Consider the following 42,085-nt stretch of genomic DNA (forward strand, 5'->3'; position numbering starts at 1 on the left):
AACATATGTCCCGTCATCTCGCACCAGGCCGGAATGTCGAGCCGCGCGGCCTCGTCGTCGGCGAGCACCCGCACGACGCCGCCCGCCGGTGCCCGGCCGATGGCCTTCGCGAGCTCGATCACGGGGAGGGGGCAGAGCTTGCCCCGCGCGTCGACGGTGACCCCCTCGTCCGCGGAGGCGTCACCGGAGGCTCCTGCGGAAGCGTCATCGGAGGCGTCACCGGAGGCTCCCGCGGACTCCTCGGCGGCGTCGTCCACCGAGGCGATCGCCCCGGGGCCGGCCCCTGCCCGCGCCCGTACCTGCGCCACGGCGCCGGGCAGCGCGTCGAGGAACCGTTCGACCTCCTCGTCGCCGGTCCCCGCGGGCAGCGAGACCCGCACGTTGCCCTCCGACAGCACGCCCATGGCTCGCAGGACGTGGCTCGGGGTCAGCGTGCTTGAGGTGCAGGAGGAACCGGAGGAGACGGAGAATCCGGCGGTGTCGAGCGCGTGCAGCAGCGCCTCGCCGTCCACGTACAGGCAGGAGAAGGTCACCAGGTGCGGCAGCCGCCGCAGCGGATCGCCGACCACCTCCGTGTCGGGCACCAGCGCGGGCACGCGCGCCCTGATCCGGTCCACGAGCGCCCGCAGCCTGACCGCCTCGGCCTCCGCGTCGGCGCGTACGGCCCGCAGCGAGGCGGCTGCGGCGACGATCGCGGGGATGTTCTCGAAGCCGGGCGCGCGACCTGCTTCGCGCTCGTCGGCAGGGCCTGGCGGCGCGAATCGCACACCCTTGCGGACAACCAGCAGGCCGACACCGGCGGGCCCGCCCCACTTGTGCGCGCTCCCCGTCAACAGCGACCAGCCGCCGGGCACCGGACCCCAGGGCAGTGACTGCGCGGCGTCCACCAGCAGTGGCACCCCTGTCCGCGCACACAGGGAGGCCGCCTCCTCCACCGGCTGCACCGTTCCCACCTCGTGGTTGGCGGACTGCAGGCAGGCCAGCGCGCAGTCCGCGCCGAGCGCCTCTCCCCACTCCTGTACGTCGACCCGCCCCGTCCGGTCGACGTCGACCCGGTGGACGGTGCCCCCGCTCCTCTCGTGCGCCTCGGCCGCATGGAGGACGGCGGAGTGTTCGACCGCGGAGACGACCAGCCGCCGACCGGTCCGGCGCCGCCCGGTGAGCGCGCCCGCGATCCCCGAGTGCAGCGCGTGCGTACCCGAAGGGGTGAAGTGGAGTTCGTCGGGGCGGCATCCGACGGCCTCGGCGGCGCTCTGCCGTGCCGCGTCCAGCAGCATCCGGGCCCGTCGACCCTCGCGGTGCAGCCGCGCGGGATCGGCCCAGCCCTCGTCCAGCGACGCCAGCAGCGCCTGCCGCGCGACGGGGTGGAGCGGGAGCGAGGAAGCGGCATCGAAATAGGACACCCGCGTACGCTACCGCCGTGGCCCGAGGGACCGCGGGCGAGCGAACGGCCCCCGGCACCGGGTGCCGTTCCGCCTGCCGCGGTGCGGCGCGGAACGCCTCCCGCCGCCCGCGCGGAGACAGGCCGGCAGGCGTCGGTGCGTCAGATCCGGCGCGGTCAGGCCCTCTCCCACCCCATCGGGGGGGTGCGCGGCGCGTTACGCCCCCTCCCCGCGCGACCCCAAATGGCGTCGGCTAGGGTTTGGTCCGCATAAACATCCAAACCCCTGCCCGCGCTGGGCCGGCGCCCGACCACGTAAGAGGGCCGCGCCCGACCGCGACGCGGGCGAGACTCTCGGGAAGGCGCTACGTGAGTCCCAACGGCTCCGACCTCCCCCACGGCCGCAGGACGGCCGCGGGTGGTACCCCCACATCGCGGCGCCCGATGCGGCGGACGCTACCGCAGGCGCTGGCCGCGGGCCTGGTCCTGGCGACCGCGACCGGTTGCACATCAAAGGACTTCCCCCGCCTCGGAATGCCCACCCCCGTCACGGAGGAGGCGCCGCGTGTCCTCTCCTTGTGGCAGGGCTCCTGGGCGGCCGCGCTCGCCGTGGGCGTGCTGGTGTGGGGTCTGATCATCTGGAGCGTCATCTTCCACCGGCGCTCCAGGACCAAGGTGGAGATCCCCGCCCAGACCCGGTACAACATGCCGATCGAGGCGCTGTACACCGTGGTCCCCATCATCATCGTCGCGGTGCTGTTCTACTTCACCGCGCGGGATGAGACCAAGCTCATGGCGACCTCGAAGAAGCCCACCCACGTCGTCAACGTCGTGGGGTACCAGTGGAGCTGGGGCTTCAACTACGTCGAGGACGTGGACGGCGATCCGAAGACGGACGTCAACACCAAGGACAGCCTCCACCAGGAGCTCAGCGCCATCCCGGACCGGATGACCAAGGGCTTCCCCAAGGGCGCCGAGGGCGTCTACGAGGCGGGCACGCCGGGCGAGCGGAATCCGCAGAACGGCAACCCGGGTCCGACCCTGTGGCTGCCCAAGGGCGAGAAGGTCCAGTTCATCCTGACCTCCCGCGACGTCATCCACGACTTCTGGGCCCTGCCGTTCCTGATGAAGCAGGACGTCATCCCGGGCCATGTCAACCGCTTCGAGGTGACCCCCAGCAAGGAGGGCACCTACCGGGGCAAGTGCGCCGAACTCTGCGGCGTCGACCACTCCCGGATGCTCTTCAACGTGAAGATCGTCTCCCCGGAGCGCTACCAGAAGCACCTGGAGGACCTGGCGAAGAAGGGCCAGACCGGCTACATCCCGGCGGGCACCGCCACCACGGGCGGCGCCAAGAATGCGGAGACGAATAACCCGTGAGCATCCTCAACGAACCCCAGGGTGCCGCCGCCGCGACGGCCGAGGCGGCATCGCCGGCACGCCGTAAGCGACCCGGCAACGTGGTGGTCTCGTGGCTGACGACCACGGACCACAAGACGATCGGCAGCCTCTACCTGATCACGTCGTTCGTCTTCTTCATCATCGGCGGCGTCATGGCGCTGTTCATGCGTGCCGAACTCGCCCGTCCGGGCACGCAGATCATGTCGAACGAGCAGTTCAACCAGGCGTTCACCATGCATGGCACCGTCATGCTGCTGATGTTCGCCACCCCGCTGTTCAGCGGCTTCGCGAACTGGATCATGCCGCTCCAGATCGGCTCGCCCGATGTGGCCTTCCCGCGGCTGAACATGTTCGCCTACTGGCTCTACCTCTTCGGCTCGCTCATCGCCGTGGGCGGTTTCCTCACCCCGCAGGGCGCCGCCGACTTCGGGTGGTTCGCCTACTCGCCGCTCTCGGACGCGGTCCGCTCGCCGGGTGTCGGCGCCGACATGTGGATCATGGGCCTGGCGCTCTCCGGCTTCGGTACGATCCTCGGCTCGGTCAACTTCATCACCACGATCATCTGCATGCGCGCACCCGGCATGACGATGTTCCGCATGCCGATCTTCACCTGGAACGTGCTGCTCACCGGTGTGCTGGTGCTGCTCGCCTTCCCCGTGCTGGCCGCCGCGCTGTTCGCCCTGGAGGCGGACCGCAAATTCGGGGCGCATGTCTTCGACTCGGCCAACGGTGGGGCCTTGTTGTGGCAACACCTGTTCTGGTTCTTCGGCCATCCAGAGGTGTACATCATCGCGCTGCCGTTCTTCGGCATCGTCTCCGAGGTCATCCCGGTCTTCAGCCGCAAGCCCATGTTCGGCTACGTCGGCCTGATCGGCGCCACGATCTCCATCGCGGGTCTGTCGGTGACCGTCTGGGCGCACCACATGTACGTCACGGGCGGCGTGTTGTTGCCGTTCTTCTCGTTCATGACGTTCCTGATCGCGGTACCGACGGGCGTGAAGTTCTTCAACTGGGTCGGCACGATGTGGAAGGGCTCGTTGTCCTTCGAGACACCGATGCTGTGGACGATCGGCTTCCTGATCACCTTCCTCTTCGGCGGCCTGACCGGCGTCATCCTCGCCTCGCCGCCGATGGACTTCCACGTCTCCGACTCGTACTTCGTCGTCGCGCACTTCCACTACGTCGTCTTCGGCACCGTGGTCTTCGCGATGTTCGCCGGGTTCCACTTCTGGTGGCCGAAGTTCACCGGCAAGATGCTGGACGAACGGCTCGGCAAGATCACGTTCTGGACGCTGTTCGTCGGCTTCCACGGCACCTTCCTCGTCCAGCACTGGCTGGGCGCCGAGGGCATGCCGCGCCGGTACGCCGACTACCTGGCGGCCGACGGCTTCACCGCCCTGAACACCATCTCCACGATCAGCTCGTTCCTGCTGGGCATGTCGATGCTGCCGTTCTTCTACAACGTGTGGAAGACGCACAAGTACGGCAAGAAGATCGAGGTCGACGACCCGTGGGGCTACGGCCGTTCGCTCGAATGGGCGACGTCCTGCCCGCCCCCGCGGCACAACTTCCTCACCCTGCCCCGCATCCGCTCCGAATCCCCGGCCTTCGACCTGCACCACCCGGAGATCGCCGCGCTCGATGAGCTGGAGAACGTCGACCGGGACGAGAAGGCGCTCGCCGGCAGCAAGGAGGCCGGGAAGTGAAGATCCAGGGCAAGATGTTCCTGTGGCTGTCGGTCTTCCTGCTGGCGGTCGCCATCACCTACGGGGTCTGGTCGAAGGAGCCGGTCGGCACGGTCGGCCTCTTCCTGGCCTTCGGTCTGTCGATCATGATCGGCTACTACCTGGCGTTCACCGCGCGCCGGGTGGACACCGGGGCGCAGGACCGGCAGGACGCCGATGTCGCGGACGACGCCGGTGAGCTGGGCTTCTTCTCCCCGTGGAGCTGGCAGCCGCTCGCGCTCGGCCTCGGCGGCGCCTTCGCCTTCCTGGGCGTGGCCGTCGGCTGGTGGCTGGTGTACTTCTCGGCACCGCTGCTGCTGATCGGCCTGTTCGGCTGGGTGTTCGAGTACTACCACGGCCAGAACCGCACCCAGTAGGAACCGCGGCTGCGCAGCACAGCGACAGACGAAGAACAAGGATCGGCCCCCCGACACGCCGGGGGGCCGACCCGTTTGTACGCACTCCGCGCGCCCGAAGTGACGATTCTTCATATTTTGGGCCTATGAGTCACAGGCCGCACACCGCGATATCCCGAGGGGCGCTCGCCCCCAGAACACTGTCCCGCAAGCACAAGCGCCGCATGGTGCGCAGCTGCGCCCTGCTGCTGGCCCCCCTCTCCGTCGGGCTGGCCGCCTGCGGCACCGGAGACAGCAGCGACGACCCGCTCGCCTCCGCCCCCTACGACGCCACCGACGCCGTGTCCGTCAGCGCAGCCGCCGACAGCACCGACGTCGACCCCGACAAGCCGCTGAAGGTCACCGCCGAGAAGGGCGACACCCTCACCGACGTGTTCGCCACCGACGCCTCCGGGCGCGTGGTGCCCGGCGAACTGTCCGCCGACCAGAAGAGCTGGCACAGCACGAGCCCGCTGGCCGCCGGCGCCCGCTACACCCTCCAGGTCAGCACGGAGAACCCAGACGGCGCCCCGGGGCGCCGCTCGCTGCGCTTCGAGACCAAGGCCGCCGCAGCCAAGCACCTCGACGTCAAGCTCGGCCCTTCCAACGGCACCTACGGCGTCGGCATGCCCCTCACGGCCGAGCTCAGCCACCCCGTCAAGAAGCCCGCGCAGCGCGAGCTGGTCGAGCGGGCCCTGAGAGTGGACTCCCAGCCCCACGTGGAGGGCTCATGGCACTGGGTGAACAGCAAGGAGCTCCACTACCGGCCGCGCTCCTACTGGCCCGCGCACGCCAGCATCACCCTCCGCTCGTCACTCAAAGGGCTGAAGGTGCGCGAGGGGCTCTACGGCGGTAAGTCCGAACCCGTCCGGATGAAGACCGGGGACCGAATAGTCGCCGTCGCGGACGCCTCCTCGCTGCAGATGACGGTCAAGAAGAACGGCAAGACCATCCGTTCGGTGCCCATCACCACCGGGAAATCGGGCTACGAGACCCGCAACGGCATCAAGGTGATCCTCACCAAGGAGCCGTACGTGCGGATGACCAGCGCCAGCATCGGCGCCGGCGACTTCTACGACCTGGGCGTCCACTGGGCCACGCGGCTCACCAACAGCGGCGAATACGTGCACGGTGCCCCCTGGTCCGTCGGCTCCCAGGGCGTCTCCAACACCAGCCACGGCTGCACCGGCATGAGCAGCTCGAACGCCAAGTGGTTCTTCGACCTCGTCAACGAGGGCGACATCGTCAAGCACGTCAACACCTCGGGCGAGACCATGGCCCCCTTCGGCAACGGCTTCGGGGACTGGAACATGGACTGGAAGGAATGGCGCGCCGGCAGCGCCGTCAACAGCGGCAAGCACGTGGGCAGCGGCCCCGCGGACGCCGCCCGGCTGCGTCCACAGGTGTGAAACGCCACATCCGTGCCGGTGCGACGCCGCGCCCGCCCCTCCTCCGTTCGGGGGACGGGCGGGCGCGGCGTCGCGAAAGGGTTCAGGCGCGGGCGAGGCGGCTGCCGGCCGCCTGCTCGCGCAGCAGACCGGCCAGCGACTCGGCCAGCGCCACCGGGTCCACCGGGTGCGAGACGGTGGCCTCGGCCCTGCTCCAGGTCGCCAGCCAGGCGTCCTGCGGCCTGCCGATCAGCAGCAGCACGGGCGGGCAGTCGTAGATCTCGTCCTTGATCTGGCGGCACACGCCCATGCCGCCTGCCGGGGCCGTCTCCCCGTCCAGCACGCACACGTCCACATGGCGCTCCTCCAGCGCCTCCAGGACGGCGGGCAGCGTGGCGCACTCCACGTAGCGGACCTCCGGCACGTCGGGGGCCGGCCTCCGGCCGGCCGCGAGCCGCACCTGCTCGCGGGTGGTGGCGTTGTCGCTGTAGACCAGCACCGTGGCGGTCGGCTGCATCGTTCCTCCGCGTAGCGTATTTCGTCCGTATCGGGTGAACCGCTGGGCTCGGATGCTACTCCCTCCGACGCACCGTCAACACCGGTCGGCCCACGCGGATACTGGTCCGTACGGGGTGCGGGGGCCTCCGTCACCGCTGGGCACGGCGGGCGCGGGCGGCGCCGACACCCCGAACGGGACCCCCGAAGTGAGGCCGGGATAAGCGACCGACATAATGTCGGTCGTGGCGACAGCAACAGCAGTAGAAACCGGGCACGCGCACCCGTCGGTCAACCGGCCGAACCTCACCAGCGTCGGAACCATCATTTGGCTGAGTTCCGAGCTGATGTTCTTCGCGGCCCTCTTCGCGATGTACTTCACCCTCCGATCGGTGACCGGCGCCGACTACTGGAAGGAACACGCCTCAGAGCTGAACCTTCCGTTCTCGGCGACGAACACCACGATCCTGGTGCTCTCCTCACTCACCTGTCAGCTCGGCGTCTTCGCCGCCGAGCGGGGTGACGTCAAGAAGCTCCGCGCGTGGTTCATCGTCACCTTCGTGATGGGTGCGATCTTTATCGGCGGCCAGGTCTTCGAATACACGGAGCTGGTCAAGGAGGGCACCTCGCTCTCCTCGAGTCCGTACGGATCGGTGTTCTACCTGACTACCGGCTTCCACGGGATGCACGTGACAGGCGGCCTCATCGCCTTCCTGTTCGTCCTGGGACGCACCTACGCGGCCAGGCGGTTCACACACCACCAGGCCACGGCCGCCATCGTCGTGTCCTACTACTGGCACTTCGTCGATGTCGTCTGGATCGGCCTCTTCGCCACGATCTACCTGATCCGGTGACCGTGCGGGCGCGGCGACGCCGCGCGCCGTACCGCCCAGGCGGACCACGGCCATAACGGACAGACGCAGTACGGACAGACACCGCATCGACGAGAAGATCCTGACACCGGGGTAATCCGTGAAAAAGCTCTCCGCACGACGGCGCCATCCGCTGGCGGCGCTTGTCGTTCTACTCTTCGCGCTGGCGGCCACCGGGGGGCTGTACACCGCGTTCGCTCCCGCGGGTGAGGCCAAGGCCGAGAAGCAGGAGTCGAGTAAGTCCCTCGCCATCGAGGAGGGCAAGAAGCTCTACGCCACCGGGTGCTCCAGCTGCCACGGAACCGGCGGCCAGGGGACCAGCGACGGTCCCAGCCTGGTCGGTGTCGGGGCCGCGGCGGTGGACTTCCAGGTCGGCACGGGGCGTATGCCGGCTCAGCAGCCCGGCGCTCAGGTGCCCAAGAAGAAGAACATCTACAGCCAGGACGAGATCAACCAGCTCGCCGCGTACGTCGCCTCGCTGGGCTCGGGCCCGAGCCAGCCCAACAAGAAGGCGTACGACCCGGCTGGTGCCGATGTCGCCAACGGTGGCGAACTCTTCCGCACCAACTGCTCGCAGTGCCACAACTTCACCGGTGAGGGCGGCGCCCTCACGCACGGCAAGTTCGCGCCCGACCTCGGCGATGTCGACCCCAAGCACATCTACGAGGCCATGCAGACCGGGCCGCAGAACATGCCGTCCTTCACCGACGGCGCGCTTCCCGAGAAGGACAAGCGCGACATCGTCGCCTACGTGAAGGAGGTCAACAGCGACAAGTCCGAGAGCCCTGGCGGGTTCAAGCTCGGTGGCTTCGGCCCCGTCAGCGAGGGCCTGTTCGCCTGGATCTTCGGCCTCGGCGCGATGGTGGCCGTCGCTACCTGGGTCGCCGCTCGGACCGCAAAGGCCAAGAAGTCATGAGTAGCGAGACTGGACCAGACGAGAACGTGTCAGACGAGAACCTGCCGAAAGAGCAGGGACCGGCACACGGCGAGGTAGCCCGCAAGGACGACCCGTTCGCCGACCCGGGGCTGCCGCCCCACGAGCACCGCATCCAGGACATCGACGAGCAGGCGGCCAAGCGCTCCGAGCGCACCGTCGCCTTCATCTTCACGATCTCGATGCTGGCCACGATCGGCTTCATCGCCTCCTTCGTGGCCTTCCCGATCGACAAGATCGTCTATGTCTGGCCGCTCGGCCACATCAGCGCGCTCAACCTGGCGCTGGGCCTGACGCTCGGCGTGGCCCTCTTCTGCATCGGCGCGGGCGCGGTCCACTGGGCCCGCACGCTGATGTCCGACGAGGAGATGGTCGACGAGCGGCACGCCATCGCGGCCGAGCCCGAGGTCCGCGAGAAGGTCATCTCGGACTTCAAGCAGGGTGCCAAGGAGTCCGCGCTCGGCCGCCGCAAGCTGATCCGCAACACGATGTTCGGCGCGGTCGCCCTGGTGCCGCTCTCCGGCGTCGTCCTGCTGCGCGACCTGGGCCCGCTGCCCGAGGACAAGCTGCGGCACACGGCCTGGAAGAAGGGCAAGCTGCTCGTCAACGAGAACACGAGCGAGCCGCTGCGCCCCGAGGACATCGCCGTCGGTTCGCTCACCTTCGCCCGTCCCGAGGGCCTGGAGCACCACGACGAGGACTTCCAGACCGAGATCGCCAAGGCGGCCCTGATGATCGTCCGGCTGGAGCCGGGTGACATCAAGGACAAGCGCGAGCTGGACTGGTCGCACGAGGGCATTGTCGCGTTCTCGAAGATCTGCACGCACGTCGGCTGCCCCGTCAGCCTCTACGAGCAGCAGACCCACCACGTCCTGTGCCCGTGCCACCAGTCGACGTTCGACCTCGCCGACGGTGCGCGCGTGCTCTTCGGGCCCGCCGGCCACCCGCTGCCGCAGCTGAACATCAGCGTCAACAAGGACGGCTACCTCGAAGCGCAGGGCGACTTCGATGTGCCCGTCGGTCCGGCCTTCTGGGAGCGCGGATGAGTACTGCAACCGAGGCCCGGGGCAGCGCCGCTGCCGAGGGCAAGAAAAAGGCACCCGCCGGGGAGCGGGTCGCCGACTGGGCCGACGGCCGGCTGGGGATCTACAGCCTCGCCAAGGCCAACATGCGCAAGATCTTCCCGGACCACTGGTCCTTCATGCTGGGTGAGGTCGCGCTCTACAGCTTCATCATCATCATCCTGACGGGTGTGTATCTGACGCTGTTCTTCCACCCGTCGATGAACGAGGTGGAGTACCACGGTGCCTACACGCCGATGCACGGTATCCAGATGTCGGAGGCGTACGCCTCGACGCTGGACATCAGCTTCGACGTGCGCGGCGGTCTGCTGGTGCGGCAGATCCACCACTGGGCGGCGTTGATCTTCCTCGCGGCGATGTTCGTGCACATGATGCGCGTCTTCTTCACGGGGGCGTTCCGCAAGCCGCGCGAGGTCAACTGGGTCTTCGGGTTCCTGCTCTTCGTGCTGGGCATGTTCACCGGTTTCACCGGCTACTCGCTGCCGGACGACCTGCTGTCGGGTACGGGTGTGCGCTTCATGGAGGGCGCGATCCTGTCGGTGCCGATCGTGGGCACGTACCTGTCGATGTTCCTGTTCGGCGGGGAGTTCCCGGGGGACGACTTCGTCGCGCGGTTCTACTCGATCCACATCCTGCTGTTGCCGGGCATCATGCTCGGACTGCTGGTGGCGCACCTGATCCTGGTCTTCTACCACAAGCACACGCAGTTCGCGGGTGCCGGGCGGAAGAACACCAACGTGGTGGGCATGCCGCTGCTGCCGGTGTACATGGCCAAGGCGGGTGGCTTCTTCTTCCTGGTCTTCGGCGTGATCGCCGCCATCTCGGCGCTGTTCACGATCAACCCGATCTGGGTGCTGGGCCCCTACCGGCCCGACCAGGTGTCCACCAACGCGCAACCCGACTGGTACATGGGCTTCTCCGAGGGCCTGATCCGGGTGATGCCTGGCTGGGAGATCAACCTGTGGGGCCACACGCTGGTCCTGGGCGTGCTGATCCCGCTGGTGATCTTCCCGCTGGTGCTGGTGGCGATCGCGGTGTACCCGTTCATCGAGTCCTGGGTGACCAAGGACAAGCGGGAGCACCACATCGCGGACCGGCCGCGGAACGCGCCGACGCGTACGGCGTTCGGTGCGGCGTGGATCGCGTGGTACTTCGTGCTGCTGGTCGGTGGTGGCAACGACCTGTGGGCGACGCACTTCAACCTGTCGATCAACGCGATCACGTGGTTCGTGCGGGTGGCGTTCTTCGTCGCGCCCGTGGTGGTGTTCGTGATCACGCGGCGGGTGTGTATGGGTCTGCAGCGCAAGGACCGGGAGAAGGTCCTGCACGGGCGCGAGACCGGCACCATCAAGCGGCTGCCGCACGGTGAGTTCGTGGAGGTCCACGAGCCGCTGTCCCAGGAGCAGCTGCACACGCTGACGGCGCACGACCAGTACCAGCCGGTCGAGGTGGGTGCGGCCACCGACGAGAACGGTGTGCAGCGCAAGGTCACGCGTGGTCAGAAGCTGCGGTCGCGCCTGTCGAAGGGGTACTACGGCGAGTCCGGGCAGATTCCCAAGCCCACGCAGGAGGAGTACCGCGAGATCGAAAGCAGCCACGGTCACCACTGACCGCGCGCCGCACAGCTGAATCCGCCACACCGGGAGGGGTTCACGGGTACGTCCCGTGGGCCCCTCCCGGCTGTGCCGGGACGCACCGCCCCTCCGGCCGCCTTCCACCCCGCTGCCCACGGGGTGAACAGGCGACCACGCCGCCCGGGCGGGCTCGATAGGGTGGCGGCACCATTGCGTCGGTCTATAGCCAGGATGTGGTTCCCATGAGCGCTGCTCCCCCCGCCGGAGGCGACACCGTGGCGGCGCGTACCTGGCCCGACGTGCTCAGCGCACTGCTCGCCGGCGAGGACCTGGGCGAGGACGCCACCGCGTGGGCGATGGATCGGATCATGCGGGGCGAGGCCACCGACGCGCAGATCGCGGGATTCGCCGTCGCGCTCCGGGCCAAGGGCGAGACGGTCGAGGAGATCTCCGGGCTGGTGCGCGCCATGTACGCGCACGCGCGGACGATCGAGGTGCCGGGGCCTTCCGTGGACATCGTCGGCACCGGAGGCGACCGGGCCAAGACGGTCAACATCTCGACCATGTCCTCGATCGTCGTCGCCGGAGCGGGCGTGAAGGTCGTCAAGCACGGCAACCGGGCCTCCTCCAGCGCCAGCGGAGCCTCCGACGTCCTGGAGAAGCTCGGAGTCGATCTGGAGCTGAGCCCCGAGCGGGTCGCCGAGGTGGCGGCCGAGGCCGGCATCACCTTCTGCTTCGCGGTGCGGTTCCACCCCTCGCTGCGGCACGTCGGCACCGCGCGCAAGGAGTTGGGCATCGCCACCCCGTTCAACTTCCTGGGGCCGCTCACCAACCCGGCGCGGGTCCGCGCCCAGGCCACCGGGGTCGCCGACGCGCGGATGGCCCCGATCATCGCGGGCGTGCTGGCGGCCCGCGGCTCCTCCGCGTTGGTCTTCCGCGGGGACGACGGGCTGGACGAGCTGACCACCACGGCGACGTCCACCGTGTGGATCGTCCGCGACGGCGCGGTGCGGGAGGAGAGCTTCGACCCGCGCGACGTCGGCCTCGAACTGGTGCCCGTCGAGGCGCTGAGGGGCGCCGACGCCGCCTACAACGCGGACGTGGCACGGCGGCTGCTGGACGGCGAGCGGGGGCCCGTGCGGGAAGCCGTCGTGCTGAACTCGGCCGCCGCGTTCACCGCGCTCACGCCCACCGACGCGCCGCTGAGCGAGCAGATCGCCGCCGGCATGCGGCGCGCCGCCGAGTCCATCGACTCCGGCGCGGCCCGCGCGGCACTGGAACGGTGGGTGGAGGCCAGCCACCGGCGGTGACGCGCCCCGGAGGGGGCGCGGGGAACGGCGCGACAAGCCACCACCCACCGGCAGACCGCTCGCTGCGGGCGGCGGCACCTCCTCGCCGGAGCATGCGCTGGAGGTGCACAGGAAGCCCGAGGCCGCGTGCGGGAGGCCGCCGCCGAGCCGGCGGCGGCCTCCCGGCCAGGGCGCGGGGCCGCACCCCGTGCTGCGGCCCCGCGCCGGGAGGCGGGCGTCACTTCCGCGCCGCCGCCTCCAGCGCCGCCACGTCCAGCTTCACCATGCCGAGCATGGCCGCGGTGACGGCCTCGGCCTGCGCGCTGTCCGCCGTGTCCAGCAGCTCGAAGAGCCGCCGCGGCACGATCTGCCAGGACAGGCCGTACTTGTCCTTGAGCCAGCCGCACTGGACCTCCTGGCCGCCGTCCGCCGTCAGCTTCTCCCACAGGGTGTCCACCTCCTCCTGCGAGTCGCAGTCCACCTGGAGCGAGATCGCCTCGGTGAAGGAGAACTCGGGGCCGCCGTTGAGCGCCACGTACTCCCGTCCTGCCAGCTCGAAGTCGACCGTCATCACCGAGCCCGGCTTCCCGGGTCCCGTCTCGCCGTAGCGGGTGACGCCCAGGACGCGGGAGTCGTCGAAGAGGGAGACGTAGAACTCGGCCGCCTCCTCGGCCTGGGTGTCGAACCACAGGAACGTCTTGATCTTCTGGGACTGCCGCATGGCCGTCATCTCCTGGTCGGTCGGTTCACTGGCTCGGTCGGTTCACGCCGTCTGTCAGTACAGACCGACCGGGAACCGGAAACTCATCGCCTGGCCCGGGTGTCGCCCCGTTCGACCCCGCCGGACCAGTGGCCGGCGACCGCGCCGGTCGACGCCAGCGTGATGCAGCCGACCGCCAGCCACTGGAGGCCACTGAGCCGCTCGCCCAGCAGCACGAGACCCGCACAGCCCGCGGCGACCGGCTCCAGTGACTGCAGCACACCGACCACCCTGGCGGGGAGGCGGCGCAGCGCGGCCAGTTCGAGGGAGTAGGGAGCCGCCGCCGACAGCACCGCCACACCCAGCCCCGCGACCAGGACGCGGGGCTCGGCCAGCCGGGCCCCGGCGTCGGCCAGCCCGAGGGGCGCGGTCAGCACGGCCGCCCAGCAGACGGCCAGCGCCAGCGGGCCGCCGCCACTCGTCGTGGCGCCGGTGCGCCTGCTCAGCAGCAGGTAAGCGGCCATCGAGACCCCCGAGGCCGCCGCCCAGGCCACCCCGGCCGGGTCGAGGGGCGCTCCGCCTGAGCCCGGCAGCGTGAACAGCGCGAGCCCGGTGGCGGCGAGCACGCCCCAGGCCGCGTTCCCCCAGCGGCGGGCCAGCAGCAGGGAGAGGGCGAGCGGGCCCGAGAGCTGGATCGTCATGACGACGCCGAGGGGCAGGTGCGCCATGGCGAGGTAGGAGAGGTTCATCCCGGCTATGGCGGTACCGAAGGCGAGGACGAGCAGCGCGGAGCGGCGGTCGCGGGGCAGCCGTGGGCGCCACAGCGCCAGCAGTGTCAGCGCGGCCAGCCCCAGCCGGAGCGCCACGACACCGAGTGGCCCGCCCGCCGCGTCGAACAGGCCCTTGCCGAGCGCCTGTCCCGTCTGGACGCTGACGACGCTGCCGAGGACCAGCAGCGGGGCGGTTGTCGCGGGGGAGGGCCGGGTGCCTGTGGAGCCTGTAGAGCCTGTGGACTCAGTCGGCGAGACCACCGGGCTCCCCGCGCTCGGGCCCGTCGTGCACGGTGCTGCGACCGCCGACCACCAGCCGGTCGACGCCCTCGGGGCGCCGCAGCCAGGCGCGGAGGGTGCCGCAGGCGCAGCGGGAGTAGACGAGGGTCCCCTCGGCGACCTGGTGCCGGGAGACGGTCTCGTACGGATCGCGCAGCGGCCAGCCGCAAGTGGCGCAGCGACCGCCGCCGGAGGAGCGGTGGATGTCCATGCGCCCCAGCGTCCTGCCGGTGCAGCATGCACGTCCATCGCATCTTTGTGCACACAACCGTGCTGTCCTGCCGCACGGTTGCCGGATGATGGCCACATGATCGATCTGCGGCTCCTGCACACCCTGCGCGTGCTCCACTCCGAGGGCACCGTGACGGCCGCGGCGCGGGCTCTCCACCTCTCGCCCTCCGCGGTCTCCCAGCAGTTGCGTCAGCTCGCGCAGCAGACCGAGGCCGAACTCCTGCGCCAGGACGGTCGCACGCTGCGGCTCACCCCCGCGGGACGGGTGCTGCTGCGCCACGCCGACGTGCTGCACGCGCAGTGGGAGCAGGCCCGAGCCGAGCTCTCCGCGACCGGCGGCGGGGGCCGGCAGACGCTGCGCGTCGAGGGGTTCACCACCACCATGGCCTCACTCCTCGCCCCCACGGCGCACGAACTGCGGCACGCACGACCACCCGTCCACGTGCTCCTCCACGAGTCGGACACCCGACTGAGCTACCAGCGGCTGCTCGCGGACCAGGCGGACATCGCCGTGCTCACCCCGCACCCCGACAGCCCCACCGTCGACGACCCGCGCTTCACCCAACGGCCGCTTCTGGACGACGTCCTGGACCTCGTCGTGCCGGCCGGGCATCCGCTGACCGGTCGGCGACCCGTCGACCTGGCGGAGGCGGCGGCGGAGGACTGGATCACGCCCCACCACGACCAGGACCGGCTCATCCAGGCGCTGTGCGCCGCCGCCGGGTTCACCCCCCGCCGTCTGCACCACTCGGACGAATGGCCCGCCATCCTCGCCATGATCGGCCACGGCCTGGGGGTGTGCCTGGTGCCGCGGCTGATGTCGACGGCAGGTCACCCGCGGGTCGTGCGGGTGCCGGTGCAGGGAAGTCCGCCGCCGTTCCGGCGGGTGCTGACCGCGGTGCGGCGGGGCAGCGAGGAACAGCCCGCCGTCGCCGCAGGCCTGGCCGCCCTGCGGGAGCGGGCCGCCGTGCTCACACAGCACCCGGCGGCGGAGTGACCAGACGCTCTCTTCGCCCGCCACGGGCGGAAGCGGGGGCCCCGCGGGCGGGACGTAGCCCCGCGGGCGGGACGTAGCCTCGCGGGCGGGACGTAGCCTCGTGGGGCGGAGGGCGAACCGAGGACGTGCACCTGGCCTCGGTCCGGCCGTACCCGATCCGTCCACATCTGAGGGAGACGCTGTGCCGGAAGCCCGACGCTCGCCCGACGCCGCGGGCACCCGAGCGGTCCCGCCGCTGACCGGTTTCACCGTCGCCGTGACGGCCGCACGCCGGGCCGAGGAGCTCGGCGCGCTGCTCCAGCGGCGCGGCGCCCGCGTCCTCTACGCCCCGGCGCTGCGCATCGTCCCGCTCACCGACGACGCGGAACTCCGCGACGCCACCCGGCAGCTCGTGGCCGACCCCCCGCACCTCACCGTCGTCACCACAGGCATCGGCTTCCGCGGCTGGATGGAGGCGGCGGACGACTGGGGCACGGGGGAGGCGCTGCGGGAGGCGCTCGCCGGGGGTGAGGTGCTCGCCCGCGGGCCGAAGGCGTGCGGGGCCATCCGCGCCGCCGGGCTCCGCGAAGCGTGGTCGCCCGCTTCCGAGTCCTCCGGCGAAGTACGCGAACACCTGCTCGCCCGCGGCGATCTGACCGGCGTCCGTGTCGCCGTCCAGCTGCACGGAGAACCCCTCGGTGAGTTCCTCGACGCGCTGCGCGGCGCGGGCGCCGACGTCGTTCCCGTGCCGGTCTACCGCTCCACGCGACCGCTCGACCCCGGGCCCCTCGACCGGCTGATCGAGGCGCTGGCCGCCGGTGAGGTCGACGCCGTCACCTTCACCAGCGCCCCCGCTGTGGCCGGGCTGTTCGCCCGCGCCGAGGAGACCGGGGCGGTGGACGCGCTGACCCGGGCGCTGCGCGGGCGCGTCCAGGTCGCCTGCGTCGGTCCGGTCACCGCCGCGCCGCTGGCCGAGCGGGGCGTCCCCGCGTACTGGCCCGAGCGGTTTCGCACCGGCGCGCTGGTGCGCCAACTGTGCGAGCGGCTGCCCCGCTGACGGGCCCCGGCGGCAACGGGGGCCGTCCGGATCGTGGACGCACGGATGTGCCTCGAACACGCCGTGTGGCATACTCCAGCCCAGGTCACGAGCGACAGCGATCAAGGCCCCGGCCCGCTGTCCGGCAACCCTCCGTCCGTGGCGGGGTGCCCCGGGTGATGACCAGGCCGTAGGACAGCAAGGTCCACGGCAAGCGCGGATCCCTCTCCGCCAGGGGTCCTGGTCTACGAGGGAGTCTTTCGTGAGCAAGCGAATGCGCTAGGGCCGCTCCGGCCCCGTTCCCGTCTGCCGTCAGGCATGCAGCAAGGCGATGTCGTCGCCGTTCGTCGTTCACCCCTGCCCATGGAGCTTCCCCATGCCCTTCAATGCCACTTTTGCCCCGATTGATCCGTCCTGTACCCGGAGTGTGGAGCCCTCGGCGCAGCAGGCCGGCCGGCCCCTTCCCGTCCTCGGCCGCGACGTTCGCGTGCCCCTGGTCACCGGCGGGGAGGCGACCTACGCGGCGCTCGACTACGCCGCGAGCGCCCCCGCTCTCCAGCGGGTGTGGGACGACGTCGCCGCGTACGCGCCGTACTACGGCAGCGTGCACCGCGGCGCGGGCCACCTCTCGCAGCTCTCCACCGAGCTGTTCGAGCGCAGCAGGCGGACGGTGGCCGAGTTCCTCGGGTGCCGCGAGCACGACCAGGTGGTGTTCACCCGGGGGACCACCGACTCCCTCAACCTCCTCTCCGCGGCGCTGCCGCACGGCACGCGGGTGTTCGTGTTCGAGACCGAGCACCACGCCTCTCTGCTGCCGTGGCGCGCGCACGACGTCACGTACCTGGACGCGCCGCGCTCCCCCGAGGCCGCCGTCGCGACCCTGGAGTCGGCACTGCACGGCGCACCCGCCGGGCCGAAACTGGTGTGCGTGACGGGGGCGTCGAACGTCACCGGCGAGGTGTGGCCGGTCCGTGAGCTGGCGCGGGCCGCGCACCGGCACGGTGCCCGCCTCGTGCTGGACGCGGCGCAGCTCGCCCCGCACCGGCCGATCAGCCTCGTCGAACTGGAGGCCGACTGGGTGGCGCTGTCGGGGCACAAGCTGTACGCGCCCTTCGGCGCGGGTGTCCTGGCGGGCCGCGCGGACTGGCTCGTCCAGGCGGAGCCGTACCTGGCGGGCGGCGGTGCCAGCCGCCGGGTGGCGCGCGGCGCGGACGGCGGCGTGGAGGTGGAGTGGCACACCACGGCCGCCCGGCACGAGGCGGGTTCGCCGAACGTCATCGGCGCCTACGCCCTCGCCGCCGCCTGCCGCGCCCTCACCGAGGCGGGGTTCGACGGCCTGGTCGCCCGCGAGGAGGAGCTGCTGGCCCGGCTGCGTGCCGGTCTGGCCGACGTTCCCGAGGTGAGCGTCCTGTCCCTCTTCGGTGAGGGCGCCGACCAGGTGGGCGTGGTCTCCTTCGTCGTGGAAGGGTGGAACAGCTCGCACTTCGCGGCGGCACTGTCGGCCGAGTACGGCATCGGCGTGCGGGACGGTCTGTTCTGTGCGCACCCGCTGCTGCGCACCCTCCTCGGTCAGGAGGGCGACGCTCCCGGCGAGTGCGGAGCGCCCGAGACCGCGCCGGGCTCCCCGTCTGCGGCCGGAGGGTCCCCCGCGCTCAACGCCGTCCGGGTCAGCTTCGGTGCCGGGACGCCCGACGAGCACGTGGACCGGTTCACCGCCGCCGTACGGGAACTGGTGCGGGACGGGGCGCGCTGGAACTACCGCACGGAGGAGGGGCGGTGCGTCCCCGAGACCCCGGAGCGCACCGCGCGCTGACGGCCTGCCCGCCTGCCTGCCCGCGCGCCGCCGCCGCCGCTCAGTAGGCCACCGTGAACCGGGCCCTGTGGTGCTGGGGCCGCTCGGCCTCGTCCAGCAGGGCCACGGCGAAGTCCTCCGTGGAGAGCGCCGAGCGGCCCGTCTCGTCCACCAGCAACTCGTCGGTCCCCAGCCGGTAGTGGCCGGTGCGGGCCCCGGGCGCCAGCAGCGCGGGCGGGCTCGCGTACGTCCACTCCAGGGCGGTGGCCTGCCGCAGGAGCAGCGCATACTGCGCGTCGCAGGCCCGCGCGATGGGGCGCCACTCCGCGGGAACGTACCTGGTGTCGTCGCCCACCCGGACGCGGCCCCCGGTGCCCGGCACGGTCAGACTGCCGGCGCCGCCGACCAGCAGCAGCCGAACGCCGGTGGTGGCGAGCCCGGCCAGCAGGCCGCGTGCCGCCAGTACCAGCCCCTCCTCGTTGCCGGGCGCGGGGCGGGTGGCGCTGATGACCAGGTCGTGGCCCTCACTGAGGGCGGCGACGTCACCGGAGTCGGCCGCGTCGCCCACTCGGTGCGCGGCCCCCGGGTGCAGGGCCGGAAACCGGGCCGGATCGCGGACGACGGCGGTGATCTCGTGGCCGCGCGCGAGGGCCTCGGCGACGACTCGGCTGCCGACGTTTCCTGCCGCGCCGAAGACTGCGATGCGCATGGTGTCCCCTTTCCTTGGATTTTCCTTGGGTTTTCCTTGGGCGCGCGTACTGATCTGACGAGGGGGAGAGCCGTGGATAGGACGTCAGTGAGGGCGGCCACGTGCGGCGCTGAGCCGCTCCAGCCCCCACACCGCCAGCGAGGCCGCCGCCAGCACGGCGCCCAGCACGCACGCCCCGCTCCAGCCGGCGCGCGCCCACACCAGGGCGGTCAGCGCCGAACCGGTGGCGCCGCCGACGAAGAAGCTGGTCATGAAGACGGAGTTGAACCGGTTGCGGGCCTCCGGACGCAGCCCGTACAGCACCGTCTGGCTGCTGTTGAGGACGGCCTGCTGTCCGACGTTCAGCGCGACGATGCCCACCGACAGCCACACCAGTGACCGTTCGCCCGCCAGGAGCAGCAGCCAGCCGCCGCCCAGCGTCACGATGCCGAACCCGGTCACGTACTGCACAAGACCCCGGTCGTTCAGCCGCCCCGCGAAGGTCATCGTCACCACGCCGACCACCCCGAAGAGGCCGAACAGCCCGATCTGCGTCTCCGACCAGCCGAAGGGCGGCCGGGCCAGCAGGAACGTCAGCGCGGTCAGCTGCACGCTGTAGGCCGCCAGGCACAGTGCGCCGATCGCCGACCGCCAGCGCAGCAGCGGCACCTCGCGCAGCAGGGACAGGGAGGAGCGCAGCAGCGCCGGATACGACAGCCGTGCGGTGGAGCGCACGTGCGGCAGGAAGCGGTGCAGGAGCAGCGCCATCACCGCCACCGGTATCGCGCTGACCCAGTAGACGGTGCGCCAGCCGCCCAGCCCGGCCAGCACGCCCGAGACCGTGCGGGCCAGCAGCCCTCCCAACAGCACGCCGGACATCACGGTGGCCACCGCCCGGCCGCGCGCCTCGTCCGGTACGAGCGCTGCCGCGTACCCGACGACGACCTGGGCGCCCACCGCCGTCAACGCGACGGCGACGGTGCCGGCGAGCAGCAGCGGGCCGGTGGGCGCGGCGGACGTCAGGGCGAGGAACACCGCGGTCGCTGCCAGCAGCCCGACGGCCAGGCGGCGTCGGTCGAGCACGTCACCCAGCGGGACGATCAAGAGCAGGCCGAGCGCGTAACCGGCCTGCGAGGCCGTCACGACGAAGCCGGCGAGGGTGGCGCTGATGTGCAGGTCGCTGGTGATGAGGTCGAGGAGCGGCTGGGCGAAGTAGTTGCCGGCGCAGGAGAGTCCGGTGGCGACGGCCATCAGGAGCAGCAGGCCGCGGCGGGGGGCCGCGGCCGGGGGAGTGCTCCCGGGAGGAAGTCCGGGCGAGGGCGTGGGCGCGGGCGCAGGGTCGGTCCTGGCCCGAGGTGCGGCGTCGATGAGGGCCCGGACGGTGGCGTCGGCCCTGCCCCGGGGTGCGGTGTCGGTCATGTCCTCAGGCTGCGGCCGACGCTGTCGATGAGTCCAACACATCCTTGTCATGCGAACGATCGCGAAATGAGATCGATGCTCGTAGAGTTCCGCGCATGGAACTCCAGCAGCTGCGCTACGTCACCGCCGTCGCCGAGACCGGCGGCTTCACCCGGGCCGCCGAACGCTGCCACGTCGTCCAGTCCGCGCTCAGCCACCAGATCGCCAAGCTGGAGAAGGAGTTGGGGGCGCAATTGTTCGCGCGCACGAGCAGGCGCGTGCAGCTCACCCCCGCGGGCGAGGCGTTCCTGCCCGCGGCGCGCCAGTCACTGGAGGCCGCCGAACGCGCCGCCGCCGAGGTCGCAGCGGCCACCGGCGAGATCCGCGGCACCCTCGCGCTCGGCGCCATCAGCACGATCGCCTCCGTCGACCTGCCCCGGCAGCTGCGCGACTACCACCAGCGCTACCCGCAGGTGCGCATCAACCTCACGTCGAGCCGCAGCGAACTGCTGGCCGAACAGGTCCGGCGCGGCACCCTCGACCTGGCCTTCCTCGGGGTGACCCCGTTCTTCCAGGCGAAGGGCGTACGCTCCCGCACCCTGCTGCGCGACCGGCACGTCGTCGTGGTCGCCCCCGGGCATCCGCTGGAGGAGGAGGGCGCAGCAGGACCGCTGGAGCTGGCCAGACTCACCCAGGAGACCTTCGTCGACTTCGCCGCGGGCAGCCACGCCCGCGCCCAGACCGAGGAGGTCTTCGCCGCCGCCGGCCTCCACCGCGACGTGGCCTTCGAGGCCTCCCACTGGGAGTTCCTCGCCGCTCTCGTCCGCAACGGCATGGCCGTCGCCATGCTCCCCTCGGCCTTCGTCTCCCAGCTCTCCGGGCTGCGCGTCCTCCCCGTCCGCGACGGCCCCCGCCGCGAGGAACGTCTGGTGTGGAGCGCCACCCGGCTGACCCCGGCCGGCGCCGCGTTTCTCCGGGACCTGGGCGAGGACGGCGAGGTCTAACCGCCCAGCACCCGGCGCAGGTAGTCGTCGAGTCCTGCCGCCGCCCACGTGCGGGAGTCGGTCTCGTGCTCCCACACGAACACGTCCTCCTCCCGCCTCGGCACGCGGACGAAAGCGAACTGGTCGCCGCCCCCGTCGTCGCCGAAGAACAGCAGCGGCTCGAAGGGCATGTACAGCCCCGCGAACGCGGGCGAGGAGCGGAACGCGGCGTTGTCGGCCGCGATCCGCGCGGCGCTCCACACCACGTCGGTGCCGTCCTCGTCGCGTACGCCGTCGCACTCCCGCAGCAGCGCGGCCAGCGCCTCGGGCAGCGGCTGCCCGAGGGCGCGCGGTATCCCGGCGAGCGCCCTCTCGGTGGCCGGGGCCGCCGGCTCGGCTCCGGGGGCGAGGGTCAGTATCCGTTCACGCCACATGACGGGAGGATCCCAGACGCGTCAGCGGAACTCGTGCACGACCTCGATCGGCCCCACGAGGTGCGCGTTGAACTCGGCCAGTTCCTCGGCCGGAACCCACAGTTCGAGGATCGTCTCGCCACCCGCCTGCCGCACGGGATACCGGGAGAGGAAAGCCGACTCGACGGCGAACCGTGTCACATAGCCCGCACCGTCGTGCCTGACGTTCCAGTCGCGGGCGATGCGGACCGCGTAGCCCTCGTTCAGCACGGGATAGAAGAGCGGCTGCTCAGGCAACCGCGGCGGCCACGCCCGCCACCCCGACTCCCGTACCAGCTCCAGCTCCTTCGGCCCCGTCGGCCGCCACAGCGTGGTCGCAGCCCGCTCCGCGGCCCTCTCCTTCGCGCTCATCCCGGCACGCTACCGACGCCCGCCCGCACGCGACCACCCGATTCCAAGGACCGCGCCAGGGGCACACACGTCACCAGTACGAACACCCCGAACAGCGTGATCGGCAGCAGCCCCACAGGACGCAGCGCCCAGCCAGGGTCCTCCCGCACCCACTGCCAGTCCACCACCCAGTTCGCCACCACGTCGGCGGCCATCACCGCCCCCGCCAGCCACACCCCGGCAGGGCGCATCCCCGCGACGAGGACGGCCACCAGCGGATCCAGCACCACGAGCCCCACGAAGAACACCTGCCACGGCACAGCCGCGAACGGGGCGTACACGTGGATACCGCCCCGCAGCAGGTCGAACAGGTGGGCGCAGCCCCCTTCGAGGAACCCCACCAGATAGCCCGCCGACACCCACCGCGCCCACCGCGGCACCGACCGCCACCGCACCCGCAACCCCTCCGACCTCACGGGAGAAGTCTTCCACCAACGCCCGCGCTCCTCCCCCGCGCGGGGGGCGTGCCTGGTGTGGCGTCAGGCCGGGACGGTGTCCGCGACCGGTTGGGCGCGGCCCTCTCGCGGCCGGAGCCGGGTGCCCAGCAGGACCATGCGGAGGGCGTGTTCGGTGGCGTCGGTGAGGTAGGCGGGGGCGTGGGTGAGGGCTTCGGCGAGGCCCACGGGGGCGGGGAGGATGGAGCGGTAGGCGTCGATGCCGGCGGCGCGGGTCTCGTGCGCCCCCTCGCCCAGGGTGCCGGCCAGGGCCAGCACCGGTTTGCCGAAGGTCTTGGCGCGGCGCGCGACTTCGGCGGGGATCTTGCCGCGGGCCGTCTGGTGGTCGAGGGAGCCCTCGGCGGTCAGGACGAGGTCGGCGCGGGCCAGCCGGGCGTCCAGGTCGAGGTGGTCGAGCAGGATCTCGAAGCGGGGCAGCAGCCGCGCGCCGAGGGCGGCCAGCCCCGCGCCCAGTCCGCCGGAGGCGCCCGTGCCCGGCGCGGTGCGCAGGTCCGGGGTTCCGGGCCCGGCCACGTCGCGGGCGAGCACGGCCGCCCACCGTTCCAGTGCGCGGGCGAGCGAGACGACCTGGGCGGAGGTGGCGCCCTTCTGCGGTCCGAAGACCCGCGCGACGCCCCGGGGCCCGCACAGGACGTTGAACGGGTTGCAGGCGACCACCAGTTCGCTCCCGGCCAGCCGTGCGTCCAGCCCCGCCGGGTCGATGCGGTCCAGCCGCGCGAGCGCGTGCCCGCCCGGCGGCAGTTCTCTCCCGTAAGGGTCCAGCAGCCGCGCGCCCAGCGCCTGGAGGGCCCCGGCGCCGCCGTCCGAGGTGCCGGAGTCGCCGCAGCCCACGAGGATGCGGCGGGCCCCGGCGTCCAGCGCCGCGCGGATCAGCTCGCCGACTCCGTAGGTCGTCGTCAGCCCGGGGTCGCGGCGGTCCGCGGGGACGAGGCCGAGGCCCGCGACGGCGGCCATCTCCACGACGGCGGTGGGCGCCTGGGTGAGCCCGCGGAGGGCGCCCGCGCCCAGCCAGGCGAAGTGGGTGGACACGGGTGTTCCGACCGGGCCCGCCGCGGTGCGGCGCTCCAGCCGGCCGCCGGTGGCGAGTGCGAGCGCCTCGGCGGTGCCTTCGCCGCCGTCCACCAGCGGGATCAGGTCGAGCGTCGCGTCCGGGGTGACCTTCCGGATGCCCTCGGCCATGGCCTCGGCGGCCTGCCGGGCCGACAGCGACTCCTTCAAGCCGCTGGGCGCGAGGGCGAAGTGGTACGGCACAGGGGTCTCCTACGGGGTGGGGCCGGTGGGAAGGGGTACGGCTCACCGCACCGGCACGCCGAGCAGCGGCCAGACGGTGAGGGCGAAGCCCAGGACGATGAGCGCTGTCAGCGGTGCCAGTACGGCGGACAGGCGCAGCAGGTCGCGCGGGGTGTAGGTGGGGGTGCCGGGGACGTCGGCGAAGAGGGCGACGGGTTTGGCCGAGGCGGGCAGCGTGTGGCAGAAGCCCGCCGCGGCGGTGGAGGCGAGCGCGGCGGAGACGGGGTTGACGCCCGCGCCCGCCGCCGCGGCCACCACCAGCGGCACCAGCACGCTGGAGCGCGCGGAGCGGGACTGGAGCAGCAGGTGGGCACCGGTGCTCACCACGACGACGAGGGCGAGGAACGCCCACGGCGGCACGGAGGTGGCGCCGGGCAGCCCCTGGACCAGCCAGGCGGCGGCGCCGGAGGTGGACAGGGCCACGCCCATGGCCATCGTCGCCGCCATGAACAGCAGCAGGGGCCACGGCACCGTCCCGAGCGCCTCCTTGAGCCGCACCGTGCCCAGGGCGGGGGAGGCGGCGACCACGGCGCCGATCAGGGCGACGAGGGCGGGCGAGACCTGGTGCAGCGGCTCGGTGCACCACAGGGCGACCACCGTGGCCAGCAGCAGCGCCGCCCTCGCCTCGGTGGGGGAGAGCGGCCCGGTGAGGGGGGTGTCGGAGTGCCGCTGGAGGTCCTCGACGGCGATGCGTACGCCGTCGCGCCGGTCCGCACGGCGGGTGGTGGTCAGCAGCACCGCCTCGGCCGCCAGGTGCGAGGCCACGACGGCCAGTGGCAGCCCCAGCAGCAGCCATCGGGTGAAGCCGATGTGCCGGCCGGCGGACTCCCACAGTACGTTCACGGTGATCAGGTGCGCTCCGGCGCCGATGAGCGTGGCGACGGCGGACAGCAGGATGACCGTGGGGAAGAGCAGCGCCAGCATCACCACCAGCCGGGGGCGCTCGCGCAGCACGGCGGCCAGTGCCAGGAAGACGGGCAGCGCCAGCGCGGCCCGTCCTGAGGTGGCCGGGATCGCGAAGGCGCTCACCACCAGCGCGGCGGTCGTCAGGTGGACGAGTTGCCGTACCGAGCGGGCGCCGGTGACCAGGAACGCGGCGGCGCGCGCCGCGAGCCCGGTGCGGGCGATCGCGGCGGCCAGGACGAAGGCGCAGATCAGCAGCCAGACCGTGGCGTCGCCGAGGGTGGCGAAGAGGGTGTCCGCGCTGATCACCCCGGTCGCGGCGAGTGCCAGTCCAGCGCCGAGCGCGATGTAGGTGTCGTCGATGGGCGTGCCGATCCACGCGCAGGTCGCCAGCGCGAAGACGGCGAGCGTCACGCGCGCGTCCCCGCTCAGCCCGGGGAGGTTGCCGGGTACGGCGAGCAGCGCGCACAGGCTCAGCGCGAGGCAGAGCGGAACGGCCTGCCGCAGGCTCGGTGTCATACGGCGAGTCTTCGGTGGGGCCGTGAGCCGGTGATGAGCCGTTGATGAAGGCGCCTTCATCAACGGGGCGTCAGCGGGGGCGTCAGCGGTGCGTCATCGGGGTGGCATCGGGGCACCTTCGGCAACGGGGCGCGGGCCGCCGCGGTCTCAGGGCAGCCGGTAGCCCATCCCGCGTACGGTCTCCACCCGTTCGGCGCCCAGTTTCCTGCGCAGCGCCCGTACGTACACGTCCACGACGTTCGAACCCGGGTCGAAGTCGTAGCCCCACACGTGGGAGAGGATCTGTTCGCGTGAGAGCACCTGCCCCGGGTGCCTCAGGAACAGTTCGAGCAGCACGAACTCGCGTGCCGTCAGGTCCACCGTCTTCTCGCCTGCCCGGGCCCTGCGGGTGCGCAGGTCCAGCGAGAGCCCACCGCTGCGCAGCACCGTGATCTCCGGGACGTGTGCCGCGGTGCGCAGCCGCAGCCGTACCCGGGCCAGCAGCTCCTCGAAGCGGAAGGGTTTGGTCATCCAGTCGTCGGCCCCGCCCTCCAGGCCGGCCACCGTGTCCCGCACCGAGTCCCGCGCGGTCAGGACGATCACCGGCACGGTCAGCCGGGCCTCGCGCAGTTCCCGCAGGACCGTGAAGCCGTCCTTGTCCGGCAGCCCGATGTCGAGGATGACCAGGTCGAAACCGCCGGTGCGGGCGTAGTCGCAGGCGGTCTGCCCGTCGGCGGCGACGGTGGTGGCGAAGCCGCCGGCGCGCAGCCCCTTCTGCACGAACGCGGCGATCCTCTCCTCGTCCTCGACGATCAGTACGCGCGTCACGTGTTCCTCCCCGCTTCCCCGTCCTGGCGCTGCGGCGCGGCCTCCGGCCGCCGTTCAGGTCGCGGCACCCCGACCGCCTCCGCCTCCGTCKCCCCCTCGRCCCCCGGTTCCGCCTCCGCCGCAGATCCCGCCTCCACCCCCGGTTCCGCTTCCGCTTCCGCCTCCGCCGCAGGTTCCGCTTCCGCTTCCGTCTCCGGTGGGGTGCCGTCGGGGAGGACGAGGACGAAGGTCGCGCCGCCGTCCGGTGTGCCGCGCAGCTCCACGCTGCCGCCGTCGTGTCCCTCGGCGATGGCCTTGACGATCGCCAGCCCCAGTCCGGCGCCGCTGCCGCGCGCGCCGCGCCGCGCCGTGCCTCTGCGGAAGCGTTCGAAGATCAGCTCGGCGTCGTCGTCGCCGACCCCGGGCCCGCTGTCGGCGACGTACAGCTCGACCACCCGTCTGCCGTCCGGACCGGTGCGGCGCAGCGAGCCGATCCGTACGAGGGCGCCCGGCACCGTGTGCTGGACGGCGTTCTGGGCGAGCTGCACCATCGCCTGGGTGATCCGCTGCGGGTCGAGCCGCACGGTGCCCTCGGCGTTGCGGGCGAGCCGCCAGTCGCGGTCGCCCAGTGTCCGCGCCTTGACGAAGACGTCGGCCGTCAGTTCGGCCAGCTCGCAGGGTTCCGGCGTGACGAAGTCGGGGCGTTCGGTCTTGGCGAGGAGCAGCAGGTCCTCCACGATGCGGCCCATCCGGTCCAGTTCGTCGGTGACGACGCGTACGGTCTCCTCCCGTTCCTCGGGCCCGTCGCCCATCAGCTCCAGGTGGCCGCGGACGATGGTGATGGGGGTGCGCAGCTCGTGCCCGGCGTCGTCCACGAACTGGCGCTGCGCCGCGAAGGCCCGCTCCAGCCGGTCCAGCATGGCGTTGAACGTCTCGGCGAGCGCCGCGATGTCGTCCCGTCCCCGCACCGGGATGCGCCGGGTCAGGTCCTGTTCGGTCAGCTGGGCCGCGGTCGTCCGCACCAGCCGTACGGGAGCCAGGATGCGCCCCGCGACGGCCCAGCCGATGCCGCAGGTCAGCAGCAGAGCGACACCGGATATCGCGAGCAGGACGCGGAAGACGTCGTGCGGTCCGGCCAGTTGGCGGTCGGCGTGGACGGCGGCGACGAAGGTGCCGGAGGGGGAGCCGCCGCCCGGCTCGATGGTCACCCGCGCCCAGCGCACCTCGCCCTGCGGCCTGTGCAGGGTGCCGCTGCGCCGGCCGCCGGAGGTGATACGGCGCAGCGACTCCTTGTCCTCGTACAGCGGCAGCGCGGAGGGGATGTCGCGGCTCTGGCGTATCACCCGGCCCCGTACCACGCCCAGCAGTTCCTCGTCGGGGTCGGAGTACTGACGCTCCAGGAAGACCTTCAGCAGCCGTCGGGAGTCGGCGAAGGGACGGCCGGTCTCGGGGTCGGCTCCGCGCCTGACGAAGTTGGCGAACTCGCCGGTCTCCTGCTCCAGCAGCCGCGTGATCCGGTGCTCCACCTCGCGCATCAGGATGGAGCGGGTGGTGGTCGCGACGGTGCCGAGCGCCACCGCCATCACCGCGAGCAGCCACAGCAGGATGCGGACGCGCGCCGATATCCAGGGCCTGGCGGGCGCGGGCACCGCCTCGGCCGTCCCGCCCGCCTCATCCCTCGCCCCCGGGCCCGTCGTCCCCGTCCCGGTCCCGGTCCCGGCTGCCGTTGCCGTCGTCGTCATCGTCCTCGCCGCGGTCGTCGCCGCCCCTCTCGTCGGTGGCGGGGGGCCTGGGCACTGTCTCCTGCCCGGATGGCGGGGCGGTGACCCCCTTCGACGGGTTCCCGCCGGGCGAGCCGCTCGGGGAAGCCGGCGCAGAGCCGTCGGCGGGAGCCGTCCTGCCCGGGGACGGGCCCGTGCGGGCCGGCGAGGGACTCTCGCCGTCCAGTTCGACCTTCGCGGGCGGCCGGGGCGGGTCCGGGCTGTCGGTGAGCGCGTAACTGGTGACGGCGATGCCCAGCGGGATCGCCACCACGGCCGCGAGTGTCGCCATGCGGTGTGAGAAGGCCATACGGGCAGGCTGCGCGGTGCGCCGGGCGCGGATCGTGAAGGCCGGATGAGAAAACCTTCATGGGCGGCGTCCCGGGGCGGGGGCAGCCGCGGGGGTACCGGGCCCGGGCCGGCCTGGGCCCTGACCCGACCCGCCGCTTCAGGAGTCCAGGCCGATGGCGAAGGCCGTCTCCAGATCGTGCTGGGAGTAGGTGCGGAAGGCGATGTGGGTCTCGGTGGACTGCACGCCGGGGACCTTGCTGATGCGGCCGGGGATGATGTCGGCGAGGTCGTCGTGCTCGGCGACGCGGACCATGGCGATCAGGTCGTGGGCACCGGTCACGGAGTAGACCTCGCTGACGCCGTCGATGGCGGCGATCTGCTCGGCGATCTCGGGGATGCGCTCGGTGCTCGTCCGGATGAGGACGATCGATGTGATCACGGCTTGGTCTCTCCCTCACACGCCGGGGTTGGCCCGGTCACTGTAGCCCGGCGGTAGCTCAGCCATACGAGGAGGAAGCCCAGCGTGAATCCGACCACATGCACGAGGTAGGCGACGCCGGGACCGCCTCCGTCCTGCCGCGTGGCCAGCCACTGGAGGGTGAGCCAGAAGAGGAGCACCATCCAGGCGGGGAAGCGCAGGGGGAGGAAGAAGAGGAAGGGGAAGACGCTGGTGACCCTGGTGCGCGGGTACAGGTACAAGAAGGCGCCCAGCACGGCGGAGACCGCCCCGGAGGCGCCGACCAGCGACTGGCCCGAGGCCGGGTGCGCCGCCGCGTAGCACAGCATGGCCACGTAGCCGGTGCTCAGGTAGAGGAGGGCGAAGCGCACCGGGCCCATGCGCTGTTCGACCGAGTTGCCGAAGACGAACAAGAACAGCAGGTTCCCGAGCAGGTGCAGCCAGTTCCCGTGCAGGAACAGCGCGGTCAGGGGCGTCAGCAGCGGGCGCGTGGCGCCGCTCAGCAGCGCGCGGGGCACCACGCCCCACCGGTCGAAGTAGCCGGACTGCGCCTGCGCGAGCGCCCGCCCCGTACCGTAGGTCGGCACGAGCCCGGAGGCCGGTCCGATCAGGAAGAGCAGGCCGCAGCAACAGATGAGGGCGTACGTCACGAGGGGGCGCGGCCCTGCGCCGCGGCCCCGGGGCGCGGCGGCGGCGCGGTCGATGCCGTCGGTGCCGTCCATGGCGGGATCATGACGGCTCGCTCCCCGGGCATGCTCCTCGACACACGCACGGGCACGCGGACGGCCCCAGGCCGTAGGGTTGACAGCACGTGACGCCCGACCGTATGTCCGTGACGTGTCCACGAGTAAGGCCACGGAAGGCGGAAAGAGCGCACACCGACCGATCCGGCCTCAAGCAACTCCGGCCTCAAGCGACTCCGACCTCAAGAAACGAGGACTCACGACGATGGCGGTCCCCACGCCCACGGACGAGACCCGCTGGCGCTGCACCCTGTGCGGCAACCTGACCCGGTTCGATGTGACCCGGTCCAGCAAGGTGGTGGAGTACGTCCATCTGGACCTGGCCGGAGCGCCGAAGGTGGAGGAGCGCGAGGTGCTCAGTGAGACCATCGAGTCCGTGCGCTGCCGATGGTGCAACGCCGTGGACCAGATCGAACTGGTGGACCGGCCCAGCGCTCAGGTGTAGGGCTCGGACAGGACAGGGCTCGAAGAGTCAGGGCTTGAGACGGCAGGTGTGACCGGTGGAGGAACGGACGGGCGGCGAGCCTCGGCAGCCGAAGGAGGCTGCCGACGCGCCCCCGGGGCCGACGACCGGTCCGGACACGGGCCCGGAGCCGCAGGGCCGTCCCGGCGAGGGCGACCCGGACTCCGAGGGCCTGGAGCGGCCCCTGCCGGAAAAGGTGCGCCGGCGCGTCGTCGCGTTCACCGGCGACGCGCTCGGCGGACTGACCGTCGCGCAACTGCCGCCTCCGCTGCGGCAGTACGCGCGCTTCACCCCGCAGCGCCGCGTCAAGTTCGGCGGCAACGCCATGGCGGCGGCGCTGGAGGCGGACGCCGTCTTCCGGCAGCGGATCGCCTCCCGGCTGCGCGAGCAGCTGCCCGAGCTGGCGGGCGCGCTGGACGAGGGCGCCCCGCCCCCGGCCGCCGACCCGGTCGACGTGGCAGCCGTCGGCTACGTCCTGCGGCCCGCCGGATGGGCCAAGCTCGTCGCCGCGGCGGGCGAGGAGGCCCAGCGGGCGCAGGCGGAGCGGGCCGGCGAGGAGGCGCAGCGCGAGCTGGCCCGGCTGCGCGAGGAGCTCTCCCAGGCCAGGAGCGCGGCCCGTGAGGAGGCGGAGCGCGGCCGGCGCGACGCGGAGGCGCTGCGCAAGGAACTCGACGGCGCCCAGCGCAGGCTCCGCAGCGCCCAGGCGGACGTGCGCCGCGGTGAGGCCGCGCTGCGCAAGCTGCAGGCCGAGCTGGAGGCGGCGCGGTCGGCTGCGAGCGTGGACAAGGCGGCCTCGGACAGCGAGGTGCGGCGCCTGAAGTCCCGGCTGGCGGAGAGCGAGTCGGCGCTGGAGGCGCAGCGCCGTGCGGCGCGCGAGGGCCGCAGCGTCGAGGACATGCGCGTGCGGCTGCTGCTGGACACGGTGCTGGACGCGGCCCAGGGGCTGCGCCGGGAGTTGGCGCTGCCGCCGTCCCAGTCGCGTCCCGCCGACACCGTCGAGGCGGTGGAACCGGGCCGGATGTCGCCCAAGGACGTCGCGGCCAGGGCGCTGTCGGCGACGGATCCGGCGCTGCTCGACCAGTTGCTGGCGCTGCCCCAGGCGCATCTGGTGGTGGACGGCTACAACGTCACCAAGACCGGCTATCCCGCGCTGCCGCTGGAGAAGCAGCGGCTGCGGCTGCTGGGTGGCCTGGCCGGGCTGGCGGCCCAGTCGAACGCGGAGGTCACCTGCGTGTTCGACGGCGCGGAGCTCGCGGCGCCGGTGCTGCTGGCACCGCCGCGCGGGGTCCGGGTGCTCTTCTCCAAGCCGGGCCAGACGGCGGACGAGCTGATCCGCCGTCTGGTGCGGGCCGAGCCGCCGGGGCGCCCTGTCGTGGTGGTCTCCAGCGACCGCGAGGTGGCGGACGGCTGTGCGGCCGCCGGTGCCCGGCCCGTCGCGGCGACTCTCCTCCTCAAGCGGCTCGCGCGGACGTAGCGCGCCGCGCGCCGACGTTCGCGCGCGGGGTTTCTCGCCGACGTTCGGGCGCGGGGTCTCGCGCCGACGTCCACGCGCGAGGCTTCGCGCCGACGACTCACGCGCGAGGCTTCGCGCCGACGTTCGGGCGCGGCGGTGTCCCGCGGGGCGTGCCGCCGCCTCACGTGTGCGAAGCGTGAGGCTGCGCTCGCCCTGAGTGGGATCTGGGTAAAGAATGCGGTCGCGAGTCATCTTTTTTCTGGAGGGATTTGATCCGATCACTACGCGTGGCTAATCTCTGGCCTCGAACCTCCGCTCGGGTGATCACCTATCCGGGGTGACGGTGGAGGACCGCCTAGTTCCGTCGAGTTGAGACTGCCGCCCCTTGCGGGTGGCGCGGTCCGGCGACGCGGAGCCGGAACTGACCGACCGGCAGGCGGCTGAGAGGAAGAAGGAGCTCGCCCCAGTGGCGTCCCACCGTCGTCCCAAGCAGCCGAACCGCGCTCGCGTCAGTGTCCTCACCATGACCGCCGCCGCGGCCGTCGCCCTCACCTCCCAGGCGGCACACGCCGACCCGCAGACCTCCAAGAAGAGCGTCAAGGAGAAGGTCGACAAGCTCTACGAGGACGCCGAGGCCGCCACCGAGAAGTACAACGGCGCCAAGGAGAAGCAGTCCAAGCTCTCCACGGAGGTCGAGAACCTCCAGGACAGCGTCGCGCGCGGCCAGGGCGACCTCAACAAGATGCGCGACCAGCTCGGTTCGGTCGCCACCGCGCAGTACCGCACGGGCGGCATCGACCCGTCGCTGCAGCTCTTCCTCTCGTCCGACCCGGACAACTACCTGGACAAGGCCTCGGCCATGGACCAGTTGAGCACCAAGCAGACGACCGCGCTCAAGAAGATCCAGGCCAAGCAGCGGAGCCTCGCGCAGCAGCGCAAGGAGGCCTCGGGGAAGCTCAAGGACCTCTCCAGCACCCGCACGGCGCTCGGCAAGAAGAAGAAGGAGATCCAGGGCAAGCTCTCGGAGGCCCAGACGCTCCTCAACTCGCTGACCGCCAAGGAGAAGGCGAAGCTCGCCGCGAAGCAGAAGCGCGCGGACCGCGCCTCCAGCGACCGTGCCGACCTGGGCGACGTCAAGCCGGGCTCGGGCCGCGCGGCTGCCGCGCTGGCCGCGGCCAAGACGAAGATAGGCAGCCCCTACGTGTGGGGCGCCACCGGGCCGAGCTCGTTCGACTGCTCGGGGCTGACGTCCTGGGCGTACAAGCAGGCGGGTGTCTCGCTGCCGCGGACCTCCCAGGCGCAGGCGGGCGCCGGCACCCGGATCGCCAGCCAGAGCGCGCTCAAGCCGGGTGACCTGGTTCTCTTCTACGGCGACCTGCACCACATCGGTCTCTACGCCGGCAACGGGCAGGTGCTGCACGCGCCGAAGCCGGGTGCCTCGGTGCGCTTCGAGGCGATGGGCAACATGCCGTTCCAGTACGGCGTCCGGGTGGGCTGAGCCGCTGCCCGGCGCGGGTGACGCGCCCGGGGGCGGCCGTGACCGCCCCCGGCGATCAACAGCCAGTGTGATGACCGCTAAACGTCCTTCGTCCGGGTGAAAGCCTCCGGCTGCGGATGACCCGGGGACCCGCCCGGTGACCTGCGTGATCGCCGAACGCCGCACCGCGCGGCAGCACTTACCCGCGGTGAGCGGTCCTTTGCCCACCGTGAGGGCACGGCTACATTCTGCGGGCGCACGTCGCCTAGCGGAAGGAACGCGTCCTCCAGTGGCATCCCACCGGTCCCCTCGACGTACCTCGCTGCCCGCGCAGGGCTGGACCGCGCGGGTCACCGTGCTGTCGGCCGCTGCCGCGGGTGCGGCAGCCACGCTCACCCCCGCGCCCGCGGGCGCCGACCCCGGCGGTGACAAACCGTCCGCCAAGAGCGTCAACGCCCGTATCGACGGCCTCTACGAGCAGGCCGAGGTCGCCACCGAGAAGTACAACGGGGTGGCCGAGCGCGCCGGCAAGCTGAGGGAGCAGGTCTCGCACGCACAGGACGCCGTCGCACGCGGCCAGTCGGAGGTCAACCGGCTGCGCGACGCGCTCGGCGGCCTGGCGGGCGCCCAGTACCGCTCAGGGGGCATCGACCCGGCGCTGACGCTGATGCTCACCTCCGACCCCGAGGGCTATCTGGACAAGGCCGCCACCCTCGACCGCATCGGCAGCCGCCAGATGCTCAAGCTGCGCCAACTGCAGACCGCCCAGCGGGAGCTCGAACAGCAGCGCACCGAGGCCGCCGGCAAGGTCGAACAGCTCGACGGGCTGCAGGACGCGCTCAGCCGGCAGAAGAAGAGCGTGCGCAAGAAGCTCTCCGCCGCCAAGCGGCTCCTGGGCCGGCTGACCGCCGAGGAGCGCGCCGAGCGCGAGCGCGCCTCCAGGGACGGGCGCGGCGCCGCCGGCGGACCGAAGGCGGGCCAGGGCGGGGCCAAGGCCTCCTCGGGCCGGGCCGCCGCCGCGGCAGCCGCCGCCAGGTCCGCCGTCGGCCGCCCGTACGCGTGGGGTGCGGCCGGGCCCGGCGCGTTCGACTGCTCGGGGCTGACGCAGTGGGCGTACGCGCAGGCGGGCACCTCGATCCCGCGCACGTCGCAGGCGCAGCGCTCGGCGGGCCGCCAGGTCCCGCTCGGCGAGGCCCGCCCCGGTGACCTGGTCGTCTACCGGGACGACGCCAGCCATGTGGCGATGTACATGGGCAACGGCCAGGTCGTGCACGCTCCCCACCCGGGCGCCCCGGTGCGCTACGACCCGGTGGGCATGATGCCGATCTCGTCCGTCACCCGGCCCTGACCGGCCCTGACCAGCCCTGACCGGGCGCCGGGGACCGCGGGCCGCTTTCCTGCCGCCCGCCCGTACTCTCGATGGGGTGAACAGGCCACAGGGTGCCCCCGGCGGGCGCGCAGCCCGCCGGGCGCTCGTGCCCGTCCTGCTGTGCGTGCTGGCTGCCTGCGCTCCGGCCGCCGGCGACGCGGGGGGCGAGGACGGGGACACCCGCCCCTTCCAGGCCGTCCTCGAGGCGCAGGCCGCCGCCGTGCGCGACGGCGACAAGGCCGCCTACCTGGCCGCGCTCGACCCGCACGCCGACCGCTACCGGGCCGCGCAGCAGCGGGTCTACGCCAACCTGCGCGAACTCCCGCTGGCGGAGTGGGGCTACCGGGTCGCGGACGTCAGGCGCGACGGCGACGAGGCCACCGTCGAGGCCCGGCTGCGCCACCGCCTGTCCGGGTACGACCGGGTCGCCACCACCGACACCGAGCGGCTGCGCTTCGTGCGGCGTGACGGGCACTGGCGCCTGGCGGGGGAGGCGCCCGGCAGCGCCACCCAGCTGTGGGAGCAGGGCGCGGTGACCGTCGTGCGCGGCGAGCACTCCCTCGTGCTGGGCGTGGGCCGCGCGCGGTCGCGGCTGCGTGCCCTCGCCGACGCCGCCGACCGTGCCGTACCCGCCGTCGCCGGGACGTGGCCGCACGGGTGGAGCCGCCGGACGGTGCTCCAGGTGCCGTCCTCCACCGCGGCGATGGGCCGCCTGCTGGAGTCCCCCGCCTCCTCCTACGACGGGATCGCGGCCGTCACCACGGGTGAGGCCCAGGACGGGGCCCGGGAGGAGAACGCGCCCGCCGACCGCATCGTCGTCAACCCGCGGGCGTTCGCCGAGCTCAGCGAGCAGGGCAGGCAGGTGGTCCTCACGCACGAGACCACCCATGTGGCCACCCGGCGGCAGACCACCGGCGCGACGCCGATGTGGCTCTCCGAGGGCATCGCCGACTGGTCGGGCTACCGCACCTCGAAGCTCACGCCCCGACGGGCGGCGCCCGAACTCGCCCGTGCGGTGGCCGACCTGGACGCGGAGCGCGGTGACTCCTCACCGCTGCGGGCGCTGCCCACCGACGAGGACTTCCGCTTCGACAACGACCCCGCCCGCCTCGCCCGCGCCTACGAGGGCGGCTGGCTGGCCTGCCGCATGGTCGCCGAGGAGTGGGGCGCGGACGAACTCGTCGCGCTCTACGACCGGGCGGGCCGCGAGGGCGGCGGCGAACACGCCGGTCTGGACGCGGCACTGCGGTCCGTGCTGGGAGTGAGCCGGGCGCAGTTCACCGACCGGTGGCGGGCGTACGTGACGGCTCAGCTGCGCCAGGGTCCGGCTCAGGGCTGAGCGGCCGTGTCCCGCCGGGGCCGCGCATCCCCGGCACCCCGCCCTGGGCGCTGTCCGCGCCGTCCCGGTCCGCGCCGCCCGCGCCCCCGTCCCCGTCCCCGTCCTCGCCATCCTTCCCGTCCTGGCCGTCCTGGCCGTGCTGGCCGTCCTGGCCGCCGTCCCGGCCCTTCGCCGCCCCGGTCACCGTCGTACGCCACAGCCGTACGCAGGCGAGCACGGCGGCGGCCACCAGCAGTGCGTTGCGGACCGCCAGGACCAGCACGCCCACACCGTCGCCGGTGACCACGTCGGTGAACCAGACGGGGAACTCCAGCTGGGTCAGCCCCGTCGCCGCCAGCACCAGCCAGGCGGGCAGCGCCTGGCGGCCGGTGCGCAGGGTGAGGCAGACGGCGGCCAGCCCGACCAGCCAGATCAGATACTGCGGAGACAGCACCCGGCTGGTGACGACGAAGACCAGCACGGCCGCCAGCGACGCCTGGGCCATGGTGTCCGGTGCCCAGGCCCGCGCCCGCAGCCGCCACAGCAGCAGCCAGCCGAAGCAGGCCCCGGTCACCACCATGGCCGCGTCGGTCACCAGCCACACCCCGGACCCGACGAACTCCATCGAGCCGTACCGCAGCAGCACCTGGCCGTCCCAGCCTGCGAAGTACCGGGCCGCGTGCAGCGCCAGCGAGCCGACCGACTCCACCTCGGTGCCACGGCCGCGCTGCCCGGTCAGGAAGTCCCAGGAGCCCGGCATCGTGGCCGCGAACCCGGCCGCCAGCACCAGCACGGTCGCCAGCGCGGCGAGCCAGACGGTGCGGGTGGGCCGGCCGCGCCGGGTGCCGAGCAGCAGCAGGACCGGCCACACCTTCACCATCGCGCCCAGCCCGGCCAGTACCCCGCACACGCGGGGGTGGCGGGCGGCGGCCAGCAGCGCGGCCACGGCGAGCGCGGTCACCATCAGGTCGTAGCGCGCGTACGCGGTCGGCCCCAGCAGCGGCACCCCGGCCACCCAGGCCCACACGCCGGCCCGGTACCGGGGCCCGGCCTGCCCGGCACGGGCGTCGCGCGGGCTGCGGTGCCGGGCGGCGTACAACAGCAGTACGAGTACCGCCGCGTCGGCGGCGCAGGCCAGGACGAAGAAGGCGGAGGCGTAGTCCAGCAGGTCCGCCAGCAGCCCGGGGGAGAGGATGACGAGCGCTGCGGCCGGCGGGTACTGCCAGGTCACGTCCTGCGAGGGAAACGATCCGGCACTCAGCTGCTCGAACCAGCCGTGGTAGATCACCGAGACGTCAGAGGTGATGTCCATGCCGCCGGGCACGGTGAGAACCTTGAACACGAAGGCCAGCAACACCGCCCGGGTGGCCATCCAGACCGCCGAAGGCGCCACCACGCCACGCCGCTGCGTCCTCGGCGTCCTCGGCGATCTCGTCCCGCCGCGCATCCTGCCCATTCCCTCGCTGTGCACGCCCGTGCCCGCGCCCGCAGCCCGCGCGCCCGTGCGCGGTACTGTCGGCGGCGATGCACAAGACCCTGATCGTCACCAACGACTTCCCGCCCCGTCCGGGCGGCATCCAGGCCTTCCTGCACAGCATGGCGCTGCGCCTCGACCCGTCCCACGTCGTGGTGTACGCCTCGACCTGGAAGCGGAGCCGGGAAGGTGTGGAGGCCACCGCGGCGTTCGACGCGGAGCAGCCGTTCACGGTCGTCCGCGACCGCACGACGATGCTGCTGCCCACTCCGCGCGTCACCAAGCGTGCCGTCTCGCTGCTGCGGGAGCACGGATGCCGCTCCGTGTGGTTCGGCGCCGCCGCTCCCCTCGGCCTGATGGCGCCCGCGCTGCGCAGGGCCGGCGCTGAACGCATCGTGGCGACCACGCACGGGCACGAGGCCGGCTGGGCCCAGCTTCCGGCGGCACGCAGCCTGCTGCGGCGCATCGGTGAGGGCACCGACACCCTCACCTACCTGGGCGAGTACACCCGCAGCCGGATCGCGGCGGCCCTCACCCCCCGGGCGGTCGCCCGGATGGTGCAGCTGCCGCCCGGCGTCGACGAGAAGACCTTCCACCCCGACTCGGGCGGCGACGCGGTCCGCGCCCGGCTGGGGCTGACCGACCGGCCCGTCGTCGTGTGCGTCTCCCGGCTGGTACCGCGCAAGGGCCAGGACACGCTGATCGAGGCCATGCCGCGGGTGCTGGCCGCCGTGCCCGAGGCCGTGCTGCTCATCGTCGGAGGCGGCCCGCACCGTGCCGACCTGGAGAAGCTCGCCGCCTCCCACGGCCTGACCGACGCCGTACGCTTCACCGGGCCCGTGGCGTGGGAGGAGTTGCCCGCGCACTACGGGGCGGGTGACGTCTTCGCCATGCCGTGCCGCACCCGGCGCGGTGGACTCGACGTCGAGGGCCTCGGCATCGTCTACCTGGAGGCCTCGGCCACCGGACTCCCCGTGGTCGCCGGGGACTCGGGCGGAGCGCCCGACGCCGTGCTCGACGGCGAGACCGGCCGGGTGGTGCGCGGCGGCGCCCCCGAGGAGACCGCCGACCGCCTGATCGAGCTCCTGCGCGACCCGGACCTGCGCGCCCGCATGGGCGCCCGTGGCCGCCGGTGGGTGGAGGAGCGCTGGCGCTGGGATCTGCTGGCGGACAAGCTGCGCGCACTGCTGTGAGCCGGCGCTCGCGACGGGCACCACGGGATGAGCACGGCCAGCCCCAGGCCCGCCCGCCGCGCCGGGGAAGCCGCTGGGCGCGGAAGCGGCTTTCTACCCGGCGTAGATGGCCTCTATCTCGTCGGCGAAGTCCTTGGCCACCACGCCGCGTTTGAGCTTGAGGGAGGGGGTGACGTGGCCGGACTCCTCGGTGAACTGCTCGCGCAGCACGCGGAACCTGCGGACCGACTCGGCCTTGGAGACGGCGCTGTTGCCCTCGTCGACGGCGGTCTGCAACTCGGCGAGGAGAGCGGGGTCGGCGAGCAGCTCCTCGTGGTTGAGCTGCTGCTTGCCGTGCTCGGCCGCCCAGCGGGGCAGGAACTCCTCATCGACGGTCAGCAGCGCGCCGACGAAGGGGCGCCCGTCGCCGACGACCATGCACTCGGCGACCAGTGCGTGACCGCGGATGCGGTCCTCGATGACGGCGGGAGCGACGTTCTTGCCGCCCGCCGTCACCAGGATCTCCTTCTTGCGCCCGGTGATGGTCAGGTAGCCGTCGGCGTCGAGGGTGCCGAGGTCGCCGGTGTGGAACCAGTTGTCGGCCAGCGACTCCTCACTGGCCTGCGGGTTGTTCCAGTAGCCCGTGAACAGGTGCTCGCCGTGCAGCAGGACCTCGCCGTCGTCGGCGATCCGGACGACGGAGCCGGGCAGCGGCTGGCCCACGGTGCCGATCTTGGGCCGGTCGTAGGGGTTGAAGGCGGTCGCGGCGCAGGACTCGGTCAGTCCGTAGCCCTCCAGCACGGTGAAGCCGACACCGCGGAAGAAGTGGCCGAGCCGCTCGCCCAGCGGGGCGCCGCCGGAGATGGCGTGGGTGGCCCGGCCGCCGAGGACGGTGCGCAGCTTGCTGTAGACCAGCTTGTCGAAGACCTTGTGCTGGAGCTTGAGCGTGAGGGAGGGCCCCGCCGGGTCGTCCAGGGCGCGGCTGTAGGCGCCGGCGACCTCGGCGGCCTTGTCGAAGATCTTGCCCTTGCCTGAGGCGACGGCCTGGGCGCGGGCGGAGTTGAAGACCTTCTCGAACACGCGGGGCACGCCCAGCACCATCGTGGGCCGGAAGGCGCCGAGTTCGTCGGTGAGGGTCTTCAGGTCGGACACGTGGCCGAGTTTGATGGGCGCCATCACGGCGGCGACCTGCACCAGACGACCGAAGACGTGGGCGACGGGCAGGAACAGCAGCACCGAGCCCTCGCCCGGCTGGAACATCGGGCGCAGCCGTTCGACGACGTTGCCGCACTCGGCGAAGAAGCTGCGGTGGGTGAGCACACAGCCCTTGGGGCGGCCCGTGGTGCCGGAGGTGTAGACGAGGGTGGCCGGCGAGTCGGCGTCGGCGACGGAGCTGCGCTCCTCCACGGTCTCGTCGCTGACCTGGGCGCCGAGAGCGGCGAGTTGGCCGACGGCGGTCTCGGCCCCGGCGGCGGTCGGCTCGATCTGCCAGACCTCGCGCAGCGCGGGCAGCCGGTCGCGGACGGACTCGACGGCGGCCGTGTGCGCGTCGGTCTCCACGAGGCAGGCGACGGCGCCGGAGTCACCGAGGATCCAGGAGATCTGCTCGGGGGAGCTGGTCTCGTACACCGGGACGGTGACCCCGCCGGCGCTCCAGATGGCGAAGTCGAGCAGGGTCCACTCGTAGCGGGTGCGCGACATCAGGCCGACGCGGTCGCCCGGCTCGATGCCCGCGGCGATCAGCCCCTTGGCGGCCTCGTGGACCTCGGCCAGGAAGTCGGCGGCGCTCAGGTCCTCCCACCGGCCCTGGCGCTTGCGTCCGATGACGGGCAGGTCGGGGTGGCGAGCCGCGTTCCGGCGGATGAGATCCGTCAGGTTCCCCTCTGCGGGGACTTCGTAGAGGGCCGGAAGGCTGTACTCGCGCAAGACTGCTGCTCCTCGTCGGCGCGCCAAGAGGGGAGGGCCGCGGGGTCGGCCTCCGTTGGCTCGGCTCCCGGTCCGCGGGACGGTCCTGCGATTCCGGAAGAATGACGGCCCGGACGTTACCCATCGGTACGGGCATGGGGGTAGAGGGTGACGCGTAGATGTCTTGTGCGTCACAGGTGGAGTTGGCCGATATGCAGCCTAGTCGAGGCGTTCGGGGACACGGAAGCCGCGAGGGAAGAGAGCGGGAAGAGCGGGCGTACGGTGCTTTTCGGCCAGCTCCGGACCGGCTCGGGGCTGGCTCCGGACCGGACCCCGGCCGGCTTCCGGCCCGCGGGGGTGCGCGCCGGCGCCCCGGTCGCCCCCTCCCCGCCCCGCCGGGAGCGCTCTAGGGTGGGGCGCATGCGAGTCCACGTAGTCAGCGACGTACACGGCAACAGCGAGGACCTCGCGAAGGCGGGCGAGGGTGCGGACGCGCTGGTCTGCCTGGGAGACCTGATCCTCTTCCTCGACTACGCCGACCACTCGCGCGGCATCTTCCCCGACCTGTTCGGCGCCGAGAGCGCGGACCGCATCGTCGCCCTGCGCACCGCCCGCCGCTTCGACGAGGCCCGCGCGCTCTCCCGCGAGTTGTGGGACGGGCTGGACCGCGAGGCGACCATGGAGGCGGCGGTACGCAAGCAGTACGCCGAGCTGTTCGCGGCCTTCCCCACCCCCACGTACGCCACCTACGGCAACGTCGACGTGCCCCCGCTGTGGCCCGAGTACGCGCGAGCGGGCGTCCACGTCCTCGACGGGGAGACGGCCGTCATCGGCGGGTGGCGCTTCGGCTTCGTCGGCGGCGGGCTGCGCACCCCCATGAACACGCCCTACGAGATCGACGACGAGACCTACGCGGCGAAGGTCGCCGCGCTGGGCGAGGTCGACGTGCTGTGCACCCACATCCCGCCCGAGGTGCCCGACCTGTGCTACGACACCGTCGCGCGCCGCTTCGAACGCGGCAGCGCGCAGCTGCTGGAGGCCCTGCACACACTGCGCCCGCGCTACCACCTGTTCGGACACGTCCACCAGCCGCTGGTCCAGCGCATGCGCGTCGGCGCGACCGAGTGCGTCAACGTCGGCCACTTCAACGCGACCGGCACCCCGTGGGTGCTGGAGTGGTGACAGGCGCCGAGGCCCGGCGGTGAGGTGGGCCACGCCCCGCGCGGCGTCGGGGCCGCCGGGCGCGCGGTAGCCTTCCACCGCAGAGACTCCCCGCGCCACGACGGGCATACAGCGCGGTCTTTCCGCGCCACGGCGGGCATTTCGGACACGGGTACATCGGAGGGCCATGGCGATGGCGGAACACACCAGCTCGAGCATCACCGTCGACGCGGCACCCGGGGCCGTGATGGACGTGATCTCCGACTTCCCCCGCTACCCGGAGTGGACCGGCGAGGTGAAGGAGGCCGAGGTCCTCGGCCAGGACGAGCGGGGCCGCGCCGAACAGGTCCGCCTGCTGCTGGACGCCGGAGCCATCAAGGACGAGCACACCCTCGCCTACGAGTGGATCGGCGAGCGCGAGGTGCGCTGGTCCCTGGTCAAGTCCCAGATGCTCCGCTCCCTCGACGGCGTCTACCGCCTCGCCCCCCTCGCCGGCGGCGCGCAGACGGAGGTCACCTACCAGCTCACCGTCGACGTCAAGATCCCCATGCTCGGGATGATCAAGCGCAAGGCCGAGAAGGTCATCATCGACCGCGCACTCGACGGGCTGAAGAAGCGCGTCGAGTCCGGCGGCGCCCAGGCGTCCACCACGTCCACCACGGACAAGGACGGCAACTGAGCGGCCGGCGCCCGCAGACCCTCCTGGTCACCGGCGCGGGCGGAACGGGACGCACCACGGTCGCCGCCGCCACCGCCTGCGCGGCAGCCGCCCAGGGGCACCGCACCCTGCTGCTGAGCCCCGAGCCCGCCCGCGCCGGTGACCAGGAGGGTCTGCGGG

General features: G+C 72.4%; 40 protein-coding genes, 1 pseudogene and 1 riboswitch. Of the genes and pseudogenes, 22 read left to right on the forward strand and 19 right to left on the reverse strand.

Features of this window, described 5'->3' with window-relative positions; translation table 11 throughout:
- On the reverse strand, positions 1–1,403 hold a 1,403-nt coding region (locus tag AB8Z75_RS03830; RefSeq protein WP_369199909.1), incomplete at its 3' end, for a cysteine desulfurase/sulfurtransferase TusA family protein.
- Between the two features lie 422 nt (positions 1,404–1,825).
- Here AB8Z75_RS03830 and coxB point away from each other — a divergent pair.
- From coxB to AB8Z75_RS03850, 4 genes are all read left to right on the forward strand, one after another.
- On the forward strand, positions 1,826–2,761 hold the full coding sequence (gene coxB / locus AB8Z75_RS03835; RefSeq protein ID WP_369199910.1) for a cytochrome c oxidase subunit II: 936 nt from the start codon (positions 1,826–1,828) through the stop codon (positions 2,759–2,761).
- Positions 2,758–4,488 (forward strand): cytochrome c oxidase subunit I, encoded by a 1,731-nt coding sequence (gene ctaD, locus AB8Z75_RS03840; protein ID WP_369199911.1) that lies wholly within the window; start codon positions 2,758–2,760, stop codon positions 4,486–4,488. Before coxB ends, ctaD begins: the two co-directional genes overlap by 4 nt.
- The gene (locus AB8Z75_RS03845) at positions 4,485–4,883 is read left to right on the forward strand and encodes a cytochrome c oxidase subunit 4 (protein ID WP_114021087.1); all 399 of its coding nucleotides are present in this window, start codon (positions 4,485–4,487) and stop codon (positions 4,881–4,883) included. Before ctaD ends, AB8Z75_RS03845 begins: the two co-directional genes overlap by 4 nt.
- A 125-nt stretch (positions 4,884–5,008) precedes the next feature.
- Positions 5,009–6,310 (forward strand): Ig-like domain-containing protein, encoded by a 1,302-nt coding sequence (locus AB8Z75_RS03850; RefSeq protein ID WP_369199912.1) that lies wholly within the window; start codon positions 5,009–5,011, stop codon positions 6,308–6,310.
- Positions 6,311–6,392: 82 nt separating this feature from the next.
- On the opposite strand, the gene AB8Z75_RS03855 is transcribed toward AB8Z75_RS03850, so the two are convergent.
- On the reverse strand, positions 6,393–6,806 hold the full coding sequence (locus AB8Z75_RS03855) for a hypothetical protein (RefSeq protein ID WP_369199913.1): 414 nt from the start codon (positions 6,804–6,806) through the stop codon (positions 6,393–6,395).
- A 214-nt stretch (positions 6,807–7,020) separates the two neighbouring features.
- Here AB8Z75_RS03855 and AB8Z75_RS03860 point away from each other — a divergent pair, with 214 nt between their 5' ends.
- From AB8Z75_RS03860 to trpD, 5 genes are all read left to right on the forward strand, one after another.
- Positions 7,021–7,638 (forward strand): heme-copper oxidase subunit III, encoded by a 618-nt coding sequence (locus tag AB8Z75_RS03860; protein ID WP_114017231.1) that lies wholly within the window; start codon positions 7,021–7,023, stop codon positions 7,636–7,638.
- Positions 7,639–7,756: 118 nt separating this feature from the next.
- A complete protein-coding gene (locus AB8Z75_RS03865) occupies positions 7,757–8,572 on the forward strand; it encodes a c-type cytochrome (protein ID WP_369199914.1) in 816 nt (271 codons plus the stop codon).
- The gene (locus AB8Z75_RS03870; RefSeq protein WP_369199915.1) at positions 8,569–9,636 is read left to right on the forward strand and encodes a Rieske 2Fe-2S domain-containing protein; all 1,068 of its coding nucleotides are present in this window, start codon (positions 8,569–8,571) and stop codon (positions 9,634–9,636) included. Before AB8Z75_RS03865 ends, AB8Z75_RS03870 begins: the two co-directional genes overlap by 4 nt.
- Positions 9,633–11,282, forward strand: coding sequence for a cytochrome bc complex cytochrome b subunit (locus AB8Z75_RS03875; RefSeq protein WP_369199916.1), 1,650 nt, complete (start codon positions 9,633–9,635; stop codon positions 11,280–11,282). Before AB8Z75_RS03870 ends, AB8Z75_RS03875 begins: the two co-directional genes overlap by 4 nt.
- 206 nt (positions 11,283–11,488) lie before the next feature.
- Positions 11,489–12,556, forward strand: a complete 1,068-nt coding sequence (gene trpD, locus AB8Z75_RS03880) for an anthranilate phosphoribosyltransferase (protein WP_369199917.1) — start codon at positions 11,489–11,491, stop codon at positions 12,554–12,556.
- Positions 12,557–12,773: 217 nt separating this feature from the next.
- Here the strand turns inward: trpD and AB8Z75_RS03885 are convergent, their stop codons facing one another.
- From AB8Z75_RS03885 to AB8Z75_RS03895, 3 genes are all read right to left on the reverse strand, one after another.
- Positions 12,774–13,256: a VOC family protein gene (locus AB8Z75_RS03885; RefSeq protein ID WP_369199918.1), complete on the reverse strand. Its 483-nt coding sequence runs from the start codon at positions 13,254–13,256 to the stop codon at positions 12,774–12,776.
- A gap of 83 nt (positions 13,257–13,339) precedes the next feature.
- Positions 13,340–14,266: a DMT family transporter gene (locus AB8Z75_RS03890; protein ID WP_369199919.1), complete on the reverse strand. Its 927-nt coding sequence runs from the start codon at positions 14,264–14,266 to the stop codon at positions 13,340–13,342.
- On the reverse strand, positions 14,250–14,495 hold the full coding sequence (locus AB8Z75_RS03895; RefSeq protein ID WP_369199920.1) for a hypothetical protein: 246 nt from the start codon (positions 14,493–14,495) through the stop codon (positions 14,250–14,252). Before AB8Z75_RS03895 ends, AB8Z75_RS03890 begins: the two co-directional genes overlap by 17 nt.
- A 96-nt stretch (positions 14,496–14,591) precedes the next feature.
- Here AB8Z75_RS03895 and AB8Z75_RS03900 point away from each other — a divergent pair, with 96 nt between their 5' ends.
- The 3 genes and pseudogenes from AB8Z75_RS03900 to AB8Z75_RS03910 all read left to right on the forward strand — a co-directional run bounded on the left by AB8Z75_RS03900 (position 14,592) and on the right by AB8Z75_RS03910 (position 18,340).
- Entirely contained in the window at positions 14,592–15,512 is a 921-nt protein-coding gene (locus tag AB8Z75_RS03900; RefSeq protein ID WP_369199922.1) for a LysR substrate-binding domain-containing protein, read from the forward strand.
- A 181-nt stretch (positions 15,513–15,693) separates the two neighbouring features.
- Positions 15,694–16,542 (forward strand): annotated as a pseudogene (locus tag AB8Z75_RS03905) (uroporphyrinogen-III synthase); the annotation flags it as partial.
- 89 nt (positions 16,543–16,631) lie between these two features.
- Positions 16,632–16,750, forward strand: a riboswitch (SAM riboswitch).
- A gap of 153 nt (positions 16,751–16,903) precedes the next feature.
- Complete coding sequence (locus AB8Z75_RS03910; protein WP_369199923.1) at positions 16,904–18,340, forward strand: aminotransferase class V-fold PLP-dependent enzyme; 1,437 nt, start codon at positions 16,904–16,906, stop codon at positions 18,338–18,340.
- A 40-nt stretch (positions 18,341–18,380) separates the two neighbouring features.
- On the opposite strand, the gene AB8Z75_RS03915 is transcribed toward AB8Z75_RS03910, so the two are convergent.
- Positions 18,381–19,028 carry an NAD(P)-dependent oxidoreductase gene (locus AB8Z75_RS03915; protein WP_369199924.1) on the reverse strand — a complete coding sequence of 216 codons (648 nt, stop codon included), beginning with the start codon at positions 19,026–19,028 and terminating at the stop codon, positions 18,381–18,383.
- A gap of 84 nt (positions 19,029–19,112) precedes the next feature.
- Complete coding sequence (locus tag AB8Z75_RS03920) at positions 19,113–20,426, reverse strand: MFS transporter (protein WP_369199925.1); 1,314 nt, start codon at positions 20,424–20,426, stop codon at positions 19,113–19,115.
- Positions 20,427–20,521: 95 nt separating this feature from the next.
- On the opposite strand from AB8Z75_RS03920, the gene AB8Z75_RS03925 reads away from it, so the two are divergent.
- On the forward strand, positions 20,522–21,409 hold the full coding sequence (locus tag AB8Z75_RS03925) for a LysR substrate-binding domain-containing protein (RefSeq protein WP_369199926.1): 888 nt from the start codon (positions 20,522–20,524) through the stop codon (positions 21,407–21,409).
- Here AB8Z75_RS03925 and AB8Z75_RS03930 read toward each other — a convergent pair.
- The 10 genes from AB8Z75_RS03930 to AB8Z75_RS03975 form a co-directional block, all read right to left on the reverse strand.
- The gene (locus tag AB8Z75_RS03930) at positions 21,406–21,822 is read right to left on the reverse strand and encodes an SMI1/KNR4 family protein (RefSeq protein WP_369199928.1); all 417 of its coding nucleotides are present in this window, start codon (positions 21,820–21,822) and stop codon (positions 21,406–21,408) included. The genes AB8Z75_RS03925 and AB8Z75_RS03930 overlap by 4 nt on opposite strands.
- A 21-nt stretch (positions 21,823–21,843) precedes the next feature.
- The gene (locus tag AB8Z75_RS03935) at positions 21,844–22,212 is read right to left on the reverse strand and encodes a hypothetical protein (protein ID WP_369199929.1); all 369 of its coding nucleotides are present in this window, start codon (positions 22,210–22,212) and stop codon (positions 21,844–21,846) included.
- Entirely contained in the window at positions 22,209–22,667 is a 459-nt protein-coding gene (locus AB8Z75_RS03940) for a hypothetical protein (RefSeq protein ID WP_369199930.1), read from the reverse strand. The genes AB8Z75_RS03935 and AB8Z75_RS03940 overlap by 4 nt, the downstream gene beginning before the upstream one ends.
- Positions 22,668–22,730: 63 nt before the next feature.
- The gene (locus tag AB8Z75_RS03945) at positions 22,731–23,957 is read right to left on the reverse strand and encodes a glycerate kinase (RefSeq protein ID WP_369199931.1); all 1,227 of its coding nucleotides are present in this window, start codon (positions 23,955–23,957) and stop codon (positions 22,731–22,733) included.
- Positions 23,958–23,999: 42 nt separating this feature from the next.
- The gene (locus AB8Z75_RS03950) at positions 24,000–25,418 is read right to left on the reverse strand and encodes an SLC13 family permease (RefSeq protein ID WP_369199932.1); all 1,419 of its coding nucleotides are present in this window, start codon (positions 25,416–25,418) and stop codon (positions 24,000–24,002) included.
- Positions 25,419–25,565: 147 nt separating this feature from the next.
- Positions 25,566–26,225, reverse strand: a complete 660-nt coding sequence (locus AB8Z75_RS03955) for a response regulator transcription factor (protein WP_369199933.1) — start codon at positions 26,223–26,225, stop codon at positions 25,566–25,568.
- A complete protein-coding gene (locus AB8Z75_RS03960) occupies positions 26,222–27,787 on the reverse strand; it encodes a sensor histidine kinase (RefSeq protein ID WP_369199944.1) in 1,566 nt (521 codons plus the stop codon). Before AB8Z75_RS03960 ends, AB8Z75_RS03955 begins: the two co-directional genes overlap by 4 nt.
- An 88-nt stretch (positions 27,788–27,875) precedes the next feature.
- Positions 27,876–28,274 carry a hypothetical protein gene (locus tag AB8Z75_RS03965; protein ID WP_369199934.1) on the reverse strand — a complete coding sequence of 133 codons (399 nt, stop codon included), beginning with the start codon at positions 28,272–28,274 and terminating at the stop codon, positions 27,876–27,878.
- Between the two features lie 138 nt (positions 28,275–28,412).
- Positions 28,413–28,694: an Lrp/AsnC family transcriptional regulator gene (locus AB8Z75_RS03970; RefSeq protein WP_114022769.1), complete on the reverse strand. Its 282-nt coding sequence runs from the start codon at positions 28,692–28,694 to the stop codon at positions 28,413–28,415.
- Entirely contained in the window at positions 28,691–29,434 is a 744-nt protein-coding gene (locus AB8Z75_RS03975) for a rhomboid family intramembrane serine protease (protein ID WP_369199935.1), read from the reverse strand. The genes AB8Z75_RS03970 and AB8Z75_RS03975 overlap by 4 nt, the downstream gene beginning before the upstream one ends.
- Before the next feature lie 226 nt (positions 29,435–29,660).
- On the opposite strand from AB8Z75_RS03975, the gene AB8Z75_RS03980 reads away from it, so the two are divergent.
- From AB8Z75_RS03980 to AB8Z75_RS04000, 5 genes are all read left to right on the forward strand, one after another.
- Positions 29,661–29,900, forward strand: a complete 240-nt coding sequence (locus AB8Z75_RS03980; RefSeq protein ID WP_114017220.1) for a hypothetical protein — start codon at positions 29,661–29,663, stop codon at positions 29,898–29,900.
- A 190-nt stretch (positions 29,901–30,090) separates the two neighbouring features.
- Positions 30,091–31,392, forward strand: a complete 1,302-nt coding sequence (locus AB8Z75_RS03985; protein WP_369199945.1) for an NYN domain-containing protein — start codon at positions 30,091–30,093, stop codon at positions 31,390–31,392.
- A 445-nt stretch (positions 31,393–31,837) separates the two neighbouring features.
- Positions 31,838–32,869 carry an NlpC/P60 family protein gene (locus tag AB8Z75_RS03990; protein WP_369199936.1) on the forward strand — a complete coding sequence of 344 codons (1,032 nt, stop codon included), beginning with the start codon at positions 31,838–31,840 and terminating at the stop codon, positions 32,867–32,869.
- Between the two features lie 268 nt (positions 32,870–33,137).
- A complete protein-coding gene (locus AB8Z75_RS03995; protein WP_369199937.1) occupies positions 33,138–34,196 on the forward strand; it encodes an NlpC/P60 family protein in 1,059 nt (352 codons plus the stop codon).
- A gap of 76 nt (positions 34,197–34,272) precedes the next feature.
- The gene (locus AB8Z75_RS04000; RefSeq protein ID WP_369199938.1) at positions 34,273–35,556 is read left to right on the forward strand and encodes a hypothetical protein; all 1,284 of its coding nucleotides are present in this window, start codon (positions 34,273–34,275) and stop codon (positions 35,554–35,556) included.
- Here the strand turns inward: AB8Z75_RS04000 and AB8Z75_RS04005 are convergent.
- Positions 35,495–36,907 (reverse strand): glycosyltransferase 87 family protein, encoded by a 1,413-nt coding sequence (locus AB8Z75_RS04005; protein ID WP_369199939.1) that lies wholly within the window; start codon positions 36,905–36,907, stop codon positions 35,495–35,497. The genes AB8Z75_RS04000 and AB8Z75_RS04005 overlap by 62 nt on opposite strands.
- A gap of 152 nt (positions 36,908–37,059) precedes the next feature.
- On the opposite strand from AB8Z75_RS04005, the gene AB8Z75_RS04010 reads away from it, so the two are divergent.
- Positions 37,060–38,202: a glycosyltransferase family 4 protein gene (locus tag AB8Z75_RS04010; protein WP_369199940.1), complete on the forward strand. Its 1,143-nt coding sequence runs from the start codon at positions 37,060–37,062 to the stop codon at positions 38,200–38,202.
- A 93-nt stretch (positions 38,203–38,295) separates the two neighbouring features.
- Here the strand turns inward: AB8Z75_RS04010 and AB8Z75_RS04015 are convergent, their stop codons facing one another.
- The gene (locus AB8Z75_RS04015; protein ID WP_369199941.1) at positions 38,296–40,107 is read right to left on the reverse strand and encodes a long-chain fatty acid--CoA ligase; all 1,812 of its coding nucleotides are present in this window, start codon (positions 40,105–40,107) and stop codon (positions 38,296–38,298) included.
- Positions 40,108–40,506: 399 nt separating this feature from the next.
- Between AB8Z75_RS04015 and AB8Z75_RS04020 the strand changes: the two genes are divergently transcribed.
- The 3 genes from AB8Z75_RS04020 to AB8Z75_RS04030 all read left to right on the forward strand — a co-directional run.
- The gene (locus AB8Z75_RS04020; RefSeq protein ID WP_369199942.1) at positions 40,507–41,268 is read left to right on the forward strand and encodes a metallophosphoesterase; all 762 of its coding nucleotides are present in this window, start codon (positions 40,507–40,509) and stop codon (positions 41,266–41,268) included.
- Between the two features lie 172 nt (positions 41,269–41,440).
- Positions 41,441–41,926, forward strand: coding sequence for an SRPBCC family protein (locus AB8Z75_RS04025; RefSeq protein WP_369199943.1), 486 nt, complete (start codon positions 41,441–41,443; stop codon positions 41,924–41,926).
- A gap of 23 nt (positions 41,927–41,949) precedes the next feature.
- On the forward strand, positions 41,950–42,085 hold a 136-nt coding region (locus AB8Z75_RS04030), incomplete at its 3' end, for an ArsA-related P-loop ATPase (RefSeq protein WP_369199946.1).

Source organism: Streptomyces sp. PU-14G (assembly GCF_041028275.1).
Classification (GTDB): Bacteria; Actinomycetota; Actinomycetes; order Streptomycetales; family Streptomycetaceae; genus Streptomyces.

Excerpts from the sequence above, each read along its gene's own strand:
- trpD (WP_369199917.1), top strand. The coding sequence starts at position 11,489 with ATGAGCGCTGCTCCCCCCGCCGGAGGCGACACCGTGGCGGCGCGTACC.
- AB8Z75_RS03875 (WP_369199916.1), top strand. The coding sequence starts at position 9,633 with ATGAGTACTGCAACCGAGGCCCGGGGCAGCGCCGCTGCCGAGGGCAAG.
- AB8Z75_RS03935 (WP_369199929.1), bottom strand. The coding sequence starts at position 22,212 with ATGAGCGCGAAGGAGAGGGCCGCGGAGCGGGCTGCGACCACGCTGTGG.
- AB8Z75_RS03850 (WP_369199912.1), top strand. The coding sequence starts at position 5,009 with ATGAGTCACAGGCCGCACACCGCGATATCCCGAGGGGCGCTCGCCCCC.
- AB8Z75_RS04010 (WP_369199940.1), top strand. The coding sequence starts at position 37,060 with ATGCACAAGACCCTGATCGTCACCAACGACTTCCCGCCCCGTCCGGGC.
- AB8Z75_RS03900 (WP_369199922.1), top strand. The coding sequence starts at position 14,592 with ATGATCGATCTGCGGCTCCTGCACACCCTGCGCGTGCTCCACTCCGAG.
- AB8Z75_RS03870 (WP_369199915.1), top strand. The coding sequence starts at position 8,569 with ATGAGTAGCGAGACTGGACCAGACGAGAACGTGTCAGACGAGAACCTG.
- AB8Z75_RS03855 (WP_369199913.1), bottom strand. The coding sequence starts at position 6,806 with ATGCAGCCGACCGCCACGGTGCTGGTCTACAGCGACAACGCCACCACC.
- AB8Z75_RS03895 (WP_369199920.1), bottom strand. The coding sequence starts at position 14,495 with ATGGACATCCACCGCTCCTCCGGCGGCGGTCGCTGCGCCACTTGCGGC.
- AB8Z75_RS03920 (WP_369199925.1), bottom strand. The coding sequence starts at position 20,426 with ATGACCGACACCGCACCCCGGGGCAGGGCCGACGCCACCGTCCGGGCC.
- AB8Z75_RS04020 (WP_369199942.1), top strand. The coding sequence starts at position 40,507 with ATGCGAGTCCACGTAGTCAGCGACGTACACGGCAACAGCGAGGACCTC.
- AB8Z75_RS03980 (WP_114017220.1), top strand. The coding sequence starts at position 29,661 with ATGGCGGTCCCCACGCCCACGGACGAGACCCGCTGGCGCTGCACCCTG.
- AB8Z75_RS03915 (WP_369199924.1), bottom strand. The coding sequence starts at position 19,028 with ATGCGCATCGCAGTCTTCGGCGCGGCAGGAAACGTCGGCAGCCGAGTC.
- AB8Z75_RS03950 (WP_369199932.1), bottom strand. The coding sequence starts at position 25,418 with ATGACACCGAGCCTGCGGCAGGCCGTTCCGCTCTGCCTCGCGCTGAGC.
- AB8Z75_RS03975 (WP_369199935.1), bottom strand. The coding sequence starts at position 29,434 with ATGGACGGCACCGACGGCATCGACCGCGCCGCCGCCGCGCCCCGGGGC.
- AB8Z75_RS03925 (WP_369199926.1), top strand. The coding sequence starts at position 20,522 with ATGGAACTCCAGCAGCTGCGCTACGTCACCGCCGTCGCCGAGACCGGC.
- AB8Z75_RS04005 (WP_369199939.1), bottom strand. The coding sequence starts at position 36,907 with ATGGCCACCCGGGCGGTGTTGCTGGCCTTCGTGTTCAAGGTTCTCACC.
- AB8Z75_RS03965 (WP_369199934.1), bottom strand. The coding sequence starts at position 28,274 with ATGGCCTTCTCACACCGCATGGCGACACTCGCGGCCGTGGTGGCGATC.
- AB8Z75_RS03885 (WP_369199918.1), bottom strand. The coding sequence starts at position 13,256 with ATGCGGCAGTCCCAGAAGATCAAGACGTTCCTGTGGTTCGACACCCAG.
- AB8Z75_RS03860 (WP_114017231.1), top strand. The coding sequence starts at position 7,021 with ATGTCGGTCGTGGCGACAGCAACAGCAGTAGAAACCGGGCACGCGCAC.
- AB8Z75_RS03910 (WP_369199923.1), top strand. The coding sequence starts at position 16,904 with ATGCCCTTCAATGCCACTTTTGCCCCGATTGATCCGTCCTGTACCCGG.
- AB8Z75_RS04025 (WP_369199943.1), top strand. The coding sequence starts at position 41,441 with ATGGCGGAACACACCAGCTCGAGCATCACCGTCGACGCGGCACCCGGG.
- AB8Z75_RS03930 (WP_369199928.1), bottom strand. The coding sequence starts at position 21,822 with ATGTGGCGTGAACGGATACTGACCCTCGCCCCCGGAGCCGAGCCGGCG.
- coxB (WP_369199910.1), top strand. The coding sequence starts at position 1,826 with ATGCGGCGGACGCTACCGCAGGCGCTGGCCGCGGGCCTGGTCCTGGCG.